The 57,671-nt window shown below is 32.3% G+C and carries 49 protein-coding genes and 1 other RNA gene (2 of these 50 cut by a window edge); 45 read left to right on the forward strand and 5 right to left on the reverse strand.

All coding sequences use genetic code 4. From position 1 onward, the window contains the following. The 11 genes from glyA to AACK87_RS00315 form a co-directional block, all read left to right on the forward strand. A protein-coding gene (gene glyA / locus AACK87_RS00270) for a serine hydroxymethyltransferase (RefSeq protein WP_422397187.1) crosses the window boundary here: on the forward strand, window positions 1-1,123 show its 3' portion. 119 nt of this gene lie to the left of the window's left edge; only the last 1,123 of its 1,242 coding nucleotides appear in the window; its start codon lies off the left edge, out of view; the stop codon is at window positions 1,121-1,123. 13 nt (window positions 1,124-1,136) lie between these two features. Next, a complete protein-coding gene (gene upp, locus AACK87_RS00275; RefSeq protein WP_338972403.1) occupies window positions 1,137-1,760 on the forward strand; it encodes a uracil phosphoribosyltransferase in 624 nt (207 codons plus the stop codon). Window positions 1,761-1,956: 196 nt separating this feature from the next. Continuing rightward, window positions 1,957-2,286 (forward strand): MG406 family protein, encoded by a 330-nt coding sequence (locus AACK87_RS04785; protein WP_422397194.1) that lies wholly within the window; start codon window positions 1,957-1,959, stop codon window positions 2,284-2,286. 42 nt (window positions 2,287-2,328) lie between these two features. After that, window positions 2,329-3,237: a F0F1 ATP synthase subunit A gene (locus AACK87_RS00280; protein ID WP_338972405.1), complete on the forward strand. Its 909-nt coding sequence runs from the start codon at window positions 2,329-2,331 to the stop codon at window positions 3,235-3,237. A 22-nt stretch (window positions 3,238-3,259) separates the two neighbouring features. After that, the gene (locus tag AACK87_RS00285) at window positions 3,260-3,574 is read left to right on the forward strand and encodes a F0F1 ATP synthase subunit C (RefSeq protein ID WP_338972407.1); all 315 of its coding nucleotides are present in this window, start codon (window positions 3,260-3,262) and stop codon (window positions 3,572-3,574) included. Window positions 3,575-3,580: 6 nt separating this feature from the next. Then, a complete protein-coding gene (gene atpF, locus AACK87_RS00290) occupies window positions 3,581-4,114 on the forward strand; it encodes a F0F1 ATP synthase subunit B (protein WP_338972410.1) in 534 nt (177 codons plus the stop codon). Window positions 4,115-4,116: 2 nt separating this feature from the next. Continuing rightward, the gene (locus AACK87_RS00295) at window positions 4,117-4,668 is read left to right on the forward strand and encodes a F0F1 ATP synthase subunit delta (RefSeq protein ID WP_338972413.1); all 552 of its coding nucleotides are present in this window, start codon (window positions 4,117-4,119) and stop codon (window positions 4,666-4,668) included. Window positions 4,669-4,678: 10 nt separating this feature from the next. Beyond that, the gene (gene atpA / locus AACK87_RS00300) at window positions 4,679-6,250 is read left to right on the forward strand and encodes a F0F1 ATP synthase subunit alpha (RefSeq protein WP_338973125.1); all 1,572 of its coding nucleotides are present in this window, start codon (window positions 4,679-4,681) and stop codon (window positions 6,248-6,250) included. 6 nt (window positions 6,251-6,256) lie between these two features. Further along, entirely contained in the window at window positions 6,257-7,111 is an 855-nt protein-coding gene (gene atpG, locus AACK87_RS00305; protein ID WP_338972416.1) for an ATP synthase F1 subunit gamma, read from the forward strand. A 12-nt stretch (window positions 7,112-7,123) separates the two neighbouring features. After that, on the forward strand, window positions 7,124-8,545 hold the full coding sequence (gene atpD / locus AACK87_RS00310; protein ID WP_338972418.1) for a F0F1 ATP synthase subunit beta: 1,422 nt from the start codon (window positions 7,124-7,126) through the stop codon (window positions 8,543-8,545). 15 nt (window positions 8,546-8,560) lie between these two features. Further along, window positions 8,561-8,842 (forward strand): F0F1 ATP synthase subunit epsilon, encoded by a 282-nt coding sequence (locus tag AACK87_RS00315; protein ID WP_338972420.1) that lies wholly within the window; start codon window positions 8,561-8,563, stop codon window positions 8,840-8,842. A 98-nt stretch (window positions 8,843-8,940) separates the two neighbouring features. Here the strand turns inward: AACK87_RS00315 and AACK87_RS00320 are convergent, their stop codons facing one another. Next, window positions 8,941-9,849: a 5'-3' exonuclease gene (locus tag AACK87_RS00320; protein ID WP_338972422.1), complete on the reverse strand. Its 909-nt coding sequence runs from the start codon at window positions 9,847-9,849 to the stop codon at window positions 8,941-8,943. A gap of 32 nt (window positions 9,850-9,881) precedes the next feature. Further along, window positions 9,882-10,472, reverse strand: a complete 591-nt coding sequence (locus AACK87_RS00325; protein WP_338972424.1) for a YigZ family protein — start codon at window positions 10,470-10,472, stop codon at window positions 9,882-9,884. A 142-nt stretch (window positions 10,473-10,614) separates the two neighbouring features. On the opposite strand from AACK87_RS00325, the gene AACK87_RS00330 reads away from it, so the two are divergent. The 11 genes from AACK87_RS00330 to AACK87_RS00380 all read left to right on the forward strand — a co-directional run bounded on the left by AACK87_RS00330 (window position 10,615) and on the right by AACK87_RS00380 (window position 28,870). Beyond that, on the forward strand, window positions 10,615-13,515 hold the full coding sequence (locus tag AACK87_RS00330; protein ID WP_338972426.1) for a cation-translocating P-type ATPase: 2,901 nt from the start codon (window positions 10,615-10,617) through the stop codon (window positions 13,513-13,515). Between the two features lie 93 nt (window positions 13,516-13,608). Next, window positions 13,609-14,178 carry a nucleoside 2-deoxyribosyltransferase gene (locus AACK87_RS00335; RefSeq protein WP_338972427.1) on the forward strand — a complete coding sequence of 190 codons (570 nt, stop codon included), beginning with the start codon at window positions 13,609-13,611 and terminating at the stop codon, window positions 14,176-14,178. A gap of 89 nt (window positions 14,179-14,267) precedes the next feature. Next, a complete protein-coding gene (secA, locus tag AACK87_RS00340) occupies window positions 14,268-17,192 on the forward strand; it encodes a preprotein translocase subunit SecA (RefSeq protein WP_338972429.1) in 2,925 nt (974 codons plus the stop codon). 66 nt (window positions 17,193-17,258) lie between these two features. Further along, window positions 17,259-19,241, forward strand: a complete 1,983-nt coding sequence (gene uvrB / locus AACK87_RS00345; RefSeq protein ID WP_338972431.1) for an excinuclease ABC subunit UvrB — start codon at window positions 17,259-17,261, stop codon at window positions 19,239-19,241. 1 nt (window position 19,242) lies between these two features. Beyond that, window positions 19,243-22,086, forward strand: a complete 2,844-nt coding sequence (gene uvrA, locus AACK87_RS00350) for an excinuclease ABC subunit UvrA (protein ID WP_338972433.1) — start codon at window positions 19,243-19,245, stop codon at window positions 22,084-22,086. After that, a complete protein-coding gene (locus AACK87_RS00355) occupies window positions 22,079-23,185 on the forward strand; it encodes a bifunctional folylpolyglutamate synthase/dihydrofolate synthase (RefSeq protein WP_338972435.1) in 1,107 nt (368 codons plus the stop codon). Before uvrA ends, AACK87_RS00355 begins: the two co-directional genes overlap by 8 nt. A 1-nt stretch (window position 23,186) precedes the next feature. After that, complete coding sequence (hprK, locus tag AACK87_RS00360; protein WP_338972437.1) at window positions 23,187-24,824, forward strand: HPr(Ser) kinase/phosphatase; 1,638 nt, start codon at window positions 23,187-23,189, stop codon at window positions 24,822-24,824. After that, window positions 24,799-26,280 (forward strand): prolipoprotein diacylglyceryl transferase family protein, encoded by a 1,482-nt coding sequence (locus tag AACK87_RS00365; protein ID WP_338972440.1) that lies wholly within the window; start codon window positions 24,799-24,801, stop codon window positions 26,278-26,280. The genes hprK and AACK87_RS00365 overlap by 26 nt, the downstream gene beginning before the upstream one ends. Before the next feature lie 43 nt (window positions 26,281-26,323). After that, window positions 26,324-27,694: a prolipoprotein diacylglyceryl transferase family protein gene (locus AACK87_RS00370; protein WP_338972443.1), complete on the forward strand. Its 1,371-nt coding sequence runs from the start codon at window positions 26,324-26,326 to the stop codon at window positions 27,692-27,694. Window positions 27,695-27,702: 8 nt separating this feature from the next. Further along, complete coding sequence (gene whiA / locus AACK87_RS00375) at window positions 27,703-28,659, forward strand: DNA-binding protein WhiA (RefSeq protein WP_338972446.1); 957 nt, start codon at window positions 27,703-27,705, stop codon at window positions 28,657-28,659. After that, window positions 28,646-28,870 carry a helix-turn-helix transcriptional regulator gene (locus AACK87_RS00380; protein WP_338972449.1) on the forward strand — a complete coding sequence of 75 codons (225 nt, stop codon included), beginning with the start codon at window positions 28,646-28,648 and terminating at the stop codon, window positions 28,868-28,870. The genes whiA and AACK87_RS00380 overlap by 14 nt, the downstream gene beginning before the upstream one ends. 43 nt (window positions 28,871-28,913) lie before the next feature. Here the strand turns inward: AACK87_RS00380 and AACK87_RS00385 are convergent, their stop codons facing one another. Further along, entirely contained in the window at window positions 28,914-29,309 is a 396-nt protein-coding gene (locus AACK87_RS00385) for a rhodanese-like domain-containing protein (RefSeq protein ID WP_338972451.1), read from the reverse strand. A gap of 113 nt (window positions 29,310-29,422) precedes the next feature. Here AACK87_RS00385 and secG point away from each other — a divergent pair, with 113 nt between their 5' ends. From secG to trmB, 7 genes are all read left to right on the forward strand, one after another. Further along, on the forward strand, window positions 29,423-29,662 hold the full coding sequence (gene secG / locus AACK87_RS00390) for a preprotein translocase subunit SecG (protein ID WP_338972454.1): 240 nt from the start codon (window positions 29,423-29,425) through the stop codon (window positions 29,660-29,662). A gap of 33 nt (window positions 29,663-29,695) precedes the next feature. Beyond that, window positions 29,696-31,804, forward strand: a complete 2,109-nt coding sequence (rnr, locus tag AACK87_RS00395) for a ribonuclease R (protein WP_338972457.1) — start codon at window positions 29,696-29,698, stop codon at window positions 31,802-31,804. Window positions 31,805-31,815: 11 nt separating this feature from the next. Further along, window positions 31,816-32,262, forward strand: coding sequence for an SsrA-binding protein SmpB (gene smpB / locus AACK87_RS00400; protein ID WP_338972459.1), 447 nt, complete (start codon window positions 31,816-31,818; stop codon window positions 32,260-32,262). Between the two features lie 67 nt (window positions 32,263-32,329). Then, window positions 32,330-32,738: a transfer-messenger RNA gene (gene ssrA / locus AACK87_RS00405) on the forward strand. An 85-nt stretch (window positions 32,739-32,823) separates the two neighbouring features. After that, window positions 32,824-34,821, forward strand: coding sequence for an EAL domain-containing protein (locus tag AACK87_RS00410; protein WP_338972462.1), 1,998 nt, complete (start codon window positions 32,824-32,826; stop codon window positions 34,819-34,821). Window positions 34,822-34,846: 25 nt separating this feature from the next. Then, window positions 34,847-36,289: a magnesium transporter gene (mgtE, locus tag AACK87_RS00415; RefSeq protein WP_338972465.1), complete on the forward strand. Its 1,443-nt coding sequence runs from the start codon at window positions 34,847-34,849 to the stop codon at window positions 36,287-36,289. 1 nt (window position 36,290) lies between these two features. Further along, on the forward strand, window positions 36,291-36,941 hold the full coding sequence (gene trmB / locus AACK87_RS00420) for a tRNA (guanosine(46)-N7)-methyltransferase TrmB (protein ID WP_338972468.1): 651 nt from the start codon (window positions 36,291-36,293) through the stop codon (window positions 36,939-36,941). 104 nt (window positions 36,942-37,045) lie between these two features. Here the strand turns inward: trmB and AACK87_RS00425 are convergent, their stop codons facing one another. Further along, a complete protein-coding gene (locus AACK87_RS00425) occupies window positions 37,046-37,636 on the reverse strand; it encodes a hypothetical protein (RefSeq protein WP_338972470.1) in 591 nt (196 codons plus the stop codon). A gap of 151 nt (window positions 37,637-37,787) precedes the next feature. Between AACK87_RS00425 and AACK87_RS00430 the strand changes: the two genes are divergently transcribed. The 5 genes from AACK87_RS00430 to AACK87_RS00450 all read left to right on the forward strand — a co-directional run bounded on the left by AACK87_RS00430 (window position 37,788) and on the right by AACK87_RS00450 (window position 45,142). After that, on the forward strand, window positions 37,788-39,101 hold the full coding sequence (locus AACK87_RS00430; protein WP_338972473.1) for a BMP family ABC transporter substrate-binding protein: 1,314 nt from the start codon (window positions 37,788-37,790) through the stop codon (window positions 39,099-39,101). A 141-nt stretch (window positions 39,102-39,242) separates the two neighbouring features. Beyond that, window positions 39,243-40,559, forward strand: coding sequence for a BMP family ABC transporter substrate-binding protein (locus tag AACK87_RS00435; RefSeq protein WP_338972476.1), 1,317 nt, complete (start codon window positions 39,243-39,245; stop codon window positions 40,557-40,559). A 50-nt stretch (window positions 40,560-40,609) separates the two neighbouring features. Then, the gene (locus AACK87_RS00440) at window positions 40,610-42,151 is read left to right on the forward strand and encodes an ABC transporter ATP-binding protein (protein WP_338972478.1); all 1,542 of its coding nucleotides are present in this window, start codon (window positions 40,610-40,612) and stop codon (window positions 42,149-42,151) included. Beyond that, window positions 42,152-44,215 carry an ABC transporter permease subunit gene (locus AACK87_RS00445; RefSeq protein WP_338972481.1) on the forward strand — a complete coding sequence of 688 codons (2,064 nt, stop codon included), beginning with the start codon at window positions 42,152-42,154 and terminating at the stop codon, window positions 44,213-44,215. Continuing rightward, window positions 44,216-45,142: an ABC transporter permease gene (locus AACK87_RS00450; RefSeq protein WP_338972483.1), complete on the forward strand. Its 927-nt coding sequence runs from the start codon at window positions 44,216-44,218 to the stop codon at window positions 45,140-45,142. Between the two features lie 115 nt (window positions 45,143-45,257). On the opposite strand, the gene AACK87_RS00455 is transcribed toward AACK87_RS00450, so the two are convergent. After that, window positions 45,258-45,938, reverse strand: a complete 681-nt coding sequence (locus tag AACK87_RS00455) for a hypothetical protein (RefSeq protein ID WP_338972486.1) — start codon at window positions 45,936-45,938, stop codon at window positions 45,258-45,260. Between the two features lie 106 nt (window positions 45,939-46,044). Between AACK87_RS00455 and AACK87_RS00460 the strand changes: the two genes are divergently transcribed. From AACK87_RS00460 to AACK87_RS00510, 11 genes are all read left to right on the forward strand, one after another. Next, entirely contained in the window at window positions 46,045-48,522 is a 2,478-nt protein-coding gene (locus tag AACK87_RS00460) for a vitamin B12-dependent ribonucleotide reductase (protein ID WP_338972489.1), read from the forward strand. 22 nt (window positions 48,523-48,544) lie between these two features. After that, window positions 48,545-49,621: a cob(I)yrinic acid a,c-diamide adenosyltransferase gene (locus AACK87_RS00465; RefSeq protein ID WP_338972492.1), complete on the forward strand. Its 1,077-nt coding sequence runs from the start codon at window positions 48,545-48,547 to the stop codon at window positions 49,619-49,621. After that, a complete protein-coding gene (locus AACK87_RS00470; RefSeq protein ID WP_338972495.1) occupies window positions 49,621-50,079 on the forward strand; it encodes a hypothetical protein in 459 nt (152 codons plus the stop codon). The genes AACK87_RS00465 and AACK87_RS00470 overlap by 1 nt, the downstream gene beginning before the upstream one ends. 150 nt (window positions 50,080-50,229) lie before the next feature. Then, window positions 50,230-50,934 carry a purine-nucleoside phosphorylase gene (gene deoD / locus AACK87_RS00475; RefSeq protein WP_338972497.1) on the forward strand — a complete coding sequence of 235 codons (705 nt, stop codon included), beginning with the start codon at window positions 50,230-50,232 and terminating at the stop codon, window positions 50,932-50,934. Window position 50,935: 1 nt separating this feature from the next. Beyond that, the gene (tsaD, locus tag AACK87_RS00480) at window positions 50,936-51,898 is read left to right on the forward strand and encodes a tRNA (adenosine(37)-N6)-threonylcarbamoyltransferase complex transferase subunit TsaD (RefSeq protein ID WP_338972499.1); all 963 of its coding nucleotides are present in this window, start codon (window positions 50,936-50,938) and stop codon (window positions 51,896-51,898) included. Window positions 51,899-51,933: 35 nt separating this feature from the next. After that, window positions 51,934-52,728 carry a MurR/RpiR family transcriptional regulator gene (locus AACK87_RS00485; protein ID WP_115557702.1) on the forward strand — a complete coding sequence of 265 codons (795 nt, stop codon included), beginning with the start codon at window positions 51,934-51,936 and terminating at the stop codon, window positions 52,726-52,728. Window positions 52,729-52,764: 36 nt separating this feature from the next. After that, window positions 52,765-53,688, forward strand: a complete 924-nt coding sequence (locus AACK87_RS00490) for a type I phosphomannose isomerase catalytic subunit (RefSeq protein WP_338972503.1) — start codon at window positions 52,765-52,767, stop codon at window positions 53,686-53,688. A 162-nt stretch (window positions 53,689-53,850) separates the two neighbouring features. Further along, a complete protein-coding gene (gene asnS, locus AACK87_RS00495; RefSeq protein ID WP_338972506.1) occupies window positions 53,851-55,215 on the forward strand; it encodes an asparagine--tRNA ligase in 1,365 nt (454 codons plus the stop codon). Between the two features lie 155 nt (window positions 55,216-55,370). Then, window positions 55,371-56,318, forward strand: a complete 948-nt coding sequence (locus AACK87_RS00500) for a glycosyltransferase family 2 protein (RefSeq protein ID WP_338972509.1) — start codon at window positions 55,371-55,373, stop codon at window positions 56,316-56,318. Window positions 56,319-56,323: 5 nt separating this feature from the next. Then, entirely contained in the window at window positions 56,324-56,998 is a 675-nt protein-coding gene (locus AACK87_RS00505) for a hypothetical protein (protein ID WP_338972512.1), read from the forward strand. An 8-nt stretch (window positions 56,999-57,006) separates the two neighbouring features. Continuing rightward, on the forward strand, window positions 57,007-57,671 hold the start of the coding sequence (locus AACK87_RS00510) for an ATP-dependent helicase (protein ID WP_338972514.1). Its footprint extends 1,516 nt past the window's final position; the window shows 665 of its 2,181 coding nt (coding positions 1-665); its start codon is at window positions 57,007-57,009; the stop codon falls past the right edge of the window.

Below are 57,671 nucleotides of genomic sequence, written 5' to 3' on the forward strand. Positions count from 1 at the left end.
GGGTAGTGTGGCGACAAATAAGTATGCTGAGGGATATCCTCAAAAACGTTATTATGGGGGTTGTGAAGTAATTGATAAAATTGAAAATTTAGCTATCGAGACTGCTAAGAGTCTTTTTAAAGCCAAATTTGCAAATGTTCAACCACACTCAGGTAGTCAAGCTAATGCTGCAGCTTATATGGGGATTCTAAAACATGGAGACAGCGTCCTTGCAATGAGTCTTGATGCTGGAGGTCACTTAACCCACGGCTATCCGCTGAATTTTTCGGGACAAACTTACAATTTTAATTTTTATGGGGTTGACAAGGATACAGAAATGTTAGATTATAATGCTATTGAAAATTTGGCAATCCAACACAAGCCAAAATTAATCGTGGCAGGTGCCAGCGCTTATTCAAGAGTAATTGATTTTGAGAAATTCAAAAAAATTGCAGACAAAGTGGGAGCTAAATTGATGGTAGACATGGCTCATATCGCTGGACTTGTTGCAGCGGGAGTTCATCAAAGTCCCATACCTTATGCAGATGTTGTGACTTCAACCACTCATAAAACTTTGAGGGGTGCTAGAGGTGGGCTAATTTTAACCAATGACGAGGAAATTGCTAAAAAAATTAATTCAGCACTCTTCCCGGGACTTCAAGGTGGACCTTTAGAAAATATGATTGCCGGTAAAGCACAAGCATTTATTGAAGCTTCAGGCAAGGAATTTGTTGATTACTCTAAAAATGTAGTTAAAAACTCAATTGCTTTGGGTGAAGAACTAAATAAAGGTGGAGTACGTTTAGTTGCTGGGGGAACTGACAATCACTTAATTAATATCGATGTGATGAGTCAGTTTCAACTTACAGGAAAACAAGCAGAGGATATTTTGTCAAAAATAGGTATTATTGTAAATAAAAACATGATTCCATTTGACACTCAAAAAGCATTTCACACTAGTGGAATCAGAATTGGGACCGCAGCTATGACCACTCGTGGTTTTAATGAAGAAGACTTTAAAGTTGTCGGAAATATCATAGTTTCAGCTTTAAAAGACCACTCTGAGGAAAACTTAAATAAATTAAAAATAAATGTGCAAAATTTGTGTAAAAACCACCCAATTTATAATAAAATAGTATATTAGGAGGGTTATTAGTATGTCATTTACAGTTATCAAGCACCCGTTAATTTTAGATAAATTAACGCGAATGAGAAAAGAAGAAACTAGTTCGAAAGATTTTCGTGAGAACCTTAATGAAATCGCTCAATTAATGGTTTATGAAATTTTTAGAGATATTCCAGTTGAGGAATTAGAAATTAAAACTCCGGTTAAGAAAGCGATAGGATATACAGTAGATATTCCTGTAGTTCTTGTACCAATTATTAGAGCGGGTTTAGGGATGACTGAAGGAATTCAAAAATTGATTCCAACAGCTAGAATTGCTCACGTTGGACTATATCGAGATGAAGAGACGCTTGAACCTGTTCAATATTATGCAAAAGCGACAGAAAACATAGCAGAAAGTTATGTGATTGTGGTAGATCCTATGTTAGCCACTGGGGGAAGTGCAGTCAAGGCGATTGAAATTGCCAAACAATGAGGGGCTAAAAATATAAAATTTGTCTGTTTGGTTTCGGTTCCTGAAGGGGTTAAGAAACTCCAAGAAGCGCATCCAGATGTTGAAATTTATGCCGCTTCACTGGATGAAAGACTTAATAAACAAGGATACATTGAACCGGGTCTTGGTGATGCTGGGGATAGAATTTTTGGTACAAAATAGGTTTTATATTGTTTGGAAAAAAATATACATTAATTATTAAATAAATGGAATAGAATTATTTTCGTAAAAAAATGGTTAAATTTCATTTTTTTTATTTTCAAAGTGCTAATATTAATAGGATGGAACATTGATTCCACCAAGAGGTGAGTTTTTGCAAACTTTCAAATTAAAATTTAAGGAAAATAAGCTATTAATAATGCTGCTATCGAGCTATTTTGCAATTGGTTTAATAACATTGATAGCGCTTGTTTTATCAGGGTTATTATCTTGACCTTGAATCACTGGCTTCGTGGTAGGAAACCTCACCTCATTTTTATCCATCTATTTTATAAAAATATCAGCAGACTCGCTGATCAAGACTGAAAATCATTATTTTTTTGTCTTCTTGTTTTTATTAAGAGTTGGTTTTTACATGGTAGTAACCTTATTGGTTCTCATGCTCCCAGACTTATTTTCAATTGAAGCATTTTTAATTGGAATAGTTAATAGCATTTTTTATCCATTTTTTATTAAAAAGGATGCTTAAAAAATTTAATTAACACTAAGTCACAGAAAGGAAGTGAGTTAGATGTTGCTTGCTGAAAATAGTTCCAATAGTCCACTTCAAGACTCATTGTTCGCTTTTACACCACAGCTAGTTTCCATTTTATTAACTTTTATACTAATTTCCATATTTTGCATTGTCTACAATGTAAAGATCAGAAATCACCAGAACCGGGAGAAGATGAGTGGATTTCTGATACTTACAGAAATGTTTATTACAGGACTAGAGGATTTGGTTGTCAGCATTATGGGTAAAAGATACCGCAAGCTGACACCATATGCAATGTATATTGTTTTATATATATTTGTTGGATGTTTACTTTCTTTAATCGGAATAGAATCTGCGATGACTTCACTGACGGTGACCTTTTCAATGGCATTTGTGACATTTATGGGTATTTATTATTTTGGGATTAAGTATCAGAAACTAAGTTTCTTTAAAAAATACTTGAACCCACTTGAACTTATTACTCAATTTGTTCCCTTGCTTTCAATGGCATTTCGTCTTTTTGGTAACTTGCTTGCCGGAAGTATTATACTTGGTCTTTTTTACTCATTCTTTATAGGTGTTCAAGCTGGCTTTAGCGGTGATAAATCTGCGCTTTTAGGAGTTTCTGAACAAGTTAAAAAAGGATGATTAAATAACGATATTTACAACGTAGATCCCGAACATTACGACTTAACTTGAAAAGCCCAGTATACTTATTTCTGGTCAGGAATAAATATATTTACAACAGCCTTTGGACCATTCTTACATATGTACTTTGACCTTTTTGATGGTATGATTCAGTCAGCGGTATTTTTAATTCTGACATTCTCATATTGAGGTGAAGCTATGGGCGAAGAGCACGAAGAGCCAGAGCCAGAGCGAAGAAGCTCGCCAAGCTTAGCAAATACAAAAATTAACAAAAAAGAAAAATTAATAGCAATTTAATTTAGACTAGGAGAATAAAAAAATGCATACAGAATTAATGACAACTATATTTACAAATTACGCACTTACCCTTTCGGTAATATTGCCAAACTTTTTCTTCGCAGATGCAGATAGCATTGGAGCGGGATTAAAATCATTGGGGGCTGGAGTTGCAGCCGTTGGTGTTCTTGGAGCCGGAATTGGACAAGGGATTACAGGACAAGGTGCTTGTTTAGCAATCGGTAGAAACCCTGAGATGTCAGGACAAATTACTAAAACAATGATTCTAGCAGCAGGTATTGCAGAATCAGGAGCAATTTATGCTCTAATTATTTCGCTTCTATTAATTTTCGTTTAGAATTTTATGTTAGACTTATTAGCAACACCAGGTATTCCAGAAATAACCCGAGGGTTATTTCCGAACTTACCAAACTTTATCGCCCATGTTTTATCAACAATAGTCTTAATTTTATTATTGGCTAAATTAGTTTACAAACCATTTTGTAACTCAATTGATGAACGTCGAAAAAAAATTAATGCCCTTTTAGATGAAGCAGCAGATAAAACAACAAAGGCAAATAGAGACAAAAAAGAAGCTGAAATATTATTAAAAAATGCTAAAAACGATTCTTTAAATATTATTAAATCAGCATACACTGAAGCTGATTCAAATAAAATGGCAATTTTGGATCGCGCTCGCCGCGAAGCTAACAATATTCAGAATCATGCCAAAATTTCAATCGAACATGAACGCGAAGCTTTAAAAGAAGAAATTAGACAAAATGTAATTGGGGTGGCATTCTCTGCAGCAGAAAAGGTTTTAGAGAAAAACATTTCCAAAGAAGATAATCAAAAAATTATTGAGAATTTTATTGACGACTTAGATAGGGTTGATTAAAGATGATTTTAAACGAATCAATTATCAGCAACTGGGGTCATGCACTTTTTAGTATCGCTAAAAAGGAAAATAAAATTGAAAGTTACATGGAACAAGCTAATGTCATTATTGAAATTTTAAAAAAGAACCAAGGAATTATTAAAATATTAACTACACCCAACATTGACTTAGATAAAAAAATTATTATTGTGGATGAGGTGTTTAGTAGGAATAAATTTGACACTTACATTGTTAACGCTATAAAAATTTTGGTGAGACAGAAATCTTTTATTTACTGTCGCGCTATTTTTAAAAAGTTAAGAAAGAATCTGTTAGAGGAAAAACATATTTTATATGGAACAATTTGATCAACAATCGAACTAGAGGAAAATCAAATTAAAAAAATTGAAGAAAAAATTAGTAAAAAATTACAAGAAAACGTAATTCTAATTAACAAGATTGATCCAAAATTAATTGGTGGTTTGCAAGTGATTGTTAAAGGTAATACTTTTGATGGTTCGTTGCGAGGAAAATTAGAAGCGATCAAAAACTCTTCAATAAGCAATAGAGAGTAGGGTGACGATTTTGGCTATAAACATTAAAGATATTTTCGAAGTAATCGAACAACAAATTAAAAATTACGGTAAGGAAATAGTTCATACTGAAGACGGAACTGTTGTTACTGTTGGTGATGGAGTTGCCATGCTTTATGGTTTGGAAAACGCCATGATGGGAGAATTATTAATTTTTCCCAATAACGTTTATGGAATGGTTTTAAATTTAGAAGAAGGTGCGATTGGAGCTGTGCTTATGGGTGATGATTCACTTGTTAAAGAGGGTGACATTGTCAAACGTTCAGGCAAAGTTGTGGAAACTCCCGTTGGCGACGCCCTTTTAGGACGTGTTGTTAATGCAATCGGAGTTCCAATCGATGGAAAAGGACCAATTGATTCTAAACAATTTCGACCAGTTGAGAAAATGGCCTCAGGAGTAATGGCTAGAAAGTCAGTTAACGAACCATTAGAGACTGGAATTTTGGGGATAGATGCAATTATTCCCATTGGAAAAGGTCAACGAGAATTAATTATTGGAGACCGTCAAACCGGAAAAACAGCAATTGCCATTGATGCAATAATAAACCAAATTGGCAAAAATGTTAAATGTGTTTATGTTGCAATTGGTCAAAAAGAATCAACAGTGGTTCAAATTGTTGAAAAGTTAAAGCAAGCAGGAGCAATGGAATTTACTACAGTAGTCTCGGCTTCAGCAAGTGAACTAGCTCCCTTGCAATATATTTCTCCATATACTGGAGTTACAATTGCAGAAGAGTGAATGAGTAAAGGCGATGATGTTTTGGTTGTCTATGATGACTTGTCAAAACATGCGGTAGCTTATAGAACGATGGCTCTATTATTACGTCGTGCCCCAGGTCGAGAAGCGTATCCAGGAGATGTTTTCTACTTACACTCAAGACTTCTAGAAAGAGCAGCCAAGGTTACAAGTGAATTTGGTGGAGGTAGTATAACTGCTTTGCCAATTATTGAAACCCAAGCTGGAGATATATCTGCTTACATTCCGACGAATGTTATTTCGATTACAGACGGACAGATTTTTTTAAGCGAATCTTCATTTAAATCAGGAGTTAGACCAGCAGTGGATACAGGACTATCAGTTTCTCGAGTTGGTTCTTCAGCACAAATTAAAGCAGTTCGTCAAATGGGGGGAACTTTAAAGTTAGAATTAGCCCAATATTATGAGTTAGCAGCTTTTGCTAAGTTTGGAAGTGATTTGGACGAAACCACACAACAAACATTAGAACACGGTAAGAGAATCATTGAAATTTTAAAACAACGTCAGTACCGCCCGATTTCGCAAATAGATCAAGCAATCATCTTGTTGGCAATAAAATCACGTTTAATAAAATGATTGCCAGTAGAGTTTATGAGTTATTTCAAAGACTCTCTAATTCACCACTTCAATAAATCTCCAGAAGGATTAAAACTTTGAAATCGTTTGGATAAAGCTAAGGCTTTTGATGATAAATTAGAAAAAGACATTGAAGATGAAATTAAAATTATGTTAAAACGTGCAATTAAAATGATCGACAAATATGACCCAACTCAATATGGCAAAATTGAAGAATACAAAAAACTTTAGACTGTTATGCCAAATTTAAGTAATTTAAAAGCAGAAATTGCCAACGTTAAGGACATTGGTAAAATTACAAGTGCAATGGAACTTGTGGCAACTGCAAAACTAAAACGTGTTGCCAAACGAATTAGTGAAGTTAAGGTTTATGTCGCTGAGGTTTATCAAGTTTTTAACGAAATAATTTCTTCATCACAAAAATCGATTTATCTTGCAGAGGCTAACAAAAAATTTAACAAAACTTTGTGAGTTGTTATCAATTCAAACTTGGGTTTAGCAGGTGGTTACAACTCGAACGTGAATAAAAAAGTTTTAAAACAGATGAAAGAAAAAGATGAAGTTCTAGCAATCGGACAAAAGGCTGTAAACTATTTTAAAGAACATAAAAAAATAATTCACGACCAAATTCTGGATGTTGATGTCAATTTCACAAACAATCGAGCACGAGAAATCAGTGCAGAAATATTGGCAAAATACAACAACGAATTATTTGATGAAATTCAAATTTGTTACACAAAATTCATTAATAATGTGACATTTGAACCAACTCTTTTAAGATTATTTCCTATAGTTAAAAAAAATGATGATCAATTGGTAAAAACAAAATCACTGACAACATTTGAACCAAGTGCAGATGAGGTGTTAGAAGCTTCGGTAATGATGTACATTAACACAATTGTGTTTGGGACCATTATTGAATCACAAGTTTCTGAACAAGCCAGTCGTCGAACAGCTATGGAAAGCGCCACTAAAAATGGTGGTGAATTGCAAGAAGAATTAAGTATTTTATATAATCGTAAGCGTCAAGATGCGATTACCCAAGAAATTACAGAAATCGTTGGGGGCGCTAATGCTCAAAATGAAAAGTAGGAGGTCATTAGAATGACAAAAATCGGAGAAATAGTTCAAGTTTTAGGACCGGTTGTTGACGTCAAGTTTGAAGAAGGACAAGTTCCAAGTCTTTACAACGCATTGAAATTAGAAAACAATCAAACCTCATTAACTTTGGAAGTTATGCAGCATATCGGAGATGAAATAGTCAGAACTATTGCCATGGGTCCAACTGAAGGTTTGGTTCGTGGAATTAAGGTAACAGATAGTGGAGCTCCCATTTCAGTTCCAGTTGGTAACGAAGTTCTAGGTCGTATGTTTAACGTTTTAGGAGAACCAATTGATAATCTACCCTCAATTTTAAAAGCTAAAACCATGCCGATTCACCGACAAGCTCCAAGTTATGAGGAGCTAACTACTTCAGCAGAAATTTTAGAAACTGGAATTAAGGTCGTTGATTTAATGACGCCTTTTGCTAAGGGTGGTAAAATCGGACTTTTTGGAGGAGCTGGAGTTGGTAAAACGGTTTTAGTTCAAGAACTAATTAATAACATCGCCAAAGCTCACGGGGGAATTTCGGTTTTCGCTGGAGTTGGTGAAAGAACTAGAGAAGGTAATGATTTATACTTTGAAATGAAAGAGGCTGGAGTTCTTGACAAAACTAGTTTAGTATTTGGTCAAATGAACGAACCTCCAGGAGCTCGTATGCGAGTGGCCCTGACTGGTTTGACCATTGCTGAATATTTTAGAGATGTTAAAAATCAAGACGTCTTATTATTTATTGATAATATTTTTAGGTTTACCCAAGCTGGAAGTGAAGTATCAGCGCTACTAGGAAGAATGCCAAGTGCGGTTGGTTACCAACCAACACTTTCAACAGAAATGGGAGCCTTGCAAGAACGAATTACTTCAACAATTAATGGTTCAATCACTTCAGTTCAAGCAGTTTATGTGCCCGCCGATGATTTAACCGATCCCGCACCAGCAACAACCTTCTCCCACTTGGATGCTAGAATTGTTCTAGATCGTTCAATTGCAGCGTTAGGAATTTATCCAGCAATCGATCCACTAGCTTCAAGCTCACGAATGTTAGATCCTGAAATTGTGGGAGAGAAACATTATCAAGTTGCTTTAGAAGTACAACAAATTTTACAAAAATATAAAGACTTACAATCGATCATCGCCATTTTGGGTTTAGAAGAATTATCTGAAGAAGATAAAATAATTGTAAATCGTGCGCGTAAGATTAGAAACTTCTTAAGTCAACCTTTCACAGTTGGGGAAAAATTCACCGGTCGTCCTGGTAAATACGTACCAATTTCTGAAACAGTCAAATCTTTTGAAACAATAATAACTGGAGCTGTTGATGATGTTCCTGAACTATTCTTTATGTATTCAGGAAGCATTCATGAAGTAATGGAAAAATACAACGAATCTTTAAATAACAAAAAATCAAATAAGAAGGCTAAGTAATTTAAAGGTGATCTAATGAAAACAAAGTTGAAAATTATAACTCCAGAAGGAATTTTTATTAACGATATCTTGGTTGATATTGTTAATGTTCAAACAACTGATGGAGAAATGGGATTCTTAGTAAATCATAGTCCGGTGGTGGCTACTTTAAAAATTGGTACCCTTAGTTATCGTCAAGATAATAAAAAAGTTTATGTTCATGTACATCGTGGAATTGTTAAAGTAGACAAGCAACAGGTTAAGGTAATAACTGAAAGAGTTTATTTAGTAGATCAAAACGGAACTAGAATAAAGTAATAAAAAAGCAGCCATTCGGCTGCTTTTTAAATTTTTTAAAAGTTTAAAACTCTTTTATTTTTAATTAAATAAAAATTGATGACAACTAAACAATATGACTAACTTTGATTATCATTAATTTTATTTTCAATGCGACTTACAAACGCCCACATACGTTCTCTTTTTAAAAAATAAACATAGCTTTTGTAATTAATTTTTAATGGTCTAAAATCAATTCGACCCAGCTTCAAATTCTTCTGGATGGTTGCAATTTTTTTGTTCAAAAAAATTTGTTCCTTATTGCGTACCAACCTGTCGATTTGTCTTTCGTCAATTTCTTTAATATTTTTAAAAATATTTTCGATATTATTATAGCGGTTTAGTAATTCTATAGCAGTAGTATAGTGCATCCCACGCACCCCTTTAATATTATCACTAGGGTCACCCATCAAACTTTTTAAATCAGGAATTTGTTGAGGGGTACAGCCAAATTTCTCTTGGACTGAGTTCTGATGAATCATTTGATCTTCCTCGTCTTTATTACCTTTAAGAATTACCGAAGTTTTATCATTGATTAACTGAAAAGTATCTCGATCATTTGATAGGATATGAACATCATAACCTAAGTTGTTTGAAATTTTTGTGATTGTCCCCATAACATCGTCGCCTTCGAAATTCTCTTTCTCATATCAAGGAATATTTATGAAAGTTAAAAACTCTCTGACTAGCTGCATTTGAGGAATTAGGTCTTCGGGGGTGTCTTTACGCTTGGCTTTATATTCAGGATATAATTCCTTACGTCAACAACCTTTCCCCACATCAAATGTCACGATTATTGTATGATATTTTTTTGAGTTTATATAATCATTGATGTTCGCAACGAATGTATAAACCGCATTTATTAAAACGCCTTCGCGGTTTCTTGGTAATTTGGTTCTTTTCAAAGAACCATAATAACCCTTATGAAGTAAATGATAACCATCTACTATGAGGATGGGGCTGCAATTTGCAACCGTTACCTTTTCCATTTTAATGCACTTCCTTACAAATATATTCTACACTAAACTTGACTGACAAATTTGTTTATAATATAGTTTATTTCTACAAAAGGATTCAATTCCTCTGTGATTTCTTTTTTTGTGGTGATGAAGGCATAATTTGCTCTTTCATCAAACTTTTTCTGTGCCACAATTTGATACTTTAATAAAACGCTATCAACCAATCTTAAATTGGATAAACTAAAAGTTATGCTAATTTCATAACCAGGTTGAAGTTCTTCAATTATACAATTCTTGAGCAAATTGTTTGCGCTAGAATTATAGGCCCTCATTAAAGGACCAGCACCTAGTTTAATACCTCCAAAATACCTTGTTACTAAAATAATAGTGTTTGATAAATCGAGTTTTTTAATTAGATTTAATAGGGGTTCACCAGCAGTTCCGCTAGGCTCACCGTCGTTATGAAAACTTTCTGATCTCGGGTTATCATCAATTACAAAGGCGTAGCAATTATGGCTAGCTTTTGGATCTGAATATTTTGACAAAAACCCGTCAACTTCTGCTTTACTATTAACTTGAGTAATTATTACTTTGAACTTTGACTTTTTTACTTCATAATCGCCTTTAAAAACTTCATTTTTAACAGTTCTCATAAATACCTCTTAATTATTTTACTCTTTTTATACGGAAAAAATAATATTTTAACAACTTATAAACTAATAAAAATATAGGCATAATTTATAATATAATATTCTTATGAAACAAATGATATAAATTATATGAAGGGGTAGAAAAATGAAAGTAGCCAAAGCTAAAAACGATACAAAAAATAAAGAAGTTTCTATCCAAGAAAAAGGTTGATATCAAAAACCAATCAGCGAGATCGAAATTGAACTAAAAACCGAAACTACAACCGGACTTTCAACTGATGAAGCAGAAGATCGTCTAAAAAAACTTGGTTTAAATAAACTACCTGAACCAAAGCAAGTTCCTTGATACTTGCTTTTCTTAAAAGGTCTTTTAGAACCGCTATCAATTGTATTATTAGTAACAGCAATAATTGTTGTTGTAGCCCCATACTTTGCAGGTGGGCATCCAGAATGAGTGGAATTTGGGGTTATTCTTGGAATGATCTTCATTAACACTTTATTAGGAATGACCCAAGAGTTAAAGGCTCGAAGCTCAGTTAAGGCCTTACAAAGTTTATCAAATCCAAATGCAACAGTAATTAGATCTGGTAGACAAATACAAATATCGGCGCATAATTTGGTACCTGGAGATATTGTTATCTTACAAACTGGTGAGTTTATACCTGCAGATATTAGATTAATATCATCCTCACATCTAACTGTTGATGAATCAGCACTAACCGGAGAATCAATGCCAGTAGTTAAAAATATTGATTTGCTAGATTCAAAGACTACCATTCTAGCTGAACAAAAAAACATGGTTTTCATGTCAACTTTTGTTCAATCAGGTAGAGCAACAGGAATAGTGGTGGCCCAAGCCCCATTATCAACAATGGGTAAAATTGCTTCTTCAATAGCGGAAACTAAAGCGCAAAAAACACCATTGCAGTTAAAATTAAATCGTCTAACAAAATGAGTTTCTGTAATTGCCACAATCACAGCACTTGTTTTATTTGGAGTGTTAATATTAATTGATGTTCTAAGAGCAGATCATAGCGGAATAGCTTGATCTGAAAATCTATTACTATCAGTTTCTTCAGCAATTGCAATTATTCCAGCATCACTAACTGTTATTGTTTCCATAATCCTTTCGGTTTCAACAAACCAAATGAGCAAACAAAATGTTATTGTAAAACAATTGCAAGCAGTAGAAACATTGGGTAAAGTTAATGTTATTTGTTCGGATAAAACTGGAACACTTACAATAAATAAAATGACAGTTACCAAGTATAACCAAGTCGGGGTTACTCGCGCGGCCTCAAGTTTTACTTACGTTTCAGATGATATTGGTGATATTCACTTTGTTAATGCCCTAACACTTTGCAACGACTCTATTGTTACTGAAAAAGACCGTATGGGATTACCAACAGAATTGGCTATGTATGATTGAATGACTAAAATGGGATTCGACCCATTAACACTTCGTCATAAATATATGAGAATCGATGACTTGCCTTTTTCATCGGATAATAAATACATGGTTACCGTTAACCAAGTTGATGATAAAAAAGTTGTTTACATTAAAGGTGCTATTGATAGAATTTTAGACAAGTGTACTCATACTGTCATTGATGGTCAAGTTGTTAAACTTTCTCCAAAAATGAAAGAACAAGTTTTAGCTAATGCTGAGAAAATGTCATCTGAAGCGTTGAGAGTTATTACAACAGCTTTTAAAGTATTAACAGACGATCAATACAAAAACAAAGACTATGTCTCTAATTTGGTTTTAACAGGAATAATTGGAATGATCGATCCTCCAAGAGAGGAAGCTATCTCAGCAATTAAAATAGCTCATAGAGCAGGAATCAGAGTAGTTATGATTACAGGGGACCACTTAGCGACTGCTATGGCGATTGGAGAAAAATTAGGATTAGTTCGTGATGGATTTGTGGGAATGACTGGTGAGGAATTAGACTTAATCAGTGATGAGGACTTAACCAAAAAAATTGATCGTATCTCAGTTTTTGCCAGAGTTAATCCCGACCATAAAACAAGAATTGTGACAATTTTACAAGAAAAAGGTTTAATTGTTGCTATGACTGGGGATGGAATTAACGATGCTCCAAGTTTAAGAAAAGCCAATGTCGGTATTGCTATGGGTATGAATGGAACAGAAGCTGCTAAAGATGCGGCCAACGTTATTTTAGCAGATGATAACTTTAGCACCATTGTTTCAGGGGTAAGTGAAGGAAGAAATTCTTATCGTAAAATTAAAACATCAGTTGCCTTTGTTTTAGGAGCCAACCCCCAAATTATTGCGATGTTCTTAATTATTTTGATTACAGGAATATCACCACTTAACTCAATAAACATTTTATGATTCAACTTAATTGTTGAAACTATTCTAGCCATCCCAATTGGAATGTCAAAATCTGACCCTAATGTAATGAACCTAAAACCTATTAAGAATAATGAGTCCATATTTAGCCGTATTTGGATGCTGATTATATTTACAATTACTTCAACTGCCATTGCTGTTATCTTGGCCTTCATTATGGGATTCTATGTATTCCCGGGACCAAACGCAGCATTAACAGGTCAAACAGCAGCATTTATAACTATCGCCTTTTCACCAATCTTTTTTGTATGAATGATGAAATTTAGAGGTGATAAGAATGAACGCCATAAAAGTTTTAAAGATAAGGTAAAAGAAGCCAACTGAGCCCTTTTTGGAGCTATGATTGGAGCCTTCCTATTAAACGTAATTGTTGTCTTTACTCCAGGAGTTAAAGATGTCTTCAAAATAGCTGACTTAAATTGAGAATTATGATTGATGGTGGTTGTGTTAACAATTTCCCCAGCAATAGTTATATTTATTTCAATTAACTTAGCGGGTAATAGAATTCGTCGTCACAGCGAACCCGGTTATGAACACAGACTTCGTAAGAGATTTAAAAAATATCGTCGTCCTAAAATTGCTAACAATCATAAATTGCTAAGAGATGCAACAGTTGATATTAGACATAATAAACGTTCGAAAAAAAATAAACAAGCTAAAAACGCATAATATAAAACCCTGATTTGGTTATAAAACCAAATCAGGGTTTTAAAATTTCAACTTTTGAATTATGATATATTTGACCTTAAGGAGGAAAATGGTATGAAGACAATTTACAATGCCGGAAGTATGTTTAATGAAGCACAAATTCAACAAAGAAAGAAAGAAGGTAACAACTTAAGACAAAATTTTGCTGACTTTGAAATAGCTAACCCAATTGATTTTGATACTAATCTTGGAGTTTGTCCGACTCCATTAGAAATTTGAAATGCCGACTATGAGCTGTTAAAAAAAGCGGAATATGTGATTTTTGAATTGGACAGCCTTGATCACGGTATGATTGCTGAAATGGGAATAGCAATTGAAATGGCGAAATCAACGCAAGCAAACAAGTTTTTAGTTACGGTGATTTCAGATTTTCGCTACTATCAAAGATGTTCAAAATTTCAGATAAATGAGTTCTCGATCAATCACTTTGTTTTTGGGCAGTTATTTGATACCCAACTAAATCAAGAAAACCGCATTTTACAAGTGAAGTCTCATGACCAAGCCATTTTGGCCATCAAGAATTGAGAAGCTTATTTAAACACAAAAGATGATAAATATCTAAAAATGAATGAAGAATTAGACCAAAAATTCATTTATGAAGACGGAAAAATGTACGACCAATAAATTTAAAAAAATCGCAGATAAAGCAAGTTTTTGCTTTTTTTTTGTTAAAATATTACTATTGATTTTAATAAATAAGGCAGGGATAAAACATGGCAAGAGATAAGTCGATCATAAAAAAAATGGGATTAATCGCTGATCAAATCATCAGTTTGGAACCAGAATATGAAAAATTCACTGATGAAGAGTTATTAGCTAAAACCGCAGAATTCAAGGAAAGAATCCAAGTAAACGGCGAAGATGTCGATGACGTTTTAGTTGAAGCTTATGCGGTTGTTCGTGAGGCGGCTTGAAGAGTTTTGAAATTAAAAGCTTACAGAGTGCAATTAATCGGAAGTATCATCTTAAATAGTGGAGATATTGCGGAAATGAGAACTGGTGAGGGTAAAACTTTAACAGGTCTTTTCCCTGCTTACTTAAATGCCTTAACTGGTAAAGGTGTTCATATTGTTACTGTTAACGAATATTTATCAAAACGTGATAGTGAAATTAATGGTCAGGTTTATGATTTTCTGGGGATTACAGTTGGTCTAAACGGAAGAAGTTTAACAAAAGATCAAAAAAGAAACGCTTACTCAAAAGATGTTACCTACACAACAAACTCAGAAATTGGTTTTGACTACCTAAGAGATAATATGGTTTATAACTACCAAATGAAAGTTCAAAGACAGCTGAACTACGCAATCATTGATGAGGCTGACTCGGTTCTAATCGATGAAGCTAGAACGCCGCTTATTATTTCTGGGGGTAGTTCAAATCGAACTAATATGTACCAAGCAGCTGATCAATTTGCTAAAACTTTAAAACAAGATACTGATTTTGAAATTGATTTAGAAACTAAACAAGTATATTTAAATGACCAAGGAATTTCCAAAGCCAACGGCTTCTTTTCGGTTAAAAACTTATTTGACGTTAAAAATACTGAATTATTCCATTTAATTATGAATGCTTTGAAAGCTAACTTTACCTTCAAAGAAGGAGTGGAATATGCAGCTCAAAATAATGAAATTGTTTTAATTGACCAGTTTACAGGAAGAATAATGGAGGGTCGTTCATATAGTGATGGTCTCCAACAAGCCCTACAAGCTAAAGAAGGAGTTTACATTGAAGAAGAAACTACCACTCTAGCTACAATTACTTATCAAAACTTCTACCGACTATATAGTAAATTGTCAGGAATGACAGGAACTGCTAAAACTGAGGAAGAAGAATTTATCAAAATTTATAATACAAGAGTAATTGTGACCCCAACTAATAAACCAGTAATTAGAAAAGACGAAATCGATTTAACATTTGCAACTAAAAATGCAGCCCTAAAAGCTATGATGGTTGATTTAAAAGAGCTGAACGAAATTGGTCGTCCAGTTTTAATTGGAACCACTAGTGTGGAATCTTCTGAACAAATCGAGCGCTATATGGAAAAAGCGGGAATCAAATTTGAAATGATTAATGCCAAAAACCATGATCGTGAATCAGAAATTGTTGAAAAAGCCGGTCAAAAAGGTGCCATTACCTTGGCAACCAACATGGCTGGTCGTGGTACTGATATTAAATTAACTGATGAAACCAAACAACTTGGGGGATTATTTGTTTTTGGAGTAGAACGAAATGAAGCTCGAAGAATTGATAACCAACTTCGTGGACGTAGTGGTCGTCAAGGAGATCCGGGTAATTCAAGATTCTATATTTCTATGGAAGATGAATTGATGGTTCGGTTTACAGCTCCCAAAGTGCGTCAAATGTTCTTGCGATTGGGTGATGAACCAATTAAATCAAAAATGTTTACAAGAGCCATTACTAATGCTCAAAAGAAACTTGAAGGATTGAACTTCGACCAACGTAAAAACGTTTTAGATTATGATAATGTTCTAGCACAACATCGTGAAGCAATTTATTCTCAAAGAGATGAGATTTTAAAACAAGAAGATATCAAAGTTGTTTTAGGTCGTTTCCAATATACCACAGCCTTTGAACTGGTTTTAAAAAATTCAGAATTAGTGAGAGGTGAAAGCACAATCAATGCTGAGCAGTTAATTGCTAGTGTCGAGGGAACTTATGTAAAAGAGGGTTCATTTAAGAAATCTGATTTTGCCCACCAAGATAAATATAAAGTTGCTAAAATGATAAGTGACGCTATGATGTTATTTTATATGGACAGAATTAGTCATGTTCCAAATGAAGTTGCTCAAGAAATGGAACGTAGAACAGTTCTGCAATCTTTGGACAAATTCTGAACAAGACATATTAACTTAGCTAACAAGTTAAGATCGGGAATCTACTTGCAACAATATGCTCAAAATAATCCGCTTCATGAATATATTGAAGAAGCTGCAAAATTATTTAACAAAATGAAAATTGATATTGCCGAGGAAGTTATTAATAATCTTTCGCAAGTGGTAATTAGAGAATCAGAACGAAATGTTGGAGCACCAAAAGTTAACAAGCCAGAACCAGAAGCAATTCAAATTAGTGAAAATGACATTGAACAGATTTTAAACGAAATTGGTTTGAAAAAAGAAGACTTTACTCGTGAAGGTGTTAAAAACCGTCTTACTGAATTAAAAGCCCAAGCGAAAAAAGATGAAGATCTTGAAAAAATAAAAAAACTTGATTTCCAAGAAATGGTTTTAAAAGGTCTGATGGATGAAATTGATAAAATCAAATCTGGAAAAGGATCTAACTCGGTTAATGTTAAACTGACCCAAGAAGATATGGAAGCCATTTTCAAAAAATTCGGATTTAAAATCGGTGATAAGATTGATGAAAAAAAAGTTATTGCCAAATTTGAAGAACTTTTAAATTCAGATGAAATCAAAGACATTCCCAATGAAATTCAAAAATTAAATTTCGAAAGAGAAGTGATTTTAAGAATCGGACCAAACTTGGTTAAAGATAAAAAAGAATTTATTGTGGAAGACAAAGCAGGAAAAGTTAAGAAGAAAATTAAGACCAGCGGAATTGATATTGATGATGTTGACGACAGTGAACAAGTTCAATCAAAAGTTAAGATTGGTTAATAAAATAGTGTAGTAAAAACTAGAAGCAATTTCTAGTTTTTTTCCACGTAGAACGGTAAAGGCAAAATGAAAAAAGAAGATTTAAAATTTACATTAGTAACAGAGTATCAACCAGCTGGTGATCAACCCGAAGCTATTAAAAAATTAATTAAAGGACTGGAAAATAATGAAAAACACCAAGTCCTTTTAGGGGCTACTGGAACTGGTAAAACTTTTACAATTGCTAACATTATTAATCAGACCAACCGTCAAACATTAGTTTTAGCCCATAACAAAACTTTAGCAATGCAACTTTATATTGAATTAAAAGAATTTTTCCCCGAAAACCGTGTCGAATACTTTGTATCTAACTTTGATTTTTTCCAACCAGAAGCCTACTTACCTTCTAGGGATTTATATATTGACAAAGATGCTAAAATAAATCAAGAACTTGATATGATGCGACTTAGTGCGATGAACGGATTGATGCTAAGAAAAGATACAATCGTTGTAGCATCAGTGGCAGCAATCTATGCTTCACAAAATCCTGAAGAGTATGGAGCTGTGTTTTTTGAATTGAAAGTCGGAGAAGTTTTAAGCAAGAAAGAACTGCTAGGATTTTTAATCAAAACTGGTTATGTAAGAAATGAAATTGAAACTGTCAGAGGAACTTTTTCAGCTAATGGAGATGTTATTAAAATTGTTCCCAGCTGAACTGACCAAATGATTTATCGAATTTCAATGTTTGGTAACGAAATTGAATCTATTGAAACCCTAGAACCATACAATAATGTTGTGATGCAAAGAATGAGTCTGGCAACTATTTTCCCAGCCACTAGCTATGTAACCCCAGAAGATAAAATGAAAACTGTTATTGAAAATATTCGTGAAGAATTGAAAAATCGTTTGACAGAATTGAGAACTGAAGGTAAAATGCTTGAAGCTCAAAGATTAGAACAGCGAACTAATTATGACTTAGAATCGCTTTCAGAATTTGGAACAGTTAGTGGAATTGAAAACTATTCAGCCCATTTGGATTTTCGTCCCGCAGGTGTGCCACCATATACTTTGCTAGATTATTTTGATAAAGATTTTTTAACAATTATTGATGAGTCACACATGATGATCCCTCAAACTCGTGGAATGTCAAATACTGATTACAGTCGTAAAAAAAATCTGGTTGATTATGGATTTAGATTACCAAGTGCCATGGATAACCGACCGTTAAATTTTGAAGAATTTAGCAATAAACTAAACCAAGTTATTTATACCTCAGCAACTCCTGGGGATTATGAAATGGAGTTAGCAAATCACCAGTTTGTTCAACAAATCATTAGACCAACGGGACTTTTAGATCCAATTATTGAAGTGCGTCCAACTACTAATCAAATCGAAAATATCATCGAGGAGATTTTAAAGCGTCGTGAAAAAAATGAAAGAGTTTTTATTACCACTTTAACAATTAGAATGTCAGAGGACCTAACCAGTTACTTACAAGAGAGAAATATAAAAGTAGCTTACTTACACTCGGAATTAAAAACTATTGAGAGAACCACAGTTTTAAATGATTTACGTAAAGGAGTTTATGAAGCTGTTGTCGGGGTTAACTTACTAAGAGAAGGTTTAGATTTACCCGAAGTGAGCTTGGTTTGTATATTGGATGCAGATAAACAAGGATTCTTAAGAAATACCAGAAGTTTAATTCAGACAACCGGGCGAGCCGCTCGTAACGCATCGGGTCTTGTAATATTTTATGCCGACCAGATATCTAAAGCGATGGAGGAAACTATTGAAGAGACCACTCGTCGTCGAGATATTCAAAGAGCCTACAACTTGGAGCACAACATTACTCCCAAAACTATTTTGAAAAAGATTTCAGATTTTGGTATTGATGATGCTACTAGAAAACAGATTATTGATATCTCAAAAAGAAAAGCCAATGCTGCTAAGGATAAAAAAGATAAACTTATTAAACAATTAAGAGCTGACATGATTAGTGCCGCAAAGGAATTAAATTATGAAAAAGCAGCTCAAATTCGAGATGTAATTATAGAATTAGAAGGACAATAAAATGAACAAGGATATAATTAAAGTAAAAGGCGCGAGAGAACACAATTTAAAAAATGTTGAAATCGAAATACCAAAAAATAAGTTAGTTATTTTTACAGGACTATCAGGAAGCGGTAAGTCTTCACTAGCTTTTAATACAATTTATGCTGAAGGTCGTCGAAGATATATCGAATCACTTTCAGCCTACGCTAGACAGTTTTTAGGCGGAAACGAAAAACCAGATGTAGATTCAATTGAAGGTTTGAGTCCTGCTATCTCTATAGATCAAAAAACAACTTCTCATAATCCTAGATCAACTGTTGGAACTGTCACAGAAGTTTATGATTACTTGAGATTGCTTTACGCTAGAGTGGGAACCCCATTTTGTGTTAACAATCACGGTGAGATTAAGGCGTCATCTATTAAAGAAGTTCTTGAGTCCATAAATAATGAAACTCAAATTGATGAGCAAGTTTTTATCTTAGCTCCGATTGTTGTTGACAAAAAAGGAAGTTTCAAGGATCGTTTGGATAAATTACGTGCAGAAGGTTTCATAAGAGTACAAATTGATGGTACAATAATTAACCTGGACGAGGAAATTGATTTAGATAAAAATGTCCGTCACAACATTGATATTGTGGTTGATAGATTAATTTATCAACAAGATGAAGAAATCAAATCCAGAATTTATTCAGCTATCGAGGTTGGATTAAAATATGCTAACGGACTTATCAAGGTACATTACCCCAACAAAAATAAATTAGAAAAATTGTTTTCAACTATTTATTCATGTAAGGTTTGTGGGTTTAGTATTGCTGATATGGAACCGCGACTATTTTCTTTTAACGCACCTCAAGGTGCTTGTCCTGATTGTACTGGATTAGGGATCAATCTAGAACCCGATCAAGATTTAATTATCCCAGATAAATCGGTTTCAATTTCTGAGGGAGGAATCGTTTACTACAAAAACATTATAGCTAAAGATAATATTGAATGACAAAAATTTAAAATATTGTGTGATCATTATTATGTTGACTTAACAGCTCCAATCAAACAACTAACAGAAAAACAAAAAGAAATGATTTTGTGAGGAAGTGATGAGCCCATTGAATATAAAATTAAATCATCAGGGGGAAATACTTTTGCTTCTTTTGATTACATTGAAGGTGTAGCTAGTCTAATCCAAAGAAGGTATATGGAAACTAAATCTGATGAAAGTCGTAAGTGATATGCTAAATTTATGGCTTCTAAAACTTGTAAAACTTGCAAAGGTGCTAGATTAAACAGTACGGCTTTAGCCATCAAAATAAATAATTTTTCAATTAATGACTTCACGAATTTAGCAATTGACGAAGCTTTAGATTTCTTACTAAACATTAAATTAAATGCCAATCAAGAAAAAATTGCTAACTTAGTTTTGAAGGAAATAATTTCACGAATTAGTTTTTTAAATAAGGTTGGACTTAGTTATTTAAGTCTTTCAAGAACGGCTACAACTCTTTCTGGGGGAGAAGCCCAGAGAATTAGGTTGGCCAAACAAATTGGTTCACAGTTAACAGGGATTCTTTATGTTTTAGATGAACCCTCAATTGGATTACATCAAAGAGATAACGATAAATTGATCGCCACATTGAAGCACTTAAGAGATTTGGGAAATACTTTAATCGTTGTAGAACATGATGAAGACACCATGTGAGCTAGTGATTGAATTGTTGATATTGGACCAGGAGCTGGAATTCACGGAGGAGAAATAGTTTTTGAGGGAACTGTGCAAGATATCGTTAAAGACGAAAAATCTTTAACTGGTAGATACTTGAGCGGTAAGGAATCTATTAGTGTTCCAAAAAATTACCGCGGAGGTAATGGTAAAAAAATTGAAATCATCGGAGCTAGCGAAAATAATTTACAAAATATTGACGTAACAATTCCGCTAAATAAATTTATAACAATCACTGGAGTTAGTGGAAGTGGTAAATCAACTTTAATGGAAGATATTATTTACAAGAGCTTGAAGAAAAATTTACACAACGAGCAAATTAAACCCGGAGCTCATAAATCAATTAAAGGATTAGAAAATATTGATAAAGTTATATACGTATCTCAAGAACCGATCGGTAAAACTCCGAGATCTAATCCAGCAACTTATACTTCGGTTTTTGACGATATTCGTGATTTATACACCGAAACTACTGAAGCTAAAATTCGTGGTTATAAAAAGGGACGTTTCAGTTTTAATGTTCCTGGGGGGCGTTGTGAAAATTGTCAAGGTGATGGAATCATTACTATCTCGATGCAATTTATGCCAAGTGTAGAAGTTGTTTGTGAAATTTGTGACGGTAAGCGTTATAATGAACAAACACTACAAGTACTTTTCAAAGGTAAAAATATTTATGATGTTTTAAATATGAGTGTTGAAGAGGCGGCGATATTTTTTGAAAATATTCCGCAGATTAAAAATAAACTTGATACAATTTTAGAAGTTGGTCTGGGATATATTAAGCTAGGGCAAAATGCTAAAACTCTTTCTGGAGGAGAAGCGCAAAGAATCAAACTATCAACTTATCTTTTAAAAAAACAAACAGGGAAAACTTTATTCCTTTTAGATGAACCAACAACTGGATTGCATATTGATGATGTTAAAAGGTTATTAGCTGTTCTAAACCGTTTGGTTGACTTGGGTAACACCGTCTTAACAATTGAACATAATTTAGATTTCATTAAAGTATCAGATTACATTATTGATTTAGGACCTGGAGGAGGAACTGGGGGAGGTAGAGTTGTTGTGACTGGAACGCCTGAACAAGTAATTAAAAGCGACACTAGTTACACTGCTCAATATTTGAGAAAGTATTTAAAACGTGATTAGTGTTTATGAAAATCTCATTCCTAAATTTTCCCAGCCAAGTAAAAAAAATCTTCGAGAAATTTTAAATAAATATCAAAACTTTCAAGATAGTTATCAAGTAATTAATATTGTTGGTACTAATGGAAAAGGTTCAACAAGTTACTTTACATCTTTGGGTTTGAGAAAGTATTACTCAAAGGTTGGTTTGTTTATTTCCCCAGCATTCTTATATCAAAATGAGAGAATTCAGATTAATAATAACCAAATTAGTGATGAGGACTTTAAAAGAATTTTAAAAAAATTTGAAAAAGATATTTCTGAAAATAAACTTAATTTTTTTGAAGTCTATACCCTGATTGCAATGTGGTACTTCTTTGAAAATAAAATTGAAATAGCAGTTATTGAAGCTGGCATCGGAGGAATTCTGGACACGACAAATCTATTTAATAACCAGATTGGCACGGTTTTAACTTCAGTTAGCTTAGATCATGAAGAAATTTTGGGAAATAAAATCAAGCAAATTATCTTTCAAAAAGTTGGAATTGCTAAAAAGGGGTTTCTGATATCAAGTCATGATAATAAATGTTATCAAAGTTTTGTTAAAAATCAGCTTAAAAACGTGGGAGTAGATTTTTTTCAAGCTAACACATTTACTTTAAATAAAACTTATCAAAAAAATAATATGGGACTAGTTCAAAAATTATTTGAAGTTCTGAATTTAGAATTTGATGAAGAAATATTTTTCACACAAGCACTAAATGGAAGAATGAGTGTTTTGAACAAAGATCCTAAGTTAATTATTGATGGGGCACATAATGTTGGGGCCATTAAGAAATTAATAAAATCTGTTAAAAAGGATTCAAAAGATTTTGAAGTTATCTTTGCCAGTTCTTTAAAAAAGAACTATCACAAAGAAATTAAAATTTTAAAAAAAAGTTTCACTAAGATATACTTCGCTGAATTTAATCCAGAAGACAATTGAAATTGAGAAAAAAAGTATCAAGTTATTGATTGAAAAGAAAAAATAAAAAATAATTTGAAAAATAACCAAAACACTTTAGTTTGCGGTAGTCTCTATTTTGTCCCATTGGTTTACCAATGATTTATTACGGAGGGATAATTTGTTATATATTTTCACATCCCTGGGAGCGGTTTTAGGAATTTGTATATTTTTTACTTTAGCATTATTTATGGAGCGCTGAAGTTTTAAAAGACTTTCGATTAAAGTTGTCTCAGTATTAGCCTTGCTAACTTCCTTGTCGGTCGTACTGACAAACTTTTTTAGTTACAGTTTTCCTTTTTTTGGAGGAGTTATTATCTTAGCATTAGGTGACTGACTTATTTTCATTTCTGGAATGACATTTGGACCTTTAGCGGGTGTAATTGTTGGTATTTGTACAGATTTGACCGGATCAATGATAAGTCTTTTCGGACAATTTCATATCGGTTTTATGATGATCAAAGTGATGCTAGGATTTTCTGGTTCACTAGTTTTTCTTTTTAGAAAAAACAACTTTATTTATTTAAAAGTTTTACTTATGTATTCACTAACATATACTTTGACTTCCTTAGTTTTCAATCCAATCTGACTTTATGCTATTGGTTGGGGCAATGCGGTGTTCGTGCATTTTTTGGCTCGATTAATTAAGTTACCTTTTGGAATTGCTGTTTATCCTACAATCGCGTACTTATCATTTTCAATAATCGTCAAAATTATTGGTAATTGAAGCGATGATAATCTTTGGTGTTTTCGTAGGGGAAATATAGTATTTTTTGATAAAATAAAGTTAATAGTTAAAAAAGGTTCAAACAAAGGAGAAAAATTTATGACTAAATTAAGAATTAAAAATCTTGTAGATCACTTTGATTTAGAGGTAATTGCAGGAAGCGAACATTTAGACAATGTGATTGAGGTCTATGGGTTAAACCGTGCAGGCCTAGAACTTGCGGGTTATGTTGAAAAAGATCAACAAAAAAGAAGGGTGGTTTTATTTTCAAACAAGGAAAATAACTACATCCACGGATTTACCAATACTGAGAGAGAAAAAAAATACTTAGCCATGTTAAAAGATGGAATCCCTGCGGTAATAATAACTGAGAAATTTAATGATGAGATTTTAAATCAAGTAACTAAAAAACTAGAAATCCCTTTATTAAGAGTTAGTGGTCAAACTACAAGTGAGTTTACGCAACAAATTTTAGGATTTTATGATGACTATTTTGCACCAAGCGAAGAATTCCACGGATCATTGGTAAACATTTATGGTAAAGGTGTTATGATTATGGGAAAATCTGGAATTGGTAAATCCGAGATCACAATTGAGTTGATTAAGAAAAACCACCTTTTTGTTGGTGATGATCGAATTGTTGCCATCCGCAAATCTAGTAAAATTTATGGTAAAAGTCATGAAATTTTAAATAATTTAGTTGAAGTAAGAGGAATTGGAATAGTTGATATCGCTCAAACCAATGGATACCAAGTTATATTAGACGAGACGGAAATTGAATTAGTGATTGAACTAATTAAGTTTGGTGAAAACGGGGTGGATGACACTGACCGTTTAGGTAATGAATATGACACTCAAAACATTCTAGGAGTTAAAATCCCTCACATTCGTATTCCGGTATCATCGGGTCGTAATATTGCCAACATTATCGAAACAGCGGTAGCTCAATTGAAAATAAAACAAAGTGGAAACTGAGTAAGTCCAACCAAAATTATCGCGAAAAGAATTGAAAAAACCACAAATAATGATTAATCTTTTGAGTAATTTACCACAACCAGGAGATCCAATTGAGGATTGAATAGAACAAGGACGAAACGATCCCTTCCTATTTGGGTGAATGCCCATTTATCCGATTTTTATCTTTCTAGGGGTTGTCGGGGTCTTGGTGGCTTCAGTAATAAAATTTCGTATGCGAAAAATACCGCTTTATGATTTGGGAATAGCTATTTTCATAGTAATTCCAGCAGGTATTCTGGGAGCTAGCGTTCTGGGTAAATTTAATATTCTGTACAATAACTGAAAAATATGAGAATTGTTTTATTTCTGGCAACCAGGAATGGCTATCTTTGGTGGACTAATTTTTGGGGGAGCTGCAGGCTTTGCTTGATTTCATAAAAGAGCTCAATATTATCAAATTTCAACTTGAGTTTATGCTGATTGTATTTTACCAAACGTTTTGATAGGACAAGCCATTGGTCGATGAGGTAACTTATTCAACCATGAAATTTTGGGAAGACCAACTAGTCTTGAGAGTTTGCAAAAATGACTACCCGATTGAATTGTTAATAAATTATGATACGTACAAAATCCTAATGTCGGCGCTTTAGAAACTGATCCCTGATTTATAGAGTATCGCGAACCGTTATTTTTATATGAATCTATTGCTAACATAGTTCTTTTTATTTTGATTACTTTCTTAATTGCAAACCTGGGGAGAATGTTTTCAAAAAAACCCTGAAAAATTTACCCAAGCGAGTTTCCAAATATTGTTAACAAGCAATATCGCTGAGTTGAAAAAGAGAAACTAAAAGTTTGAGAAACACAAAGACCAATTGTTTATAAAAAAAGAATTATCGAAGATCGTGAAGTATTAAAACTAAGCCTTTGAGAAAGCTGAAACAAAGCTTATTACCTTAAAACACTGGACAACAAGCAAATAACATATTTTGGAGAATTAGAAATTAATTATGAAGGTAACTTGCAGCGTGATATTAAAAAGTTAGAAAAAGTTAAACAGCAACAGTTCAACGATATTAGTAAAACAAAAGAAAAATTCGCCAAATTAATCAAAAAAGAAAATCAAAAAAGTAAAATAAAAAACTACAAAAAGGATTTGAACAACGAGATTAAAGCAATTAAGGACTCTTTTAAATCAGAAATTCAAGAATTAAGAAAAGCAACAAACTGGTGAAGGGTCACCTGAAATCAAGATTCAAAAGAACTTTATAAAGCTAACAATCCCGAAAATTACTTTGTAATTCATAGCGGAGTTGTTAGTGCATCGTATTTAATTGGTTATCTAACTGTTAGATGGGTGTTGGAAACCCGTAGAACGGATGCTGAACTTGTTTTAAAACACTTATTCGTTTTAGATATGGTTTTATTCGCGTTATTTACGATTTTCGCACTGGGACTACTAATTTTTTCCCAATTTATTGCACCATATAAATGAAGAAAAGTTAATTGACTTTATGAAAAGTCTTATTAGTGCTTGAAAATGTGCTAAAATTTTAAGTATGGAGGTTCTTTAGATGGTAGATTGAGTATTTAATGAAAGAGAATGAGACATCTGAACTGATGGTTGAATCCAAGAAGTTTATGGAGGCTGATTTAGAGTTTATGCCTTTACTATGACTCTTGGGGTTATTGCTGCAATCGGATTTTCAGCATATAAATTCTGAAGAAAAGATTTACAATTAACCCAACTAGCGATCGGGGCAGTACCAATTGTGATTTGCTCACTCTTTGGAGCCAGTTTTTTTGGAAAACTTAATGCTGGTCATAAAACTGATTTTTCAGATGTTAGTGAGGTTTTGGGGCTATTTGCCTTTTGAAGTCCAGGGATGGCAATTCACGGTGGTGTTTTTGTTGGTTCCTTTGTTGGAATAATCATATTCTATATAATGGGTCGAAGAACAAAGGTTTCGGTTTGAACCTACATGGACGCTATAATTCCAAATATTTTAATTGGACAAGGAATCGGTAGATGAGGTAACTTCTTTAATCATGAAATTACTGGACCACCAATTGGATTGGCTTCAGAAAATAAATTGTGATGGTTACCAAGTTTTATTACTAGAAATACACAAGCAACTTATATTGGTTTTGATAATAACCTAAATATTAATGGAATTAATATCGTACGAGGGGAAGTTTATCAACTAAATCCGATTTTCATTTATGAAGCATTCTGACTGATTTTCTTCTGAGCGATAATAACATTTGTATTGCCTCACTTCTTAAAATGAATTCAAAAAAGACCCGAAAATTTAGGTATGTCAAAAATGAATATTGAATTGAAAAATGAGTATTTTAACACTTTTGCTAATTCAATTGGTGAATTTGAATATACAAATTTTGGTGGATGAAAGTACGATCGTTTATTCTACTTTAATATTTCAAACTATGGAATGAAAAACTATGATGCTGTAACATCAGACTTAAATAGGTCGCGAAGTAATAAGGAAATTGGTTATTTATCTTATCGATGAAAAATGGGAAGAGCCTTAGAACAAGCTAATAATCCCTATCAAATAAAAGTTGTTCGATCAGGGGTTGAAGCTGGAGCTTATTTCTTCACTTGAAATTTAGTTCGATTTATTTTAGAGCTTCAACGTCCTTCAAACCACTTGTTTATCCAAAATGATAAACCACTTTCTTTAACAATAATCGGAATTACAGGTTTAATTGGTTTAGCTATAATGGGAATTTGTCAATTCGTGGTTCCTTATTTATTTAGAAAACCTGGTTATTCATATGAAAAAAATTACTTTAAAGTGATTAATCTAGAAAATATCAACGATTCGAAAAATGATTTAGGTACAAAAGAAAATAACGTGCGCAAATCAAAAGAAATTAAAGCCCAAGAAAAATTGGAAAAATTAAAACAAAAAGCTAAGTAGGTGATCAAATGTCTTTCGCTCTCGACGTTAAAGAGGAAATTGTAAGCCATACGTTTACAGACGAACAGAAAAAGGCATTCCTATGTGGATTTATAAAATATAATGGCGAGATTTTGATTTCAGATAATCAGTCTCGACTAATTTTGTCAACTATCAGCAATAGAGTGGCCCGAACAATAATAAGTTTCATAAAAACCTTTTATAATGGGGAAATTTTAATATCAATCTTACAGTCTCAAAAACTCAAAAAAAACAAAGTATTTCAAGTAACTTTAGTAGAAGATATTTTTGAATTTTTATTTAATTTTAATATTTACAACACTAATAAAAGTGGTAAAATAATTGAGGTGGATTACAACCTGATTCAAAATACAAGCTTACTTAGAGCTTATATTTCTGGAGTATTCATCGCAATCGGAAGTGTTAATTCTCCACAGACCAGTAACTATCATTTAGAGTTACAATTCGGAGATGAACTGTCCACAGAAGTTTTCAAGAATTTACTAGAGCCATTAGGTTTTGATTTTAAATCAATTAAAAGAAAGACCAAGTATGTGAGTTACATAAAAAAATCAACAGCGGTTTCAGACTTTTTAAAACTTATTGATGCACCAAATTCGGTTATGAAATTTGAAAATAAAAGAATATCTCGGGATATGCAAAACAATATCAACCGCATGATAAATATTGATATTTCAAACCAAGCTAAAACATTGGATGCAGGTCAAAGACAGGTAACACAAATCCTTTATTTAAAGGAGAAAAACTACTTCGGGTTTTTATCTGATAAAGCTAGGTTTCTAGCCAACATCAGACTTGAAAGGCCTGAAGCCACATTTTCTGAGTTAGAGGAGATATTGAATAACAACAATATTTCAATTACAAAATCAGGGGTAAGTAATTTATTTAAAAATATAGAGAAAATATACAAGAATAGTCAAGAGGGAAAGAATGAAAAAAGATAATGTTATTTCAATTTTGAGTCAAAACATGAAAGAGATTAGAACAAAAGCAAACTTAACACAAGAGGAATTGAGTTTTAGATCTGGATTACACAGAAACTATATTTCTGACACTGAAAGAGGAACTCGTAACATTTCAATCAAAGCGGTTGAAAAAATAGCTCAAGGGCTTGAGGTTCCGGTTGAAGATCTGTTCATCAACAAAAACAAGTAATATGAATAAAAATAAAAAAATTATTTCTTAGGAAATAATTTTTTTATGCTGTTTTGTAAGTTGTGTATTTATCTAAAAAACTAGCCACTCTAACCTCTTTATATCCGCCCACCAGTATGTAGGTCTTAATACGACGTTTGTCTAAAGTTTGATAAATATCTAAGTGACTTCGATAATCCTCGTTAACCAAAAGGATTTTTTTGCTTTTATCCAAATGCTTAAAATATCTTATTTTGAAGGTTAGAAAATCGATGTTGATACTATTAACTAAGTGACTTGTTTCAAAGCTGGCTTGTGGCCTGATATCAATAATTTGTCACTTGTCTGATTTTAAAATTTTTGGCAGTTTTTTGGTGCTTTTTACTCGATATTTACTTTTAAACGAGTTTCCAGTAAATATTCTTCCAAAAAAATTCAAAATTGCTTCAATAAATTGCATAAATATACCTCAAAATAATTATACATAATTTAAAAATTTATAGTAAAATAATTAAAGGATTAGGTGATTATATGCAAGGTGCTGGAACACACGAATGACAGAATACATTAATAATGGTTTTCGAAATTTTTGCTATGATTGTAGCATTAATTATGATAGCTGTTGGTTTGATTCAAAATAAGAAATCTCAAACTGGACTTAGTGCTCTTAATGGGGGAAATGATGAATTATTTTCAAACTCAAAAGAACGTGGTCTAGATAAAACAATGTCTATATGAATGTTTTCTTTGGGTATATCTCTGTTTGTAATAACCATTATTATTTGTATACTAACAAACACTATTCTTAAATAATAGTGTTTTTTATTAGAAAAAGAGGATTTAAAAATGATTGAAGCCATAGTAAAAAGTTTGAATGAAAAAAGCCCACAAAAAATTTCAGACTTAGCGAATAAGATAAAAGTTACTGATTTTGAGCAATTTCAATTTGTTGTGAGTCAATTAGAAGAAGAACATAAGGTTGCCACTACAATTGATAATCAAATTTATATTATTGGTCAAGAAATCAAAGTCGGAACAATCAAAATAAATGACAAGGGATTTGGGTTTGTTAAAGACTTCAATGATATGGAAAACGATTATTTTGTTCCAGCGATTTACTTAGGGGGTTCAATTACAAACGATGAAGTTATTTTTAAATTAGAAAAAGAAAATGACGGCCGTTTTAAGGGTATAGTTTTAGCTATTTCAAAAAGAACCAAAAAATTCTTAATCGGAGAAATTAACAAATCTTGAGATGGTAAATACCTAGATTTTATTCCTGCAGAAAATGGCTTCAAGAATTATCGTATTGTAATGGTTAACAAAGCTAGTTTTAAAATTGAGGTTGACCAATTAATTAAAGTTAAAATTTTAGAAGTTAAAGAGAAAAAACTATTTACTAAAATTGTGGAAGTAATTGGTAACTCTAATAAAGCAGTCGATAGAATTATTTCAATCGCTTATGAATTTGATGTTCCAACTGACTTTAAAAAAGAAACTATCAGAAATGCAGAGTCGGTAGCTAGACCAATCGACTATAATGCAGACCAAGTTAAAAGACGTAAAAATTTAATCACTAATAAAAACTTAGTTACAATTGATGGAGAAGATTCAAAAGATCTTGACGATGCAATTTATGTTGAAAAAATGCCAAACAATAATTATAAACTATTGGTTGCCATTGCAGATGTAAGTTATTATGTTGAACCAAAATCAGCACTTGATTCAGAAGCCTTATACAGAGGTAATTCGGTTTACTTGGCAAACAAGGTTCTACCAATGCTTCCAAAAACTTTATCGAATGGGGTTTGTTCGCTAAACCCAAACGAAGATAAACTTTGCTTAGTTTGTGAAATGGAATTTGATAATAACGGAAAAATAATTAAAAAAGAAGTTTATGAATCAATCATGAATTCTAAGGCGCGACTTACTTATAAAGAAGTTAACCAATTTTATGAAACTCAAACAAGTGAACGCCCAAAAGAAATTAAGGATATGCTTTTAGTAGCAAGGGAGCTACATGAAATAATTGAAAAAGAACGTGATGTTAGGGGTTCGATTGACTTTGACGTTAAAGAAGCTAAAGTAATTTTAGATGATGATTCAAATGTAATAGATATCGTGGCTAGATCTGTGGGAGTTAGTGAAAAATTAATTGAAAACTTCATGGTTAGTGCTAACGAAAGCGTGGCGGAAATCATTTTTAAAAGAGAATTACCCTTTATTTACCGAGACCATGGTAAACCAAAAGATGAAAACCTAATTGAATGATACGGAATGCTAACTAATTTTGGAATTAACCCAAAATTAACTGATGCAGAAAAACTGAATCCAAGAAACATTCGCCATACTCTACAAGAAATTTCTAAACAAATTCCTGATCGCGATGAGAGAGAACTTATTAATATTACCTTACTTCGTTTTATGGAGAAGGCTGAGTATAATCTTGATAATATTGGGCATTTTGGTTTGGCTAGCGAATGCTATACCCACTTCACTTCACCAATCCGTCGATACTCAGATTTAATAGTACACAGATATTTAAAACAATACTTAATCGACAAAAATACAGATCCAAAGTTACTAAAAAGAAATGAAAACTTTGTCAACCGCGCTTGCACAATTATTAATGATACTGAAAAAAAAGGAGTCAACACCGAAAGGGAAGTTAACAAAGTTTGTATGGCAGAGTACATGACAAAATATATTGGACAAGAATTTGACGGGATAATTTCTGCAGTTTTAAAATTTGGAATTTTTGTACAACTACCCAACTGTGTTGAGGGATTAATTCACATTAGCGAATTGGGTTCTGATTTTCACTATGATGAAAAAATGCAAACTATGGTTAGCAAACAAAACCAAGTTTTTAAATTGGGACAAAAAGTTAAAATTTTAGTAAAAAATGCTGATGTTAAAAAAAGAATTATCGATTTTGCATTTGCTAAAAAATAAGGAGCGTTCTTATGGGAGAGCATTTAATAGTTAAAAATAAAAAAGCTTATTTTAATTATGAAATAATTGAGACTTTTGAGGCTGGGTTGGTTCTTAATGGCCCAGAAATTAAATCAATTAGATCTAAGGATGTTTCAATTAACGAGTCTTTTGTTTTGATTAGAAGAGGTCGAGCTGAAATTCTTAATATGAGTATTAAAAAATATGAATTCGCTACCAATATCAAATTGGAACCCGAAAGAAATCGTTTTTTACTGCTCCATAAAAAAGAGCAAGAAAAAATTTTAAAGAGAATTAAATTAGAAAACCTAACGTTAATCCCGCTAAGACTTTACTTGAAAGACAACCTAGCTAAAATTGAACTCGGTTTGGGAAAAGGTAAAAAAAATTACGATAAACGTGAAACAATAAAACAAAGAGATGTTGAAAGAAGAATAGCTAAAATAAATAAAAACTAGTTTTTAAGTTTTGCTTAAAGTCCGAGGTGCTATCAAAACTGCTAATAAAAGTATATAATGAAAATATGGGGATGTCCCGGTTTCGACAGGATATCTCTGGTGAAAAGTCGCAGTGGTCTGGTAGACCATAATACTTCTAGGTTTGAAAAAATGCAAACAAAAAACGCGAAAGCGATAACTTCGAAATGCCAGCATTCATGATCAATAACGCATCAGCTGGAGTTGCATTAGCAGCTTAATAATTCTTAAGAATTATAGCACTTCCGCTAACTGGTAATTTGTACTTTACTAGTTTTGTGTAAGCCTTGTACAATAGATTTAATGATCGACAGTAAATTAAATCGAAATTCCACTGTCAACGTTGTGACTAATTTTTGATAACTTCATTATTTATGACGTATTCAAAGTTATCTAAACTGTAGAAGCTTTTCATTGGACTATTTTGGACGCGGGTTCGATTCCCGCCATCTCCACCATTTTTAAAATTTAAAAAAGACAATTAATTTTGATTTATTGATTTTCTTTTTTAAATTTTAATCCCCCTAAAAAGAGAGGTGCCCAATGTCAGGAACAATATTAACGATAAATGCCATTTGTATGGGTTTCATAGGTCTTTTTAGTTTTGTCTACGCGCTAACTTTTGGTTTAACACGTCATTTATTTGAAAAAATAAAAATCTACTACTTGCTAATCTTGGGTCTTATATTTGGTGCGATTTCACTTTTAGTTGGAGTACTAATTAAATCCTTAGTTCCAGTTAGAGAAATTGAATATTTTTCTTTATTCTTACCAGCCCTAGTTTATGGACTAACAATTATTTTTGTTGGATTTATTTCAGCTATTGGGGTGGCGGTTGTTGAGACAATGGCCATTTTGGTTCTACCATCACTAATGCCCTCTTTATTCCAAGGTGTGGAGAATAACTACTTATTAGCAATCTTGGTTATCAGTTATCTAGTAATTACAATGATGGCTATTTTTAAGAAGTATTTTCAAAAGGTTAATAATTGATGGGTTTGATCGGTCTTTTCTCTATCAGTACTTTTGTCAGGACTTTTATTTATTTTTGTTGACAATTTTTCAGTTGAAAGAATAACTAGAATTTTAGTATTATCTTCTTGAATTCTAACTGGTTATTTATGTTTTGCGATTTTTAGTGTTATTGAAGCAGTTTATCGACACGCCTTGAAACTGCGTAACATTATCGCCTACGATCAAAATAGATATATTTTAGAATCTGGTGCCAACATGGCAGTGACTGAATACGTCACAAAAAACAGAATTAAATACGGTTTGTTTGTGAATTACTATATTGCAAATTTTGAAAAATTTGAAAAGAAATTAAACGGTCGTGTGAAAGAATACATTATTCAAAATATTGCGGGCCAAGCCTATAAGAGTTTTCAAGAGTATAATCAAGATACAATCTTCTTTAAATCTTCATACAAGTTATTTGGAGCTTTCATTCCTTTAGAAGAAATTGATTTTCCTCAAGTACAAAAAGCTTATGAAAATAATAACAATTCAGTTAGAGATAAAAATGATATACTTAATGCTATTCAAATTACTTTGAAAAAAATAAAAACCAAATTTAAAATTGATAATTACTTCATCTCGGTCAAACTTCTTAGTTCAGTTTCGATTTATGGAATTCATAGTAACGATGTGGATCAACTCCAAGCATTTAATAGGTATTCAGAAACAGAAAAAGTTAGAAGAAAAAATATAAACGAAATTGTGATGGTAAACCCCACAGATTTTTACTCGCAGTTAAATCAGAACAGAAAACTTTTAGCCCTAAATGAGATTGTTGATTTAAATCATATTGGAACTAGGTTTGAACCAATTTTTTCTTTGAGTAAGAATAAAATTGAAGGATTTTATTTGAACCCAACAGTTAATGGGTTAAAATTAAATGATTCGATTATGAAAAAATCTTTGAGCACAATCAGCGAATCCGGATTAGAATCATTATTTAGAAGATTTGCAAGTTTAGAGAGTTTAAAAAGTGCGAAATTATTTGGTAAACAAATTTCTGACAAAAAAATATTTTTTAACTACGATCAATGAGTTGTTTCTGGTGAGAATTTCTCTCTAAATGATTTATTTGATAAGTTAAAGAATCTAAACTTAGTGAAGCACAACCTATGTTTCTTATTTGATATTACCCAAGATATTTCTTCGATTGAAATTTTAAAGAAAAATATAAGCGGTCTCAAAAAAGCGGGCATTAAAATCGGTTTAACTAATTTTGGTTCAAAAGATACCGGTTATCACTTAATAGGTTCTTATCAACCAGATTATTTATTTTTAGATGAACAAATTATTAATAAACTTGGTAAAGTAAAAGAATATAATGAACTTGTTTTTAGATGCCAAGAAATAGCTAAAAAAATCGATGCTAAAATAATTTTTAAAGGAGTCGATAACTTTTTAACTTTTAAAAAATTGACAAAATATGAAAACGACCTTATTGCTGGAAAATTGATTGGTTCAAGCAACGCTCCAAAAGCGCAATTGGGAGAAGAGACAATCTTTTTACTAAATAAAAAAGATTAATACAAAATAGAATGGAATTAAAATAATGGAAATGACAGAAGTAAAACAAATTGAAAAGCAGATAAATGATTTATCAAAGCAAGGGGACTTTAAGGCTCTAAAACAACTTTGTGAGTCTTATCCTTTGGTGGATGTGGCCGAGGCGTTAAAAGATGTTGAAAACGAAATAGTTTTAAAAATTATTCGCTTGCTGTCAATTGAAGATGCATCGCATGTTTTTATTTATCTTTCAAGAAAAACTCAAGAATTTCTAGTAGAGAAATTGACTAACCTTGAATTAAAAGATATAATTTCAGATCTCTACATTGATGATGTGATTGACACAATTGATGAACTTTCAACAGACAGCGTTAAGAAGATTTTAAAAGTAGCTTCAAAAGACGTGAGATTGAAGGTAAACCAAATTTTAGAATATGATGAAATGACTGCGGGAGCAATTATGTCGGTTGAATATATAAAATTATCTCAAGAGGACACAGTTTCAAAGGCTATTAAAAAAATCCGTGAGCTTCACGAAATTAATGAAGAAAATGAGGATTTTTTCATTGTCGACGAACTTGATAATTTAGTTGGCCACTTGCAACTAAAGGATTTGGTTTTCAATAAGGAAAACGCATTGATCAAAGACATTATGGAAAAGCGTTTGATTTATGCACAAACTACCACCGACCAAGAAGATGTTGCAGATATTTTCAAAAAATATGACATTCAAACTTTGCCGGTTCTTGATTCAGAAAATAAGTTTGTAGGAATAATTACTGTGGATGATGTGATTGATGTAATTGAAGATGAAAACACGGAAGACATTCACAAAATGGGGGGAATGAAACCACTAGAAGATAGTTATTTTGAAACTGGGTTTTGAAAAATGATGTGATCACGAGCTGGTTGACTAACACTTTTGATGTTATCCGCAACCTTTATGCAGTTATCAATTATTGGCTTTATGGTTCTCTTCAAAGTTAATGAAAACGGAGTTTCTCTAACTAATAAAACCTTTGTATTAACAATGATAATTTTACCGCTTCTGTTAGTCGTTATAACAACAGCAAGTAATGCCGCTAACCAATCCTCAACAATGATTGTCAGGGCTCTTGCTTTAAGAGAAATAAAAAAAGGGGATTATTTAAAAGTTATTTGAAAGGAATTGCGAGTAGCTTCAATGGTTGGGGCCTTTGTGGTATTTTTCAACTTTATTAGAATGTTAATTATTTTTGCAGTTCAATTTAATGGTAATATAAATCAAGAACAAATATGAACAGCTATTTTATTAACTTCTCTGGTAATGTTCATTTCAATTGTAACCTCAAAACTAATTGGGGCCACACTGCCAATGGTTGCCAAATATATCAAAGTGGATGCAGCAATTTTTGCCTCACCAATTATAACAACTATTGTAGACACTCTTACAACAGTATTATTTATGGGCCTAGCTTTAGCTTTCTTCAACCCAATTATTGGAGTTTAGTATGAGATTAAGAAATAAACCTTGAACAAACGATTTCCTAAAGGAAAATGATGATTGACTTTTGACACCTGAAAATGACCAACCATTTGAATTAACAAAAATATTTGCCAATAGCCATCCAGTTCATCTTGAAATTGGTTGTGGCAAAGGTGGTTTCATATCAAATTTGGCTTTTCAAAATAAACAAATTAACTTTGTGGCCATGGAAAAAGAAACCACAGTAGTTGGAGTGGCTGTTAAAAAAACTTTGGCTACCTATCAGGATTTAAAGAATTTAAAGTTTTTGAATTCTTATGCTGAGCAATTAGAAAAATTCTTTCAACCTAAAAGTATTGAAAGAATTTATTTGAATTTTTCAGATCCCTGACCCAAGTCGCGTCATGCTAAAAAACGTCTAACATTTACTACTTTTCTAAATATCTACAAGAATATTTTGGTTGATAATGGAGAGATACATATTAAGACAGATAATGATAATTTATACAATTTTTCTCTGGAAATGATTGAACTAAACAACTGAAAACTAATTAGTAACACCAATGACCTTTACAACAATCACGAAATGTTAATTGATAATATTCCTACAGAATATGAAACCAAATTTCATAATTTAGGCAAAAATATAAATAAAATAATCATTCGAAAAAATTAGTCAGCAAAAAATGATCGTTTTTAATGTAACGTAATTAATCAATAAAATTGACAAATTTTGAAATAAAAAAAACGCAACTTAACTAAATTGTTTGAGTTGCATTTTTATTTGTCTTCTAAATCGGGTTCAGTTTCCAATTTTTTAGTTTCTCTTTGTTTTTTTTGGTCATGAAATTTGTTTCTTCATTCTAGTGAATTGCTGATAAGTGTTGAACTTTGGTTTATTAAGTAGATGGTTAAACTAAAGTTCAAATTCATTAGAGTAAAATTTATGATACTTAGTGTTAAAGCCAAAGGTCAGTGCCAAACAAAAGCATCTCCTCAACTAATTTTAGCTGCAAGTGCTGCACTTGAAATCAAAATGAAAAAAGTTACTATTGAAATAATCGAACTAATTCATCAACAATATCTAGATCTTTTATAAACCACACTAACTGCCTTATTGCTTTTTTCATCAATATCATAGTGACCCACATAAAGTAGGGCAATTGATGTTTTACCAAAATTCATAATACCAATAGCAGAGTTAATAATTATCAAATCCAAAATGATCTGAGACACTAATATAATCTTAACTATCAAAGTTAGAGCCAATTGCGAGATTATTAGTAATGAAATAAGCAAAATAACAGTATTAATAGCTGCAATTCAAAGAACTGGTTTTTTAGTTACTTTACGAAAACGTGAAACATCCATATATTTACCTCTTTTATTATTATAGCAACAAAACTAAGTTATTGGATAAAATGCCTTTTTTAAAACGATTTTAATACCATAAAACGATTTTAAAATCAAAGACTTTTTATTCTTAATATGGGATATTTAGATTGTAGGAGGAAAAGAAAATATGAAAAAATTATTATCAATAATAGGTGCGGGTTCACTAATCGCTACTTCAGCAACTAGTGTGGTTGCATGTGGTGTAACTAAATACACATCAATTTATTTGGTATCAGATGTAGGAAAAATTAACGATCGTTCTTTTAACGAATCTGCTTACAACGGATCAAACAAATTTTTAAAAGAACAGTTGAAAGTTGAAGACAGCGTAATCGCACACTTAACACCAAATAGCACTTCGGAAATACAAAAAAATTATGCAACTGCTAGAAAAAATGGAGCTCAAGCATTGGTATTACCAGGTTTTGCGCACCAAGAACACATTGAAGAAGCTTCTAAAGTAATGGGTGATTCATCTACTGGAAGCGTTATTTTCCTTGATGGTACAAGCGCTGGTAATGAAAATGTTATTGGAATACAATTCAAATCAGAAATGTCTGGATTTTATTCAGGGGTAGCTTCGATACTATATAAAATTAGTACAAGCAAAGATGAAATAACTAATGTAAAATTAAGTGCATTTGGAGGATTACATAATGCAACTGGAGTAACTAATTTTATTAGTGGATATATGGCATCAATTGATTTCGTGAATCAGCTAAAAAAAGATTCACCAGAAACGCTAACCAGTTTGATTAAAATTTTAAACAAAGATAAAAGTGAGGCTAATTTTGGGAAAGCAGAAAGAATCGCTTCACAAAATAGTGCTCCAACAAGCGATACCGACAAAAACTGATTTTCAGGATCATTTGCAGTTGGCGGGGGGAAACCTACAGCAGAAACTCAAGTTGAACAAGGTGCTGACATTATTTTCCCAGTTGCTGGACCACAAACCGAAGACACTTTAAATACAATAAAAAGTAAGAAAAAAGCTGGAGAAGTATTTGTGGTTGGAGTTGATACAGATCAAGTGCAACTATACAGTAATTACAAAGATTACTTTGTTACTTCAGCAACAAAACGTCTTGAGGAATCAACACAAGCAGCACTGGCAAATAGTAAAGCATTTGCTGACAAACTATCAGATGAGGAAAAATCAAAGTTTGAAGGTAAAGATAAAGAAGGTAACGTTTTAACTGGGGCTTGAGATGGAAAAGACGTTTGATTTGATGGTGATTTTAGTAGTGGTGGAAACAATAAAATAACAGATCAAAATCACAAAGAATTAATAGAAAAATTAAGCGCAGCTGGTGTTGCATTGAGTGCATACTACCATACTAATATAGGAACTAAAGAATCCGCAAAAGATATTTTAGATACAAAAGCGATTGCTAATATGGCTGATGCAGCAGTAAAAGCTATAAAAAAAGATAATATTTAGAAAATACATTATTGGAAAAATCACCAGTGGAAATTTTTTGGAAAAAAATATCTCCGATTTTTTCAATAATTTTTTAAATATGATATATAATATTTTTGAGGATTAATATGATTCTCTAAAATTTTAATAATGGAGGTAAATATGAAAAAATTATTAAGTATTTTTGCCGCAACGGCGCTTACTACAACATCAACTTTGAGTGTTGTTGCTTGTGGTACCAAAAGGGACCCGGATGTTTGAATTGTAACAGATACTGGTAAGGTTAATGATAAATCATTTAATCAATCAGCATTTAATTCAGCTAATACATTCCTACAAACTGATTTAAAAAGAGATGTGAAAGCTTCGGTTCAGGAACCCAAAACTCCTAGTGAACTTGAAAATGCTTACCTAACATCAAGAAAAAATGGTGGAAAAGCAGTACTGCTACCTGGATACCAACATGCTACTCATATTGAAAAAGCATCAGAAACTTATGCTGAAGGTGATACACCAGGAACTGTTATTTTCCTTGATGGAAGTTCAAAAACAGAAACAAAACAATTAGAAAATGTAGTTGGAGTTTTATTTAAAGCTGAAATATCAGGTTTCTATGCCGGAGTAGCTTCAATATTGTATAATTTTGAAATCGGAAACTGAAATCCAGTTATTACAGGATATGGAGGAGGAGAACACTCGCCATTCGCAACATCAAATGCGCTTGCAGGTTACTTCGCTTCTGTTGTATTCATGAATGATTTAATTGCTGATGCACCTAATGATAACAAACTATTGACAGATTTACTTGCTATAATCGGAAAAGACAAAACAGAGTTACCTTCAAATGCTAAAGTAAAATTTGCTAAAAATCAACAACTTGATACTACCGCGACAATGAAAGATAGTGACTTCTTTACTAAAACTTTCGCAGTCGGTGATGGTACACCGCTTTCTACTTCTTTGGTAGTTGATAGTGGAGCTGATGTAGTCTTTCCATTTGCAGGACCTCAAACTGAGGATACTTTAAAAGTAATAAAAGATAGAAAATCTAAAGCTTTAGTTATTGGTGCAGACGTTGATCAAACTAATTTATATGGAAACTATAAAGATAAATTTATTACAAGTGCATTAAAAGATTTAGAAGGAGCTGGAAGAGCCGCATTGGTTCACAGTAAAGCATTCGAATCAGAAAAAGTCACAGTTGGAGAAGACGTTGTTAAAGGAACTAATCAACAAGGTGAAGAAATTACAGGTAAATGAGACGGACAAGATGTTTGATTTGGTGGTAAAATCGCTACCGGGCAACACAATAAATTTAGTAAAGAAAAAGCGGAAAAATTAATGGATCTTCTTGAAAAACCAGGAGAAGAATTGAGTAAAGTATACCAAGCTGGTACTAGTTTAAAAGAATTCTCATACGTTTTCTCAAAAGACTTTATTCAAAGACTAGCAACGGCTGCTACAGGACTTTCAAAATAATAAAAAATAACATATAATTAAATTATAATAGAATCAATGAGGACAGAATAATGAAAAATGACAATCAATATGCGGTTGAAATGGATTCTATTACTATGATTTTTAATAAAACCTTAATAGCAAATGATAAAATCGACTTTAAAGTAAAATCGGGTGAAATTCATGCCTTAGTTGGCGAGAACGGAGCGGGTAAATCAACTTTAATGTCGATTTTATTTGGTTTATACGAACCAACTCAGGGTGAAATTAAAATAAATGGTAAAATCGAAGCTATTACAAACCCAGTCAAGGCGAATCGTCTTGGAATTGGAATGGTTCATCAACACTTTAAACTAGTTGACATATATCCGGTTTGAATGAATATTGCGTTAGGTGATGAAATTACCAAAGGTAAATTGTTTATTGACAAAAATAAAATCAAGGCGAAAATTACAGAGATTATGCAAAAATATAGTTTGGAAGTAGACCTTGATGCTAAAGTCGAAAATATCACTGTTGGGATGCAACAACGTACTGAGATTTTAAAAATTTTATACAGAGATGCTGAAATTCTGGTTTTTGATGAACCAACAGCGGTTCTAACACCAACAGAGATTGACGGACTTTTAAAAGTTATGAAGAAACTTCAAAAAGATGGAAAAACAATTATTTTCATTACACATAAAATGGCTGAGATCCAATCGGTTGCAAACTCAGCAACAGTAATTCGTCGCGGTAAAAAAATCGAAACGTTTGATATGAGCAAAACCACAGTTGAAAAATTGGCAGAAGCTATGGTAGGGAGAAAGTTGGTTGAAATCAAAAACAGTTACACTCCTTGTCAAGACAGAGTGGTTTTATCAGTTCAAGATTTAACAATGAAAAAAATATCTAACCATAAGGTTATTGGTTTAGACAATTTCAACTTAGATATTAGAGCTGGGGAAATTGTTGCCATCGCTGGTGTTGAAGGTAATGGACAACAAGAATTAGTTGGGGCCATTTCGGGACTTGAAAAAGTTAATGCTGGTAAAATAATTATAAATGGTGAAGATATCACTAAGGCTTCAATTAAGAAGCGATATCGAAAATATAAAATAAACCATATTCCCGAAGACCGCCATAAGCACGGATTGGTTTTGGAAAATGATGTAATTCAAAATATGGTTTTACAAAATATTGATGATGTTGAATTTAGTAGATGAGGTTTAATCAAACGTAACGCTATTCAAAGTTATGCTCAAAAAATAATTTCAAAATTTGATGTCAGAGGATCACAAAATGGTTTTGCAATCTCTAGACAACTTTCTGGGGGTAACCAACAAAAAGCAATTGTTGGACGTGAACTTACAAGAGATCATGACATGATTATAATTTTCCAACCAACTCGAGGTTTAGATGTTGGTTCAATTGAATTTATCCACAACGAAATCTTAAAAGAGAAGGAAAGTGGTAAAGCCGTCCTTCTAGTTAGTTATGAACTTGGAGAAGTAATGGCTCTGGCTGATAGGATTGTCATTTTAAACGGTGGTAAAAAAGTTGGGGAATTACCCGGTAAGGGAGCCAAGAGAGAAGAAATTGGTTTAATGATGACAGGAAAGGGGGCCGACTAAATGGATTTTAAACTTGATAGATGGCTGACAAGGGAAAAACTAAGAATTTCTTTAAAGTCAGATAAAACAAAATCTAAATTAAAATATGTGAAGGCCTCAATTTTGGCTTTGCTTTTCGGAATAACATTGGGAATAATAATTATTTTTGCCAATGGTTATAACGGACTTGGATACTTTTTTGAATTATTTAAAGTATCATTTAGTACTTGAAAAGTTGGAAATGGACAATCAGACTTAGATCGTATGATGAATCACTTTTCATCTTATATTATCCTAGCATTGGGTCTAGCAATGGCATTCAAACTAGGTTTATTCAATATTGGGGGATCTGGTCAAGCCGTATTGGGAGCGGGGCTATCAATTATCCTTGTAGCTCAAATGGAAAAAGCAACAGGAATTTCATTTGAAACTGTTGGGGCTAGTTATATCTTTGCAATATTCTTAATCTTCGTACTTTCAGCCGCAACGACCTCAGCATTAGCTGGACTTTTAAAAGTATTTTTTAATATTCATGAAGTTGTGACAACAGTTATGATGAACTGAACAATTTGATACTTTTTACGCTGAATTATATTAAAAAACCCAGTTGACTATATAAATGCAAACCAAGAGACAAAACCGTTTAATCATAATTGAATTTCAATTGGTGGAAATCAATGAATTCTTGGAATAATTTTAGCAATCGTTTGTTTGGGAATAGTATTCTTTGCCCTTACTTTCTTGACATTTGGCTATAAATATAATGTTGTTGGTAAACAACCAACAGCTGCTAAATATGCTGGAATAAACAATAAATCTTTTGTAATTATTGCTACAGCAATTTCGGGGGCCTTAATCGGAATTGCAGCATTCATTTACTATATCTCAATTGAAAAAAAATTAGGCTACGGACAAAACGACCTACCAACATTTGGATTTGATGGTATTTCCATTGCACTAGTGGCCTTTAATAACATTTTCGGAATTATTCCAATATCATTCCTATGAGCGGTTATAAAGAGTTCTGCCACAGCAGCAACAGGTAACCCAGCATACAATGGTCTTTCCAATGAAGCCGCTTCATTAATGTTTGGAGCAGTAATTTATGGAGCAGCAATTTATTCTGTTTTCTATAGATGAGAACCATGGAAAAAACTTCAGTTCCGATTATACAAAAAAATTGATTTCAAAACCAAAATTGAGATTGATAAAAATATAGAAATCATCAAAGATTACAAAAAACAAATTGCCTCTATAAAAATGGAAAGAAAATTGGCAATAAAAAATTACAAAGCTCAACCAGATGAAACAATTCAAAACTTAGCTAAAGAAAATGAATTGCTGGGATGAAGCGATATTGTTAAAAGACCTTACAATGATCAAATTTCTGTTTTGAAATCAAAAATAAACTCGATGGAGGTTTTAAATAAAATCATTTGAGAAGAAGGACTTAAAAAATATCAAGAAAATGGTCTTAATGGAGTTTATGGATGAAGATCTAAAAACAATAACCTAATTTTAGGAACTACCCTAGATGAGCTGACAGAATATGTAATCAGTCGAGATCACAAAATTGCAGAAAGCAAAAAGGAATTTAAAAACTTCTTGAAAGTTTCAGAAAAAATGAACGATTCAAAAATTGATGACGTAATTTTAAAACAAAATGCTAAACAGAAATTTGGAATTGAAGACGCAGAGAAAGATTTAGTTGATAAAACTCGCTCAATCAACACTGATTACAAAGAGCTAATTCTAAGCGCTAAAGAGAAACGTGATTTAGAAATTAAGGAAGCTCGCAAACAAGCAGCTTTAGCTGGGGAAAAATCTGTTTCAGACTACAATAAAGTAATCAAAGTTAATAATGAAAATTTCAAAAAAATTCTAGAAGTAGTAAAACAACAGTATGTTCAAATTGAACAATGAGAAAAACAAGAGTTAGACTCATTGAAATCTCAATTTGAACCTAAGTTAATCGCTGCAAAAGACAATTTGGAAGAATATAAATTGATAAAAAAACAATATCAAGAAGCTATGGTTCAAATCAAAGCCTCAAGCTTCGATAAAAAAATGGAGGTGAAATATTAAATGTTAGTTACAATGATAGCATTTATTTCCGGTGTTTTCGCTATTTTCCTAATAGCCTCAATTTCTGGAGCACTTTCAGAAAGAGCTGGTGTGGTAAATATCTCCATTGAGGGTTTTATGACAATGGGGGCTCTATCGTTTGCCATTGCAGGAAGCTATATGAATGCACAAGATGATAGTAACTGAACTCAGATTATTGCCTTGTTAATAGCCATGGTAGTTTCTGGAGTATTCGCTTTGCTACATGGTTATGCTTCAATTAGATTGAAATCAAATCAAGTGGTTGTTGGTACTGCAATAAATATTCTAGCACAAGGAATTGCGCTTTACTTGGCAACATCAGGAATTCTAGGTTCAGATGGTACAAGAATTCCAACTAATTACTCAGTAATTAGTTTTGATGACAACAAAAATATTTTCAACCTTTATTTAATTATTGCGGTTTTAATTGCTGCAACAGTTGGAGCATTTTTCACCTTTACAAAAATTGGTAAAAGATACGCCGCTGCTGGTGAAAATCCCAACGCTGTTGATGCGGCTGGAATTAATGTAATTAAATACCGTTACATCGCAATTGTGATTTCAGGAATGTTAGCTGGATTATCGGGTGCAATGTTCGTAGTTATAAAAACTTCCGGTTCATTTAGAGGAAGCACCGATGGGTGAGGATTCTTAGCACTAGCAATTATGATTGTGGGTCAATGAAGAATTAAATTTATTGCCCCAGCAGCGTTATTATTCTCGATTATGTTTGGACTCGGGGAATACCTATGATCTGTTGACGGTGTTCCAAACTCATTCAAGGATAATGCAGATCTATTTAAAGTATTACCATTTATCGGTTCTCTACTTGTTATGATTATTTTCAGTAAGTGGTCCCAAGCGCCAAAAGCGTCAGGAATTCCTTTTGATAAATCAAAAAGATAGAAAATCATTAAAAAAATCTCAGAGTTTCTGAGATTTTTTTATTTTAGTCACGTAGAAATTTGAAATCATTTTCAAGAGTTTAAAAAAACCGACCCAACAGATCGGTTTTGATATTTTAAATATTAATTAAATTTAAGTCGGTTCTTAATTGCTTGGTTTTACCTTTACTTGGCAATTTTGTTAGAGTTAATATTGCGGCTACAAACATAACAACGCAACTAATAACCCCAATTCACCATCCTAAAATTATGAAAATATCAAAACCCCAAAATAAGAATGGTGATATTATTGTCAGAAATATAATTCAAGGAATTATTGAAAATATTCCTACCCAAGCCCCGATTTTTTGTATTTTTTTACTTTCAGAAAATAATAGAGCAATTGCCACAAGTGGTATACAAAACAATAAATAAGATGAAATTACAAACCCAACAAAACCCCAAAATAAGAATGGTGATATTATTGTCAGAAATATAATTCAAGGAATTATTGAAAATATTCCTACCCAAGCCCCGATTTTTTGTATTTTTTTACTTTCAGAAAATAATAGAGCAATTGCCACAAGTGGTATACAAAACAATAAATAAGATGAAATTACAAACCCAACAAAACCTCAGAACTGGTCAAAATCTAAGTGCTTAATTGCGGTCAGTGCACGTCTTAAACCAGTCAAAGATGAGAGGAAATTTAGCATAAAGTATGCTTGAGCTCCGGTGGCTCCCATCATGGCAATTCTTGTTCATTTTATAATAATGACCACCTCATTTAGATTATTATATCTATTTATATAATACATTAAACTGGTTTTGCTTTCAATTTTAAATTATAAAAATCTATTTATTTAAGAAAAAAACTGTATTTTACGATAAAATTATTTTACCAAGATTGAAAGAGGAATAAAAATGTATTCAAATAAATTAATTGAGTCTCTAAATAAAGACTTAGCAACTGAATTTAAAAATTTAAAGCAAATAAGTAAGGATTTTAGTAAAACCTTTGATGGTGTTTCTAGAATGGTTATGTTAGACCGATATGCACAAAAAGACTTATTATTAAAAACTCTGAAAGTCGGAGATTTAGTAGTCACAACAATTAAAGACGATCCGGTTTTTCCTTCGCGTGGAATTGGAACAGTAATTAAAGTTTTAAATGATGGACGCTACGAAGTTGAAATCGAACAAGCTTATGTGGGAATAATAGATCCAGAGTCAACTATTGAAAGCAAAAGAGAAAATGTCATATTCAAGAATAAAACTGAATTGGACAAACCCTTAGAACTTTTTTGAGAACAAATCGCTTATCGTGTTGGGCATGCTTTAGGTAAAATCGAAAAAACTGATCAAAAATTGATTAGTGAAAAATTCACTGAAGAACTAGAAAAATTAAACGTTATTCCAGCGGGACGAGTTTTGTTTGGAGCAGGAAGTGATAGTGCTGTAACATTTTTTAACTGTTATGTAATGCCGTTCATTAAAGATGATCGTGTAGGCATCGCTGAACACCGTCAACAAGTGGCAGAAATTATGAGTCGTGGAGGAGGAGTCGGTACCAATGGTTCAACACTAAGACCTCGAGGTGCAATTGCCAAATCGGTTGGAGGAAAATCTTCAGGATCGGTTAGTTGGTTAAATGACTTATCAGGATTGACCCATTTAATTGAACAAGGAGGTTCAAGAAGAGGTGCTCAAATGATTATGATGTCAGATTGACACCCAGATATAATAGAGTTCATAATTTCTAAAATGCAAAACACAAACATCTTATTGTGATTGCGCGAACATTCTCAATCTCATTTAATTCGTGAGCAAGCAAATAATAAATTAAGATTTAAAAACTTAGGCCCAAATGAAAGAAGAACTTATGAAGCTATTTTGGCTAATAAGAAAAACATCGATAAGGAAACCGTCCAAGAAGCTCAGAAAAATTTAGATGCTGGGGGAACTTGAGTAGTTTCAAATCCAGACTTCCTTTCAGGAGCAAATATTTCAGTGACATTAACTGATAAATTTATGAGTGCAGTTGAAAGAGACTTGAACTGAGAATTAAAATTCCCAGACCTAGATTCATTTGATGCTAAACAAAAAAACTTCTATGACACTAATTGAGATAAAATGGGAGATGTTTTTGAATGAGAAGCTCAGGGTTATCCAGTTAAAGTTTATGAAAAAATCCCTGCAAGAGATTTATGGGATTTAATAAACTTCTGTGCAACTTATTCAGCAGAGCCAGGAATCTTCTTTATTGACAAAGCAAACAAAATGACAAACGCTCAAGGTTATGGAATGAAGGTTGTGGCAACTAACCCCTGTGGGGAACAGCCACTAGCACCTTATTCAGTTTGTAATTTAGCTGCGATTAATTTAGAGAACTTTGTTAATAAAAAAACTAAAGAAGTTTTATACAATGAATTAGCAGAGACAGTGGCCAATTGTGTCCAAATGCAAGATAATGTAATTGATGCAACCCCCTATTTTTTAGAAGCAAATAAAAAACAAGCTTTAGGTGAGCGAAGAGTTGGTCTCGGGGTTATGGGTCTACACGACATGTTAATTTGAGCAGGACTTCGTTATGGTTCACCAGAAGCTAATAAAGTAGTTGATAAAGTATTTGAAACAATTTGTTTGAGTGCTTATCGTAAATCTATTGAATTGGGTAAAATCAAAGGTTCATTCCCATTCCTAACAGATAAAAAGAAATTTATTAAATCAGGATTTATTCAATCATTACCAAAGGATATCCAAGAAGGGATTCTTAAAAATGGTTTAAGAAATTCTCACCTTCTAACTGTTGCTCCAACTGGATCTACAGGAACCATGGTTGGTGCTTCAACAGGGTTGGAACCTTATTTTGCCTTTTCATATTTTAGATCTGGACGACTAGGTAAATTTATGGAAGTAAAAGCTAGAATTGTAGAAGAATGATTAACTTATAATCCTGAATTTGTTGACAAGCCTTTGCCTGATATTTTTGTTTCAGCTATGGAGTTATCACCAGAAGAGCATGCTGATGTTCAATGTATTATTCAAAGATGAGTTGACTCTTCTATTTCTAAAACAGTTAATGCACCAAAAGGTTATTCAGTTAAACAAGTCGAACAAATTTACTCACGACTTTACAAAGGTGGAGCCAAAGGTGGAACAGTTTATGTTGATGGAAGTCGAGACACTCAAGTGTTATCATTAAATGATGATGATCAAACTATTGATGATGGATTAGAAGTAATTAGCAACAATAAACTTGCTAAACCAATTGAGGGTGAACAAAAGATTGGAAACGAAATTGGTGATTTATGTCCAGTTTGTTCAATTGGAACCTTAATCGATTCAGCTGGTTGTGTCACTTGTAATAACTGTGGGGCACAATTAAAATGTGGTCTATAAAATAGTTTAAAGGAAGTTTAACATGAACCAGAGAGTCCAACTATTATTTAAAATTGCAATTATACCAGTTTATGCTGCAATGGTAGTTGGGGCTAAGGAAGCTTTAGCGCTTGTTCCAAATATTGAATTAGTTTCATTCCTATTATCATTTGCTGCCTTAGTATTTCCTTTGACAATGGTATTTGGAATAATCACGGTATTTACATTTATTGAAGTATTTATATATTCATATGGAGTCGCTCAATGAATGTTGTTATATTTAGTGGCTTGACCTATTTTGGTTTTAATCACAGTTTTATTTCGACCATTAATAAAAAGACACTGATGGATTTTTGTCATTATAAATGGTTTATTTGGATTAAGTTTTGGATTAATTGACGCTACCTTAAATTATTTTGTCTGATTTAATTTTGACTTTCCCGTAACAATTGCTTACTATTTGCGAGGAGTTACTTTTGATGTAATTCACGGGGTTGGTAATTTTATGATAGCCATAATTTTATATCATCCGGTAATGGCTCTATGAAATAGTCATTTAAAAAAATATTTAGGAGGTAGTGGTTTCGTGAAACAAGAAAAAGGATATATTCATTTAATAATGGGAGAAGGTAAAGGAAAAACCTCAGCTCTTAATGGTATGGGGTTGCGCGCTGCTGGAGCTGGTTGAACGGTTAAATACGTGAGATTTCTAAAAAACCGACCTACAAGTGAAAATAAGATGCTTAAAAAAGCCAAAATTAAGGTTGAAAACTTTTACCACTTTTCTAAGAAGTTTATTTGAGAGATGAATCCAGAAGAGATTCAAGAATTTAAAATTGAGACCCAAAAAGGCTTTGATTACTTAAAAAAAGTCTTACAAGACTCAAATAATGACATGGTTTTAATAGATGAATTGTTGGGTGCTATTGAAAATAAATTAATTGATGAAGATGAATTAATATCTGTTTTAAAAAATCGTCGACCAGGAATTGAAGTAGTAATTTCTGGGAGGTATGCATCTGCTAATTTAATTAAATTAGCAGATTTAACAAGTAAAATTGAACCGGTCAAACATTATTTTGACCAAGGTGTTGAAGCTAGAAAAGGAATAGAATTTTAATGAAATCGGGAGCAAAAATATGATTAGCAAGCTCGGCTGCAGCGATTGTGCTGGGAACTTCTATAATTTTAAATACTGTATTTATATCAAAATATCAAACTTTAAAAGATGGTTTGAAGGAAGACGCAAGCTTAAGACTAACAGTTGAGGCTTACGATATTGATGGGGGTATGTTCCATCGAAATGAGTTTTCAAACCTAACCCCAGCAAGCCTTTATGAGATAACCAAAGAGGATCCTAAGTTTGAATACGAAAGCTCATCTTTTGGAATGTTTTTGAAAAATCTTGATAATAAGGTCAAAAACAACCAATACATTTCAATTAATTCCCCAACCCATGAAAAATGTGCTGGTAAAAGTTTAGAAAATCCTAAGAGACCAAATAGTTGTCAGGTTGGTGCATCTGATTTGATCATAAGTCAACCAGAGTACTTCATTTTTCAAATTGAGCAACTATAGCAAAATTTAACTTCTGAAATAAATTTCAGAAGTTTTTTTTAATTTCGGTACTATTTTTATACAAAATATATACAATTAATATTTATTAATCTGTCGCAATAAAATCAACTCTTTATGTTAATATAATTGTGTAAAGGCAGGTATAAAAAAATGACACCACATATTGAAGCTAAAAAAGAAGAAATAGCAAAAGTAGTAATAATGCCAGGAGACCCACTAAGAGCTGAAGTTATTGCTAAGAAGTTTTTGACTGACTACAAATTAGTTAACAAAGTTAGAAACATGTTTATGTTTACAGGATTTTATAAAGGAACTAAAGTTACCATTGCAGGAAGTGGAATGGGATGTGCTAGTATTGGAATTTACTCATATGAACTATATAAATTCTATGATGTTGACCACATTATTAGAGTAGGATCGGCTGGAGCATATACAGATAAACTTAAAGTTTATGATATTGTTAACACAAAAGAAGCTTTCGGAGAATCCCCATATCCAAAATTGGCAGCAGGAATTGATAGCAATTTAGTTCCTTCTTCAAAAGAGTTATATGAATTGATTAACAAAACTGCAGCAGAAAATAAAATTTCTGTTCATGAGGGAAAAGTTCACTCAAGTGATGTTTTTTACCGCAAAACTGATTCAATGGCATTTGCTAAAGAAAATAAATTAGATTGTGTGGAAATGGAATCGCTTGCATTGTTTGCAAACGCCATTGAAACTAAAAAAAGTGCAGCTTGTTTGTTAACCATTTCAGATAGCTTTGTAACCAAAGAGGTAACAACAGCTGAAGAGCGACAAAACAACTTTATGGATATGATTAAAATTGCTTTAGAAACAGCGACAAAATTATAGAATGATAATTTTGGCGATAGAATCTAGTTGTGATGAATTGAGCATTGCGATTTTAAATAATGGAAAAGTTTTAACTAACATTATTTCAAGCCAGATTAAAGATCACCAGAAATTTGGTGGGGTTGTCCCAGAACTGGCAGCTCGACTACATTTAGAAAATATCGAATTTGTAATTAAATCAGCTTTGAAAGAAGCTGATTTATCTATTAATGAGATAGAAGCTGTTGGCTACACCCAAACCCCGGGATTAATAGGTAGCTTAATAGTTGGTAAAATCATTGCTCAAACAATTGCTAGATATTTAAATGTCCCCCTTTATCCTTGCCATCATATCCTTGGTCATATTTACGGAGCTAGTATAGAAAAAGAGTTTGTATATCCAGTTTTAGCTATGGTTGTAAGTGGTGGGCACACTCAGATTCAACTTTTGAATTCGGTAGAAGATTATGAAATCATTGGTCAAACACAAGATGACGCCATTGGTGAATGTTACGACAAAGTTGCTAGATATTTGGGCTTAAATTATCCTGGAGGCCCAGAAATTGATAAACTAGCGAAATCAGGAAACCCCGATGCCTACAAACTACCAATTCCAAAAACTGAAAATGAGTTTGATTTTTCTTATTCTGGATTGAAAACTGCCTGCATAAACTTAATTAATAAAATGAAGCAAAATAATCAAAAAATTAATATAGCAGATTTTTCAGCCTCATTTCAAAAGATTGCGGTTGAAGCGATTGCTGAAAAATTTGAAAAAGCCGTTAAGAAATATCAACCCAAAACAATAACGGTGGCTGGAGGAGTTAGTGCTAACTCTTCAATTCGCCAAAAAATTATGGAAATTGGTGAAAACAATCAAATTAATAACATTATCATTCCTAAATTGGAATATTGTACCGATAATGGTGCAATGATTGGAAAATTAACACAAGAAATGATAAATATTTCCAAAAAATTGATATAATAAAAATATAAATATCTAGAAAAGGGGGTAATTATATGAGATCATTTTTAGTAAAATTAGCAACAATAGATGAGAATATATTAACAAGTAGAGAAACTCAAATTGTGGAATATATCAAAGCAAACTTGCATGAAATAGTAAATAGTAATATGAAAATCGAAAGGTTAGCTCAGGAAGTTGGAACCGGATATAGTGCAATTTATGGACTTTTAAATAAACTAAATATTAGAGGTTATCGTGATTTTTCAATTTCACTTTCAAATGATGCAGATTCACAAGAAATTGAAGTGGCAAAAAATGACGAAAATGTTGCAGCTAGCTACATTAATTTAATTAAGCAAAACTATTCTTTGATCGAGAAAAGAGCAATTTTTGAGTCATTAAAATTAATCAGAAAATCAACAAGAATTTTTATCTGTTACTGAGAGAATTCTTTAATGGGGCCAGCTCAGGTTTTAGAAAACTTCTTGTACAAAGAAAAACTGAACTGTTATCTATTGGACAATGATTGAGATACTTTATTAGATAGAGTCGAAAACTTAAGAGAAGATGATTTATTTATTTTTTATACAAAATACGGTCAATCAAAACACTTAGAGAGAATTATGAATAGAATAAAAAACAAAAACGGAGATATAATTTATATCTCTGGAAGAGTTTCGAATCCAGAAATCGCCAGATTAGCAAATTCATCACATACATTAATAATCGAAAATTACGAATCTACTCAATTTAATAGTTATGTTTCGCAATCAGTTCCCTTTCACTATTTTAATGATTTATTTATTTATCATTTTGTAAATACGTCAAACCAAGAAAGAGCTGAATAAGCTCTTTTTATTTTTTTAGAACAGGAAGTAAAAAATATGGAAATTTTGAAATTAGCACCATTCTTTAGTGAACGTCTTTGGGGCGGACAAAAACTAAAAGAAATGGGTTTTAAAACCCCAATTAATAAAAAAATTGGTGAAGCCTGAGTAATCTCTGCTCACGACAATGGAATGTCTTACGTGGACTCTCCAGGAGCATATGAAGGAATCTCGTTAAAAGATTTATTTGCAAAACATCCCGAACTTTTTGGCAATACAGCCTATGAAGAATATCCTTTGTTAGTTAAAATAATAACTGCCAAAGACTATTTATCAGTTCAAGTTCATCCTGATGACGAATATGCACAAAAAAATCATAATTCTTTGGGTAAACCTGAAAGTTGATATGTTCTTGAAGCTCCAAAAGAAAGTAGCTTAATTTATGGACATAATGCTAAAAACCCAGAGGAATTCAAAAGTATGGTGGAAGATGGTTCTTGGGATAAGTTACTTAAAAAAGAAGCAATTGAAGAAGGTGACTTTCTATATGTTCCCCCAGGTAAAGTCCACGCAATTACACCTGAAGTTGTAATCTATGAGTTACAAAGATCAAGTGACATAACATATCGTTTGTATGATTATGATCGTTTAGATGATCAAGGAAATGCAAGAGAGTTACACATTAAAGAATCTTTGGATAATACTAAAATTCCAGACACAGACCACTTTGTTACCAAAAAAGCTAAAGGAAAAGTTTTTTCATCAGAGTTTTTTTCACTAGAAGTTGTTGAAGGGGCTTATCAAAAGGAGTATATTTGTCCTGAGTCTACCGATTGATTACAAATAACAGCCATTAAAGGTTCGGGAACAATCAATGGAATAAAATTTGCTAAAGCTCAATCAGCCATAACAATTAAGGGTATTGAAAAAATGATAATAACAGGAAATTTGAAAATTCTTGTATCTTGAATTAAAAAATAATAAAAAATTTAAAGCTTCCTCAAAACTGATTTGATAAAATCGGATTTGAGGTTTTTATTTTAGTCAAATCAGGTGGTGATTTCTAGGACTTAAAAAGTTATTTTGTTTAAATACAAAACTAAAATATATTGTATAATTGTTTTAACAAGAAAGAGGAAAAAAATGGACTTAAAAAAACTACATGCTGATTTTAATCAATTAGAAAAAAAGGAGATATCTATAATTGCTAGAGTTAGAAGCAATCGCCAAGGTAAGGTTGTTTCTTTCATGGTTGTTAATGATGGAACACATTTAAATGACCTACAAATAGTTTATAAAACAGATGTGGATGGTTTTGAAGATGCTATTCAATCTAGAGTTAGTTCTATTGTTGAAGTTTCTGGAATCTTAATTATAACTCCGGGAAAACCACAACCTTTTGAACTACAAGCAAGTAAAATAGTTCTTCTAGATCAAGCCATTGAGGAATATCCTCTTCAAAAAAAAGAACACTCACCAGAATTTTTAAGAGAAATTGCACATCTGCGTGCACGAACAAAAACTTATAATGCTGTTTTCAGAATTAGATCGAGTTTATCATTTGCAATTCACAAGTTCTTTCAAGAAAACGACTTTGTTTATGTTCAAACACCAATTATCACAAGCAACGACGCTGAGGGAGCTGGAGAAGCCTTTACTGTAACCACTAGAAATGATGATAAGTATGAACAAGACTTTTTCGGGAAAAAGGCATCATTAACTGTTTCGGGTCAATTGAATGCAGAATCTTACGCTCAGGCATTCAAAAATGTTTATACATTTGGTCCAACTTTTAGAGCTGAGAATTCTTTCACTTCACGACATGCTTCAGAATTTTGAATGATGGAGCCAGAGCAAGCTTTCTCAGATTTAAATGGTAGCATAGAATTGATTGAAAGTATGCTAAAAAGTGTAATTAATTACGTTTTTGAAAAAAATTTAGATGAGTTAAAATTTTTGGATGAAAATCAAGAAGAAGGACTAATAAATAAATTACAAGGGATTCGAAATTCAGAGTTTTCAATAATGACTTACGAAGAAGCGCTTAAAGTTTTACAAAAAGCAATTAGAGATGGTCATGATTTTGAAGAAAAAGATATCAAATTTGGAATTGATTTAGGAACAGAACACGAAAGATATATTTGTGAGACTCATAACAAAAAACCAACTTTTGTAATTAATTATCCCAAAGATATCAAGGCTTTTTATATGAAATTAAATAGTGATAATAAAACTGTGGCCGCTGTGGACTTGCTGGTTCCTGGAATTGGGGAGTTAATCGGGGGAAGCCAAAGAGAAGATGACTATGACAAACTTATGAAAAGGGTTAAAGAACTCGGAATGAGTGAGGAAGAAATTTCTTGATACACCGATTTAAGAAAATTTGGTTACTTTAAATCTTCTGGTTTTGGACTTGGATTTGAAAGACTTATAATGTATGTCACTGGAATGAGCAATATTCGCGATGTTATTGCTTTTCCAAGAACACCTAAAAACTTATTATTCTAAAAATGGTCATTTGATCATTTTTTTGCATTTTTATTCAATTAGCAATAAAGGAATTGTTTAAAATTTTTTATAAATAAATCGTTTTAGCATTAAAACTTTTTAAGTCTTATAATCATAAATAGTGTAAAATTATTATATGAAATGAAGGTGATTACATGCTAGTTTCAATCATTATTGCCACACAGGGCAAGAAAACTCGCCTAGTAGAGTCATTTTACAGTATCCAACAACAAGTTAACAAGAATTACGAAATAATTGTAATTAATGAGGGTAACGATGCAGAATGTGAACAATTATTGCGACAAGATTTTACGCGAAATCCTAATTTAAAAGTGGTTTTTAATACTAAAAATCAAGGAACCTCATATGCTTGAAATATTGGAATTGAGTTAGCAACAGGAGACTATTTTGTTTTCCTAAAAGAAGGAAATACCATTGATCCTAATTTTATTCAAAGAATTCACGATGTGGTTTCAAAAAATAAGGAAAAAATTGATTTGATTGAATTTTCTATTCAATATACAAAACTTAGTGACTCACACTCAAGTTCTGTTTTAGAAAATGAAAAAGTTTATGACTTGAAAACAGAACACGAACCATTCGCTTATACTGACCCAATAATCTACAATAAATTATTTAGAACTGCCTTTGTTAAAGATCACAATTTTTCATTCCGCAGATTCACTCGTTTTGATGCGCTTTTTATTTATAAAGTTTTAGGTCAGGCAAATAATTATATGTATATTTCTGATATTTTAATGAACCACCGTTTAAGCGTAATGAAATACTCAGCATTTGATTTAGTAAACCAATGACCCCATGTTGTAAATTACTATCGCCGAGTTGGTAAGTTTAAAAACTTAAAAGAAGAAATTTACTATGCTTACTACAAAGATATAATTTACCGCTTCTTATGAATGATTACTAAATTTGATAACAAAATTTTGGTGAAAAAAGGGGTTGCTTTCGTTGAACGTAAGGTTAGCAGTAAACTTGATGAAATCAAATTAAATGAAGTGTTTAAAAATAATTTAGAACCCGAATTTAATGATAAGGTTAATAATTTAAAAGAGTATTTTAAAAATATTCTAAAAAGCGGTTAATTGCCATGACAGAAAAACCATTACTGACTTGGAAAATAGCTTCATTAACAAGGATTTCTATCACTCGAACATTTGACTTGCTAATTTCTGCACTGCCAATGATGTTAATGCAAATTTTTTTACCACTTAGTGGGTGAACCGGCATTTTAATTAATGCTTTTTTTGGTTTAACTATGTTGCTGATTTATTTTATTATCATACCTTTATTTATGGGGGGTAACACCTTGGGTAAAAAATTATTTCAAATAACTTTAAAGAGCAAAGACAAAATCACATTTAAAAAAATTTTTACCAGAGAAGGGTTTTTTATTTTACTACCATGATTAATTTCTTTACTGCTTAAAGCAATGGCTTTGGGAATCTTTTACTTAGGGGACCACAATAACAATGACATGCAAACAAACGGTTTTTGAATAGCATTTGGAATATCTCGATTTGGGGACTTGTTTTATGTCGCTTGAGCAATATTTTTATTTGTGACAATTAAAATTCAAGAAAATTTTCAGTGTGGTGTTGATATAAAATATGGTATATTTGTAGTGAACAAAAAACCACTTCAAGATGAAAATTTAAGCGAAAGTAAAACTGATGAACCTGTGGGTAAACATATTCACTTAGATGATAACTTACCAGGAAATATTGAACAGAACTTAATTAATGAAATAGAAGAAATAGATTAGGAGAAATTATGAAACCAGAAATTATGAAGGGTTTAAATCCCGACCAACTCGAAGCAGTTCAAGTAATTGATGTGCCATTAAGAATTATCGCTGGAGCTGGTAGTGGAAAAACCAAGGTTATCACAACTAAAATTGCCTATCTAATTGAGGAAAAGAATATCCAACCCTTTAGGATTTTAGCCGTGACATTTACAAATAAGGCAACTCGCGAAATGAAAAATCGGGTAGCCAATTTAATTCAAGATGGTAGAGGAAAACCCTTTATCAGCACCTTTCATGCATTTTGTGTTAGGGTTTTAAGAGAAGAATATGTTAATGTTAATTTAGAGAAGAACTTTTTGATTATTGATAATGGTGATCAAAAAAATCTTATGAATAAAATCTTGAAAGCTATGAATGTTAGTTCTGATTCAATTCGCAAGTATGAAAAAATTGCCTTGAGTAGAATATCAACTTGAAAGAACCAATTTCAAACACCTGAGGAAGTACTATCTTATGCCAGTTCAGAATTTGAGTTTTTGATGGCAAAAGCATATGGGGGTTATGTCAAGGAATTAAAGCGTTTAAATAGTGTTGATTTTGATGATTTAATTCTTATGACCCACCAACTTTTCAAAAAAAATATTGCAGTCCAGCAAAAATGACGCGATCGTTTTGACTATGTTTTAGTGGA

The sequence above is a fragment of the Spiroplasma endosymbiont of Panorpa germanica genome (assembly GCF_964019765.1).
Lineage (GTDB): Bacteria > Bacillota_I > Bacilli_A > Mycoplasmatales > Mycoplasmataceae > Spiroplasma_B.